48 protein-coding genes and 3 pseudogenes (2 of these 51 running past the window's edge) are annotated in these 57,671 nt (G+C 36.7%); 30 read left to right on the top strand and 21 right to left on the bottom strand.

Annotated elements, in window-relative coordinates; genetic code table 11:
• On the bottom strand, positions 1–211 hold the 5' end (the start) of the coding sequence (locus B9T27_RS10345; RefSeq protein ID WP_086206744.1) for a ferredoxin--NADP reductase. It extends 569 nt beyond the left edge of the window; 211 of the gene's 780 nt are visible here — the first part of the coding sequence; the start codon lies at positions 209–211; its stop codon lies off the left edge, out of view.
• A gap of 105 nt (positions 212–316) precedes the next feature.
• Here B9T27_RS10345 and tsaA point away from each other — a divergent pair, with 105 nt between their 5' ends.
• Complete coding sequence (tsaA, locus tag B9T27_RS10340; RefSeq protein WP_086206876.1) at positions 317–1,042, top strand: tRNA (N6-threonylcarbamoyladenosine(37)-N6)-methyltransferase TrmO; 726 nt, start codon at positions 317–319, stop codon at positions 1,040–1,042.
• 257 nt (positions 1,043–1,299) lie between these two features.
• Positions 1,300–3,057 carry a GspE/PulE family protein gene (locus tag B9T27_RS10335; protein WP_086206743.1) on the top strand — a complete coding sequence of 586 codons (1,758 nt, stop codon included), beginning with the start codon at positions 1,300–1,302 and terminating at the stop codon, positions 3,055–3,057.
• 180 nt (positions 3,058–3,237) lie between these two features.
• Here B9T27_RS10335 and hemP read toward each other — a convergent pair whose 3' ends face one another.
• Positions 3,238–3,408: a hemin uptake protein HemP gene (hemP, locus tag B9T27_RS10330; protein ID WP_086206742.1), complete on the bottom strand. Its 171-nt coding sequence runs from the start codon at positions 3,406–3,408 to the stop codon at positions 3,238–3,240.
• A 139-nt stretch (positions 3,409–3,547) separates the two neighbouring features.
• On the opposite strand from hemP, the gene B9T27_RS10325 reads away from it, so the two are divergent.
• Entirely contained in the window at positions 3,548–4,456 is a 909-nt protein-coding gene (locus B9T27_RS10325; RefSeq protein WP_086206741.1) for an NUDIX domain-containing protein, read from the top strand.
• Between the two features lie 115 nt (positions 4,457–4,571).
• On the opposite strand, the gene B9T27_RS15080 is transcribed toward B9T27_RS10325, so the two are convergent.
• A complete protein-coding gene (locus tag B9T27_RS15080; RefSeq protein WP_228146205.1) occupies positions 4,572–4,778 on the bottom strand; it encodes a hypothetical protein in 207 nt (68 codons plus the stop codon).
• A 20-nt stretch (positions 4,779–4,798) separates the two neighbouring features.
• On the bottom strand, positions 4,799–7,198 hold the full coding sequence (gene mrcB, locus B9T27_RS10315; protein WP_086206740.1) for a penicillin-binding protein 1B: 2,400 nt from the start codon (positions 7,196–7,198) through the stop codon (positions 4,799–4,801).
• Positions 7,199–7,386: 188 nt separating this feature from the next.
• On the opposite strand from mrcB, the gene B9T27_RS10310 reads away from it, so the two are divergent.
• The 3 genes from B9T27_RS10310 to B9T27_RS10300 all read left to right on the top strand — a co-directional run bounded on the left by B9T27_RS10310 (position 7,387) and on the right by B9T27_RS10300 (position 9,091).
• Entirely contained in the window at positions 7,387–8,292 is a 906-nt protein-coding gene (locus B9T27_RS10310) for an NAD(+) kinase (protein ID WP_086206739.1), read from the top strand.
• 2 nt (positions 8,293–8,294) lie between these two features.
• On the top strand, positions 8,295–8,561 hold the full coding sequence (locus B9T27_RS10305) for a YeaC family protein (RefSeq protein WP_086206738.1): 267 nt from the start codon (positions 8,295–8,297) through the stop codon (positions 8,559–8,561).
• 125 nt (positions 8,562–8,686) lie between these two features.
• Positions 8,687–9,091 (top strand): hypothetical protein, encoded by a 405-nt coding sequence (locus B9T27_RS10300; protein WP_086206737.1) that lies wholly within the window; start codon positions 8,687–8,689, stop codon positions 9,089–9,091.
• Between the two features lie 52 nt (positions 9,092–9,143).
• Here the strand turns inward: B9T27_RS10300 and B9T27_RS10295 are convergent, their stop codons facing one another.
• Positions 9,144–10,142, bottom strand: a complete 999-nt coding sequence (locus B9T27_RS10295; protein ID WP_086206736.1) for a glycosyl transferase family protein — start codon at positions 10,140–10,142, stop codon at positions 9,144–9,146.
• 425 nt (positions 10,143–10,567) lie between these two features.
• Between B9T27_RS10295 and B9T27_RS10290 the strand changes: the two genes are divergently transcribed.
• From B9T27_RS10290 to B9T27_RS15215, 9 genes and pseudogenes are all read left to right on the top strand, one after another.
• Positions 10,568–11,908 (top strand): dicarboxylate/amino acid:cation symporter, encoded by a 1,341-nt coding sequence (locus B9T27_RS10290; protein ID WP_086206875.1) that lies wholly within the window; start codon positions 10,568–10,570, stop codon positions 11,906–11,908.
• 195 nt (positions 11,909–12,103) lie between these two features.
• A complete protein-coding gene (locus B9T27_RS10285; RefSeq protein ID WP_086206735.1) occupies positions 12,104–16,783 on the top strand; it encodes a YDG domain-containing protein in 4,680 nt (1,559 codons plus the stop codon).
• Positions 16,784–16,786: 3 nt separating this feature from the next.
• Positions 16,787–18,460 (top strand): ShlB/FhaC/HecB family hemolysin secretion/activation protein, encoded by a 1,674-nt coding sequence (locus B9T27_RS10280; RefSeq protein ID WP_086206734.1) that lies wholly within the window; start codon positions 16,787–16,789, stop codon positions 18,458–18,460.
• A 233-nt stretch (positions 18,461–18,693) separates the two neighbouring features.
• Positions 18,694–19,836 (top strand): acyl-CoA dehydrogenase family protein, encoded by a 1,143-nt coding sequence (locus B9T27_RS10275; RefSeq protein WP_086206733.1) that lies wholly within the window; start codon positions 18,694–18,696, stop codon positions 19,834–19,836.
• 32 nt (positions 19,837–19,868) lie between these two features.
• Positions 19,869–20,099 carry a hypothetical protein gene (locus tag B9T27_RS10270; protein ID WP_086206732.1) on the top strand — a complete coding sequence of 77 codons (231 nt, stop codon included), beginning with the start codon at positions 19,869–19,871 and terminating at the stop codon, positions 20,097–20,099.
• A 235-nt stretch (positions 20,100–20,334) separates the two neighbouring features.
• On the top strand, positions 20,335–21,444 hold the full coding sequence (pheA, locus tag B9T27_RS10265; protein ID WP_086202843.1) for a prephenate dehydratase: 1,110 nt from the start codon (positions 20,335–20,337) through the stop codon (positions 21,442–21,444).
• A gap of 21 nt (positions 21,445–21,465) precedes the next feature.
• A complete protein-coding gene (locus B9T27_RS10260) occupies positions 21,466–23,712 on the top strand; it encodes a bifunctional prephenate dehydrogenase/3-phosphoshikimate 1-carboxyvinyltransferase (protein ID WP_086206731.1) in 2,247 nt (748 codons plus the stop codon).
• Positions 23,713–23,822: 110 nt separating this feature from the next.
• A pseudogene (locus B9T27_RS15220) lies at positions 23,823–23,949 on the top strand (hypothetical protein); the annotation flags it as partial.
• Positions 23,950–24,041: 92 nt separating this feature from the next.
• A pseudogene (locus tag B9T27_RS15215) lies at positions 24,042–24,197 on the top strand (hypothetical protein); the annotation flags it as partial.
• A gap of 130 nt (positions 24,198–24,327) precedes the next feature.
• On the opposite strand, the gene B9T27_RS10250 reads toward B9T27_RS15215, so the two are convergent.
• The gene (locus B9T27_RS10250; RefSeq protein ID WP_086206729.1) at positions 24,328–24,960 is read right to left on the bottom strand and encodes an alpha/beta hydrolase; all 633 of its coding nucleotides are present in this window, start codon (positions 24,958–24,960) and stop codon (positions 24,328–24,330) included.
• 124 nt (positions 24,961–25,084) lie between these two features.
• On the opposite strand from B9T27_RS10250, the gene yaaA reads away from it, so the two are divergent.
• From yaaA to B9T27_RS10235, 3 genes are read left to right on the top strand one after another with little or no spacing between them, the layout of a single operon-like run.
• Positions 25,085–25,864, top strand: coding sequence for a peroxide stress protein YaaA (gene yaaA / locus B9T27_RS10245; RefSeq protein ID WP_086206728.1), 780 nt, complete (start codon positions 25,085–25,087; stop codon positions 25,862–25,864).
• A 35-nt stretch (positions 25,865–25,899) separates the two neighbouring features.
• On the top strand, positions 25,900–26,166 hold the full coding sequence (locus tag B9T27_RS10240) for a hypothetical protein (RefSeq protein WP_086206727.1): 267 nt from the start codon (positions 25,900–25,902) through the stop codon (positions 26,164–26,166).
• A gap of 2 nt (positions 26,167–26,168) precedes the next feature.
• Complete coding sequence (locus tag B9T27_RS10235) at positions 26,169–26,822, top strand: metal-dependent hydrolase (protein ID WP_228146204.1); 654 nt, start codon at positions 26,169–26,171, stop codon at positions 26,820–26,822.
• Positions 26,823–26,967: 145 nt separating this feature from the next.
• Here B9T27_RS10235 and phrB read toward each other — a convergent pair whose 3' ends face one another.
• The 4 genes from phrB to B9T27_RS10215 form a co-directional block, all read right to left on the bottom strand.
• Positions 26,968–28,386 carry a deoxyribodipyrimidine photo-lyase gene (phrB, locus tag B9T27_RS10230; protein ID WP_086206725.1) on the bottom strand — a complete coding sequence of 473 codons (1,419 nt, stop codon included), beginning with the start codon at positions 28,384–28,386 and terminating at the stop codon, positions 26,968–26,970.
• A gap of 137 nt (positions 28,387–28,523) precedes the next feature.
• Positions 28,524–29,006, bottom strand: a complete 483-nt coding sequence (locus B9T27_RS10225) for an FKBP-type peptidyl-prolyl cis-trans isomerase (protein WP_086192000.1) — start codon at positions 29,004–29,006, stop codon at positions 28,524–28,526.
• A gap of 137 nt (positions 29,007–29,143) precedes the next feature.
• Positions 29,144–30,430 (bottom strand): NAD(P)/FAD-dependent oxidoreductase, encoded by a 1,287-nt coding sequence (locus B9T27_RS10220; RefSeq protein ID WP_086206724.1) that lies wholly within the window; start codon positions 30,428–30,430, stop codon positions 29,144–29,146.
• A 134-nt stretch (positions 30,431–30,564) separates the two neighbouring features.
• Complete coding sequence (locus B9T27_RS10215) at positions 30,565–31,830, bottom strand: D-alanyl-D-alanine carboxypeptidase PBP6B (RefSeq protein WP_171263384.1); 1,266 nt, start codon at positions 31,828–31,830, stop codon at positions 30,565–30,567.
• 183 nt (positions 31,831–32,013) lie between these two features.
• Between B9T27_RS10215 and B9T27_RS10210 the strand changes: the two genes are divergently transcribed.
• Both B9T27_RS10210 and B9T27_RS15160 read left to right on the top strand, forming a co-directional pair.
• Positions 32,014–33,717 (top strand): M61 family metallopeptidase, encoded by a 1,704-nt coding sequence (locus B9T27_RS10210; protein ID WP_086206722.1) that lies wholly within the window; start codon positions 32,014–32,016, stop codon positions 33,715–33,717.
• A 238-nt stretch (positions 33,718–33,955) separates the two neighbouring features.
• A pseudogene (locus B9T27_RS15160) lies at positions 33,956–34,200 on the top strand (hypothetical protein); the annotation flags it as partial.
• 16 nt (positions 34,201–34,216) lie between these two features.
• On the opposite strand, the gene B9T27_RS15145 reads toward B9T27_RS15160, so the two are convergent.
• The 3 genes from B9T27_RS15145 to B9T27_RS10190 all read right to left on the bottom strand — a co-directional run bounded on the left by B9T27_RS15145 (position 34,217) and on the right by B9T27_RS10190 (position 35,504).
• Positions 34,217–34,348 carry a hypothetical protein gene (locus B9T27_RS15145; protein ID WP_265733423.1) on the bottom strand — a complete coding sequence of 44 codons (132 nt, stop codon included), beginning with the start codon at positions 34,346–34,348 and terminating at the stop codon, positions 34,217–34,219.
• A gap of 336 nt (positions 34,349–34,684) precedes the next feature.
• The gene (gene uraH, locus B9T27_RS10195) at positions 34,685–35,083 is read right to left on the bottom strand and encodes a hydroxyisourate hydrolase (RefSeq protein WP_086206874.1); all 399 of its coding nucleotides are present in this window, start codon (positions 35,081–35,083) and stop codon (positions 34,685–34,687) included.
• A gap of 25 nt (positions 35,084–35,108) precedes the next feature.
• Complete coding sequence (locus B9T27_RS10190) at positions 35,109–35,504, bottom strand: heme-binding protein (RefSeq protein WP_086206721.1); 396 nt, start codon at positions 35,502–35,504, stop codon at positions 35,109–35,111.
• Positions 35,505–35,716: 212 nt separating this feature from the next.
• On the opposite strand from B9T27_RS10190, the gene B9T27_RS10185 reads away from it, so the two are divergent.
• The 3 genes from B9T27_RS10185 to B9T27_RS10175 all read left to right on the top strand — a co-directional run bounded on the left by B9T27_RS10185 (position 35,717) and on the right by B9T27_RS10175 (position 40,532).
• Complete coding sequence (locus B9T27_RS10185; RefSeq protein WP_086206720.1) at positions 35,717–36,388, top strand: heavy metal response regulator transcription factor; 672 nt, start codon at positions 35,717–35,719, stop codon at positions 36,386–36,388.
• Complete coding sequence (locus B9T27_RS10180) at positions 36,385–37,758, top strand: heavy metal sensor histidine kinase (protein ID WP_086206719.1); 1,374 nt, start codon at positions 36,385–36,387, stop codon at positions 37,756–37,758. Before B9T27_RS10185 ends, B9T27_RS10180 begins: the two co-directional genes overlap by 4 nt.
• A 542-nt stretch (positions 37,759–38,300) precedes the next feature.
• On the top strand, positions 38,301–40,532 hold the full coding sequence (locus tag B9T27_RS10175) for an NADP-dependent isocitrate dehydrogenase (RefSeq protein WP_086206718.1): 2,232 nt from the start codon (positions 38,301–38,303) through the stop codon (positions 40,530–40,532).
• A gap of 328 nt (positions 40,533–40,860) precedes the next feature.
• On the opposite strand, the gene B9T27_RS10170 is transcribed toward B9T27_RS10175, so the two are convergent.
• Positions 40,861–41,685 (bottom strand): rRNA large subunit pseudouridine synthase E, encoded by an 825-nt coding sequence (locus tag B9T27_RS10170; protein ID WP_086206717.1) that lies wholly within the window; start codon positions 41,683–41,685, stop codon positions 40,861–40,863.
• Between the two features lie 2,283 nt (positions 41,686–43,968).
• On the opposite strand from B9T27_RS10170, the gene B9T27_RS10155 reads away from it, so the two are divergent.
• Both B9T27_RS10155 and B9T27_RS10150 read left to right on the top strand, forming a co-directional pair.
• On the top strand, positions 43,969–44,343 hold the full coding sequence (locus B9T27_RS10155) for an MliC family protein (RefSeq protein WP_086206716.1): 375 nt from the start codon (positions 43,969–43,971) through the stop codon (positions 44,341–44,343).
• 275 nt (positions 44,344–44,618) lie between these two features.
• Entirely contained in the window at positions 44,619–45,146 is a 528-nt protein-coding gene (locus B9T27_RS10150; RefSeq protein WP_086206715.1) for a GNAT family N-acetyltransferase, read from the top strand.
• Positions 45,147–45,264: 118 nt separating this feature from the next.
• Here the strand turns inward: B9T27_RS10150 and B9T27_RS10145 are convergent, their stop codons facing one another.
• Both B9T27_RS10145 and B9T27_RS10140 read right to left on the bottom strand, forming a co-directional pair.
• Entirely contained in the window at positions 45,265–45,948 is a 684-nt protein-coding gene (locus tag B9T27_RS10145; protein WP_086206714.1) for an alpha/beta hydrolase, read from the bottom strand.
• 223 nt (positions 45,949–46,171) lie between these two features.
• Positions 46,172–46,405 (bottom strand): DUF2171 domain-containing protein, encoded by a 234-nt coding sequence (locus tag B9T27_RS10140; RefSeq protein ID WP_086206713.1) that lies wholly within the window; start codon positions 46,403–46,405, stop codon positions 46,172–46,174.
• A gap of 989 nt (positions 46,406–47,394) precedes the next feature.
• Here B9T27_RS10140 and B9T27_RS10135 point away from each other — a divergent pair.
• Positions 47,395–47,658, top strand: a complete 264-nt coding sequence (locus B9T27_RS10135; RefSeq protein WP_086206712.1) for a TIGR03643 family protein — start codon at positions 47,395–47,397, stop codon at positions 47,656–47,658.
• A gap of 52 nt (positions 47,659–47,710) precedes the next feature.
• The gene (locus B9T27_RS10130) at positions 47,711–48,265 is read left to right on the top strand and encodes a lipocalin family protein (protein ID WP_086206711.1); all 555 of its coding nucleotides are present in this window, start codon (positions 47,711–47,713) and stop codon (positions 48,263–48,265) included.
• Positions 48,266–48,478: 213 nt separating this feature from the next.
• Here B9T27_RS10130 and B9T27_RS10125 read toward each other — a convergent pair whose 3' ends face one another.
• The 5 genes from B9T27_RS10125 to B9T27_RS10105 all read right to left on the bottom strand — a co-directional run bounded on the left by B9T27_RS10125 (position 48,479) and on the right by B9T27_RS10105 (position 53,591).
• A complete protein-coding gene (locus B9T27_RS10125; protein WP_086206710.1) occupies positions 48,479–49,525 on the bottom strand; it encodes a linear amide C-N hydrolase in 1,047 nt (348 codons plus the stop codon).
• A 12-nt stretch (positions 49,526–49,537) separates the two neighbouring features.
• Positions 49,538–50,293, bottom strand: a complete 756-nt coding sequence (locus B9T27_RS10120; RefSeq protein WP_086206709.1) for a hypothetical protein — start codon at positions 50,291–50,293, stop codon at positions 49,538–49,540.
• Positions 50,294–50,911: 618 nt separating this feature from the next.
• Positions 50,912–51,637, bottom strand: coding sequence for a sulfite exporter TauE/SafE family protein (locus B9T27_RS10115; protein WP_086206708.1), 726 nt, complete (start codon positions 51,635–51,637; stop codon positions 50,912–50,914).
• A gap of 97 nt (positions 51,638–51,734) precedes the next feature.
• Entirely contained in the window at positions 51,735–52,262 is a 528-nt protein-coding gene (locus B9T27_RS10110) for a hypothetical protein (RefSeq protein ID WP_086206707.1), read from the bottom strand.
• Positions 52,263–52,409: 147 nt separating this feature from the next.
• On the bottom strand, positions 52,410–53,591 hold the full coding sequence (locus B9T27_RS10105; RefSeq protein WP_086206706.1) for a YbfB/YjiJ family MFS transporter: 1,182 nt from the start codon (positions 53,589–53,591) through the stop codon (positions 52,410–52,412).
• 484 nt (positions 53,592–54,075) lie between these two features.
• Between B9T27_RS10105 and B9T27_RS10100 the strand changes: the two genes are divergently transcribed.
• The 3 genes from B9T27_RS10100 to B9T27_RS10090 form a co-directional block, all read left to right on the top strand.
• Positions 54,076–55,467 (top strand): L-cystine transporter, encoded by a 1,392-nt coding sequence (locus B9T27_RS10100; RefSeq protein ID WP_086206705.1) that lies wholly within the window; start codon positions 54,076–54,078, stop codon positions 55,465–55,467.
• A 140-nt stretch (positions 55,468–55,607) separates the two neighbouring features.
• Positions 55,608–56,438, top strand: coding sequence for a PhzF family phenazine biosynthesis protein (locus tag B9T27_RS10095; RefSeq protein WP_086206704.1), 831 nt, complete (start codon positions 55,608–55,610; stop codon positions 56,436–56,438).
• Positions 56,439–56,604: 166 nt separating this feature from the next.
• Positions 56,605–57,671 carry the 5' end (the start) of a M16 family metallopeptidase gene (locus tag B9T27_RS10090; RefSeq protein WP_086206703.1) on the top strand. Its footprint extends 1,699 nt past the window's final position, so only the first 1,067 of its 2,766 coding nucleotides appear in the window; the start codon lies at positions 56,605–56,607; its stop codon lies beyond the right edge, outside the window.

Here is a 57,671-nt window from a genome sequence, read left to right as displayed (position 1 = left end):
CTTTAATTGAGAAAAATTCTAATTCTTCTTCATAATTCGCACTGGCAATTGAATAAGCACGCATTAAAGGCTTACCATTGACTTCAAGTCCAATCATCACAAATTGACCATTTTTAAAACGTAGTGCTGTGTCACGCGTAGTTTTAAAACTGAATAATGTGTCATTCCAGTGGTGCACGTGAGTAATCTTTTCGACGTTGAAAGCAGCCATTAAAGGTCTCAATAAATTTTCAAATTAGAACAAGTTCCTATTCTAATCTAATTTCATTCTCTATAAACTGAATATATTGAATTGAGCTTATCAGAAAAAGTGATGATGACTGAAGTTAGTATGCCGATTATTGGTTATATGCGATCTCCTTATAAAGAAAAGTTTGGTATTCCACGTCAGCCAAATTTGGTACAAGTCGAGTCTTATATTGAAATGCTTGCCCCGTATAATGATTTAATGGCATTTGAAGGAATTGAAGAGTTTAGCCATTTATGGTTAATCTGGCAGTTTCATGATAATAAAAATCAACAAGATCATCATAAGTTTCGGCCGCAAGTCCGTCCGCCACGTTTAGGTGGAAATAAAAAAATTGGGGTATTTGCAACACGAAGTATGTATCGACCTGCTCCAATGGGATTGTCTGTGGTGCAATTGAGGATAGTTAAAAAAGTCGGAAAATCTATCCGAGTCTATGTCACAGGGAGTGATTTATTGGATGGCACCCCTATTTTCGATATTAAGCCTTATATTCATTATTCAGATGCCATTATGGATGCACAAAGTGCTTATGCGCAGGAGCGACCCTCAATAAAGTCAGTGCTTTGGTCAGATTTAGCAGAACAAGAAAAAGCGGAGTTAATCCAATCGAATCAAGTTGATTCGAAAACATTTTCCGAATTAGAACAGATTCTATCTTTAGATCCGCGACCAGCGTATCAGGAGGATGAGCATCGAATTTATAAAATGCAATTTGCAAATGTTGATGTGAGTTTTATCATTACTTTTGATTCGGTCAAGATTATTCAAATAAACAGTTTGATATCGAATTGATTCATTTATATAAGCAATGTTAGTGGTTCTTTTAAATGTAAACTTGTCTTTTGCTTATTTCATAGATAGTAAGTTAACGGACTTTAAATGATAAGTAAAAGGCGATTTTTATATTCAAATTTTATTATTTTAATCCAGTGAAATCATGGATGTCTTTATACAAAAATGTAGCTGAGTAGATAGGCTTCAGCACTGGTAAAAAATGCAATATTAAAAACTTAATTTGCTATAGTGGACATAGTTTTGGGGATAGAACAATGCAGTTTAATTTTGAAATAGATACAACGTGGTGCTTAGAACAATTATTAAAAGATGAGCGTATTTCAGAACGTGATAAATTATTGATTCAAACGACACATCGGCAACGTGAACAATTAAAATGGCATCCATTACGTTGGATTGCGCATTTTAATCTGCTTGACCCCAAAGAACCGCAGAAAAGACTGACTTTAACAATATTATGTCAGTGGTTAGCTGAAAAATCTCAAATCCCATTTTATTTGATTGATCCTTTGAAGGCAGATGTCGCATCATTGACGAATGTAATGTCACAAGAATTTGCTTTAAGAAATCAAATTTTGGCAGTAGAAGTACAGGCTGATAAAGTTCTAATCGGTTCAAGCCAACCTTTTTCTAAAGATTGGCTGCAAAATTTAGAACGCAGTTTAAGACCTAAAAATATTCAGCAAGTTTTACTCAATCCTGAACAATTGCAACGTTATCTGAACGAGTATTATCAAGTTAGTCGTGCAGTCAGCCATTCTCAAAAGTCTGGTAACTACGATCAAGAAAATAAAGGTGTAGAAGCACTTTTACAATTGGGAGATTCACAAAATCCAGATGCCAATGATCAACATATTGTGAAATTGGTAGATTGGGTTCTACAGTTTGCTTTTGAGCAAGGTGCGAGTGATATTCACCTAGAGCCACGCAAGGACAATGGCAAAGTACGTTTTCGTATAGATGGTGTATTACATACCATCTACAATATGCCAGCGAATACGCTGACAGCTGTGATTTCACGGATTAAAATTTTGGGTCGAATGAACGTAGCTGAGAAACGTAAACCTCAGGATGGTCGTTTAAAGACTCGAACTCCTAAAGGGCAAGAAACAGAATTACGTCTGTCCACTTTGCCGACAGCTTTTGGCGAAAAATTAGTCATGCGTATTTTTGATCCTGAAGTTTTGGTACGCAGTTTTCAGCAATTGGGCTTTGATGAAAAATTGCTGGGGAAATGGCAAGCCTTAACTCAGCATAGTCATGGCATTATTTTGGTCACAGGCCCGACTGGTTCAGGAAAAACCACGACGTTATATTCATCCTTAAAACAGCTGGCCACTGATCAGGTGAATGTCTGTACTATTGAAGATCCGATTGAAATGCTTGAGCCGAGTTTTAACCAAATGCAGGTTAACCTAGGGATTGATTTAAGTTTTGCAGATGGGGTTCGTGCATTGATGCGACAAGACCCCGATATCATTATGGTGGGGGAGATTCGTGACCGAGATACTGCTGATATGGCGATTCAAGCGGCATTAACGGGACATTTAGTATTATCTACTTTACATACCAATGATGCACCTTCTAGTTTAACCCGCTTGCATGATTTAGGGGTGCAGCCATTCTTGACTTCAGCCACCATTTTAGGTGTGCTTGCCCAACGCTTAGTCCGTCAGTTATGCTCACATTGTAAGCAAGAAACTTTTATTGATGATCAAGAATGGCGACATTTAACCTTTGATTACGCAATTAAAATGCCTGAATTTGTCTTTAAAGCAGTTGGTTGTGATGAATGTCGTCAAACTGGTTATAAAGGCCGTGTTGGACTGTATGAGTTTATGCCCATTAGTTTAGAGGCGAAACAAAAAATTAGTGCCAATGCCACATTAGATGAATTACGTACTCAAGCAAAAAAAGAGGGGATCGAGCCCTTGAGGATTGCAGGTGCGCGTAAAGTGATAGATGGTGTGACAACACTTGAAGAAGTATTAAGAGTTGTTCCACTCAGTTAATTTAAGCGGAAACTATATAATTATAGTACGTGCTTACAATGGGATGCCATGAATATCATATAGATATGCGATTTGAAAAGTCATAGTATTATTATTTGAGATTGCTGGTTAAATTAAAAAGCAGTATGCGCTGATTCATACTGCTTGTTCCCACGTTTTTTATTGTTAAATTTTTTATTATTATTTGGTTAGAATTAAGCGATTATTACGTGTCAGGCGTAACCGATATTCTTCTCCAGCATGCATGATGCGAATTTCTCGACCTAGTGCAAATAGATTGTTTGAATGTAACATCGGTAATGAATTATTCGACTCAAGATGGCGTGTAAATAAGCTAAATGGTGCGTTCATTGTTCTTAGACTCCGTGGTGTGTAGTGAACTCCACAAATGATAATCATTATCAAATGCAGCTGTCAACGATAATTTATCGCATTTATAAAAAAACTAGAATTGTTTACACTGAGATAACATTTTTAGGTGATTAAAAATATGTTTAAGCCTACAGTACATGTCGCAATTGGCTTATTATTTCATCAGGGCAAAGTCTTGGTGGGTTGGCGAAATGCAGACCAGCATCAAGGAAATAAATATGAGTTTCCAGGTGGAAAAGTAGAGCAGGGGGAAACACCCGAGCAAGCCTGTCGTCGTGAAATATTTGAAGAAGTAGGCATTGGTATTCAAAAATGGCATATTTTTGATGTGATTCATCATGTTTATGATGATGTAGAGGTTTATTTACATCTATTTCATGCACATGTTCCCATAAAATACCTATCTGATATTCAGAAGCCATGGACTTGGTATTATCGTGAAAAGTTATTAGAGTTGAACTTTCCAAAAGCTAATCAAATCATCATTGAGCGGTTGCATTGGAAGCATACGATTCAAATTTCGGCTGATTTAACTCAACTTAATCAACTTGCTGACGATCGTTTATTGTATTGGCGTACTGAGTCAACACTCATTTCCATGCAAGATTTTCAACACTTTACTGATCCACAATTAAAGTCACTAATCCTTAATGTTGAATTATGGATGCAATTAGATGAGGCTTTACAAAAAAAAATTGGAGCAGTCCAATTTAAACAGCACCAAATTTTAGCCTTACACAATAAACAATTACCTATAGGTATTCGCTGTATTGCATCATGCCATGATGCTGTTTCACTACAGTGGGCTCATAAAATAGGCTGTGATGCGGTGTTCTTAAGTCCTGTACAGGTGACAGAAAGTCATCCAGAAACTCCTGCTTTAGGTTGGGAGCAGTTTCATGAGTTGGCTAAAAGTTGTGATATTCCAGTATTTGCACTGGGTGGACTAAAACCGCAAGATTTGCTATTGGCACAACGATATTTAGCTTATGGCGTGGCTGGGATTCGTGGTTTTGAATCTCATTAAAAATGAACTGGGATAGTCACTTAATTTTTACAAAGTCATTTTAAGTGGTTAATGTCATCTCAAGGTTTTAAGCATACTCTATGAATCACCCCGTTACTCAAGTATTGAGTTTGAACTAAGGGGTAATAACAGGAATTTTTTCACGTTTTATTTCTGCTTGTGTATAAGGCGTAATTTTCACGCCATCGGGTGTTGCCACGGCTTGCTGTTTTGTTTCTGATGTTTGATAGGCTTTTAGTGAGGTATGAGTTTGAGTCGGGCGTGCTTGACACCCAACTAAACTTAATAAACTGGTACATAAGATAATGGTTTTATAAGACATTAAACCTCCTATACGCCTCATTAGTTTTGATAACTACCGCTAGAGATGACACGATTTGTATTTGAATTGCTGTCATCTTGCATGTTGTTTTCGCTTTCACGAATATAGTTTTCAATACTATCACCAGACGGTGTTTGTGATGCTGGATTTTCTGTATCAGGGAAAAGATCTGTTTCAACCTGATCATGTGTTGCGCAGGCCGTAGTTTGATGAGGTATGGTACGTCGTAGCATTGGAATATACATCGCACCAGCACAGCCTTGTGCCGAAACATAGCCTGTTGCAACATCAATCCATTGCCACTGTACATCATCAGGCTGTCTTAAATTCACTGGTTTTTGGCGTAGTTGCTTCATCACGTTAATCCATACAGGCAGAGCGCCAGTAGAACCTGTTAAGCCTGTGACTTTATTATCATCTAAACCAAGCCAGACGACAGCCAAGTGATTTCCAGAGTATCCCGCAAACCAAGAGTCACGGGTATCATTGGTGGTGCCAGATTTACCCGCAAGTTTAAGCTCCGGTGAAAGGGTATTATATGCTGATCTACCTGTACCTGAAGACATGACTTGTTGCAGGCCATAATTCAAAATATAGGCTGATGCTGGGTCAATGGTTTGCTGTGCATTTAAAGCATAGCGTTCCACTAGATGCCCATTTGGATCAACTACGGAACGAATCGCTTTGGTTGGATATTTAAAGCCGCCTGTGGCGAAGTTTCCATAAATACTCAACATTTCCATTGGTGACATATCTACGGCACCTAAGAAAATTGAAGGATATTGGGGGATTTTTGATGTCACACCAAATTTAATTAAATTATTGATAAATGTAGTTTGTCCAAATTCCTGCCCCAGTCTGACAGCAGCAAGATTATAAGAATTGGCTAAAGCTTGAGACATTGGAACAATACCATTGCCGCTACCACTATAGTTTTTAGGTGTCCAAGTTTGCTTGCCATCTACAGGAACACTAATAGGGCTATCTTCAATTTTAGTGGCCCAGTTATAACGACCAGATTCAATAGCACTTAAATAAATAACAGGTTTTAGCAATGAACCAACTTGGCGTTTTGCATCAATGGTACGGTTAAAGCCAGTAAAATCTTGGGTAGAACCAACTGCGGCAACCAATTCCCCATTTTCAGGGCGGGTAATGAGTACCGCACCTTGTAAGTCTTTTAATCGGTTTGGATTGGAGTTGGCTAGACGAGCTACTGTTTCACGAAAACTGGTTTGAACTTTGGTTTGTGAAATTGGATCTAAGGTCGTAAATATGCGTAACCCTTGATTGGTTAAATCTGTTTCTTGGTATTCAGTTTTAAGTTGGCGACGTACAATATCTAAAAAGTCTGGGAAACGTGCAGTACCAATCGTTGGCTTCTCGACGACATTTAAAGGACGTGCAATTTCACGTTCGTATTGATCTTGAGTTAAATAACCCATCACTAACATATTGTTTAAGACTACATTCCGACGTTTTTTTGCAAGTTCTGGATTTTTCCAAGGATTGTAAAGTGTCGGACCTTGTACCAGTCCAACTAAGAACGCTTGTTGAGAAATATTCAGTTCGCGTAATGGTAGACCGAAATAAAACTGTGATGCTAAACCATAGCCATTGACTGAATAGTTACCGCTTTGTCCCAAATTTACTTCGTTTAAATAAGCTTCTAAAATTTCATCTTTATTGTAATGTAGCTCAAGCAGTAACGACATGAGAGCTTCATTCACCTTACGCTTTAAGGTTTTTTCAGGCGTTAAGTAGAAATTTTTAATCAGCTGTTGGGTTAAGGTCGAACCACCTTGGCGTTTACCACCAGTCACATTACTGACCAAAGCACGCGCTGTGCCACGGAAAGAAATGCCATGATGATGATAAAAATTACGATCTTCAGTTGCGATGAGTGCTTCAATCAGTGATTTTGGAACCTTATCTAATTTAATAAGAACACGGTCCTCATTGTGTTGAGGATAAATACCACCAATCAGCATCGGCTCCAAACGTGCAATACCAGTATTGCTTGGTTTGGTGGCTTTAACATCAATAACTTGATCATTATTAAATGAAACTTGTAAAATTTGTTCAGGGTCTACGCTATCACCAAAATCAAAACCACGGGTATGCACATAAAAGCTATTCCCTTGAGTCACATAACTTCCAGACTGGGTATAACTATTGCTATTTTTATAGCCAAGTAGCTTTAATTCTTGTTCAAAATCATTTTGTGCAATTGGAGCATTGGCATATATTTCTAATGGGCGTGCGAATACCTTAGCCGGAATATCCCAGCGATTTCCTTCAAATTTGTCACGAATAATATTATCTAAACGAACCAAATAAATACTAAAAGCGAAGAAAATTGCGATGATTAATATACAAAAAATTAGAGCAATGATGCCAATACCACGTTCGGACTTCATATATTTAGACAAGATCCTGATTGTTTGTGCCAATCATGCGAATCTTTTCTTTAATTTGCAATAATAAATCTGTGAATTAATCGAAATATTAGATATAAACTTGTGGATGCTGAGTTAGTAATGTTTTTTAAAAATAAATACGATAGTGCTATTATAGAGCGCATTAAACAGTGGAGCCGTAGCGTACTGTGCAAATCTCACCAAAGACATTTCGAAATATTGGGATCATTGGGCGACCAGATAAGTCATCTGTAGTCGACACCTTATGTCTTATTCATGACCATCTATTAGGTTTGGGCTTACATCCTGTATTTGATTCTGCAACGGCTGAATTAGTTCCCTATACCAATACCCAAACTGTGAGTCGTCAACTTTTAGGTGAAGTTGTTGATTTAGTCATTGTCGTTGGTGGTGATGGTTCGCTACTGCATGCTGCCCGGGCATTGGTCAAGCATAATACTCCTGTATTGGGCGTGAACCGTGGTCGTTTAGGTTTTTTAACTGATATTAAGCCCACTGAAGTTATTTTTAAGCTTGATCAGGTTTTGAAAGGTGAGTTTCAGCTCGATCGCCGATTTTTATTAGAAATGGAAGTCCGCAGTAATAATGAAGTGATTTATGATGCGATTGCCTTAAATGATGTGGTATTACACTCGGGTAAATCGGTACATATGATCGATTTCGAACTGAATATTGATGGCCAGTATGTCTATCGTCAGCATAGTGATGGCTTAATTGTTTCGACTCCTACGGGTTCAACAGCTTATGCTTTATCGGGTGGTGGTCCAATTTTACATCCGAGTATGGATGCAATCGCTTTAGTACCTATGCATCCACATACCTTGTCTTCGCGTCCAATTGTGGTTGGTGGGCAAAGTGAAATTAAAATTCAGATTCGGGAAAACCGCGTTTTACCCATGGTTAGTGCCGATGGGCAACACAGTATTTCTTTAAATGTTGGTGATAGTTTACATATACGCAAGCATCCATTTAAATTAATTTTATTACATCCACCGGGTTATGACTTTTATATGGCTTGTCGTACTAAACTCGGGTGGAATCATGATTTTGACTCATTTCAACAGCAGGATTGACCATGAATATTGAAAATATGCTTTCTGTTTTAGATGCAGATATTGTAGAGCGTTTAAAAACGGCAGTAGAAATTGGTAAATGGCCAAATGGTGTTGCATTAACTAACGAGCAGCGCCAAATTTGTATGCAAGCTGTGATTGCATGGGAAGCACAGAATTTACCTGAAACTGAACGTAGTGGTTATATTGATAAGGGGCATAAAGATGAAGGGAATGAGTGTGATTCGCATGTGCCTGAACCTGAATTTCAACCGATCCGTTTTGTTTAAAAGCTGTAGATAGGGAATGGAAAATATAAGTTAATCATTTCTATATATGCTGCAAGGTTTAGTCTTCCAATAAGCCTTGTAGAATATTTAATCATTTTTCAATTATAATAAATTTGATCACAAGTATGAAAATAGTAGCGGCCTGTTTATGTACAATTCTTGGATTTAATGCTCAATCTATTTTTGCTGAAACAAAAGTAATTGAATGCCAACTAAATGTATCTGTCATTGCTAGTCAAAAATATGCAGCACCAGTACATCAGTACACTACTTTAAAAAATGATGGTTCACCGATGTTGTTAATTGGTATTCATATTCAAAAATCTAAAGCTATTCATCAATCTGAAAACATAAAGACACATCAAGCATACTGTCGAAATTTAGTTGGACAGCAAAAAGATGCTTATTTATCGGGTTATGTCCCATTAGGGATAATTCATCTGAATGATCAATTAACCTTAAGTTATCGTCATACCTCTGCCAAGCATTATCCTTTTTGGCCAGAGGCTTATTCAGTTATAAAGAGGTAATATGCAAATAGTGATTTAAATTAGACTATTTATATAATAGTCTAAAGGAAGCTTACTGAAAGCGATTTAACCACATTTCTTTGGCTTTAAGCATTGCTACTTCATACGTAGCACATGCACCCATTGTGTATAATGCAATTCCCATCGTTTCAGTAATCGCAATTTCTCCATATTCATGTTGTTGTTTACCTTCCCATACGGCTTTGAATGTAGCTAAATCGAGTTGTTCTTCTACAGCACTACGATTTTCGGTCAATTTAGGTAATGCATGCTCATATAATTCACCGTCTTTGATACCACATATCAGTGTTTTAGCATCAGGATTACGTTCAAATTCACCACCTTCACCTTTAATCACAGCACTGTTTTGATAGCCGAGTTGAAACGCAGCTTGTTGATGTGAGCGCCGATAGGCAGGATGAAAAATGGCTTGCATCGTCGCTTTTGCATTAAATGGATTAATGAGACGTGCCAAAGTGTGAATAGGAGAGCGTAGACCCATGATATTCCGAAGTGCAATTAAATCGCTTAAAATGGGTGAAATAACCTCTAAAGGTAAATAGGCGAAATTTCGTTTTTTAAGTTGTTCTACAACATCATCTTCATTTTGACAAATTTTATAGTCTAAATATTCTAAAACTTGTTCGGTATATAATCGATTAATGGTATGACCTGATGCACCATGCATGACAATATTATAATCATGCTTTGCGAGTGTTAAAGCTGCTAATAAAAACCATGGATAGTGTTTTCGTTTACCTGCATAAGACGACCAGTCCAAATCAATATTTAAGCTTTTAAAGCTCAATTGATCTTTGGTTGCTTGCACAAATCCAGTTAATTCATCTACAGACTCTTCTTTGACTCGGAGTAACATCAGAAAAGCACCGAGCTGTACATCCAGTACTTCACCTTTTAAAATCATACTGAAGGCTTGATATGCCTCATTATAAGTTAATGATCTAGCGCCATTTTTACCTTTGCCGACAATGCGAACATATTGAGCAAATGGATGTTCGAAGTCTTGATAAAGGTTTCTTTTATTATCCATGAGTGGCAGAGTATTTCGTATGAAAATGAATTTCAACACTATGCCATAAAAATAAAATGAAGAAAAAGAGAATATCCATATTAGACTAATGTCTGAATGGATTTTGTGTGAAAAACAATCAAAAGGGACTCTTATTAACTAATCTTGATCTGAATTCAAGTAAACTTTCCGCTTATAGAATTTATTTAAATTTTGATGATCTCCTTAGTCTAATTTTTTGCATTTAATACTTTTTCTAAATGATTATTTGCATAGTTGGCTATTTCATTTATGAATTTTTCTTTGTTTTCATCTTAAGTCGGGTTTTTCACAAAAACTCATTATCTTTTTGCATTCTGCAAAAAGATTCAGGGCTGTGTATTCGTAAGAATAGGCAAAAAAAATGGATATTTCTGCATGCAGGAATATAAGACGAAGTTATGATTATGGCTAAAAAACCTTTATATAAATCACTCTATTTTCAAGTGATTGTTGCTATTATTGCTGGTGTGTTGGTGGGTCATTTTTACCCAAGTGGCACTCAGCTAATTAATGGTGCCGAAAAGCATGTACCAGGTTTAGGTGAGCAATTAAAGCCGTTAGGTGATGCCTTTATTCGCCTAATCAAAATGATTATTGCCCCTGTAATTTTCTGTACTGTGGTCAGTGGTATCGCAGGTATGGAAAGCATGAAATCAGTGGGTAAAACGGGTGGTATTGCCTTACTGTATTTTGAAATTGTTTCTACTGTCGCTCTTTTAATTGGTTTGTTGGTGATTAATATTGCCAAACCAGGCGTTGGTATGAATATTGATCCAGCATCTTTAGATGTTTCAGGAATTTCTAAATATGTGACTTCAGGCGAATCGCAGTCGACACTCGATTTCTTGATGAATATTATTCCAAATACCGTAGTGGGGGCTTTTGCAGAAGGTGAAATTCTTCAAGTTTTACTCTTCGCGATTTTATTTGGTTTTGCACTACACAAATTAGGTGATGCAGGTAAACCTGTATTGAAGTTTATCGATCAAATTTCACATGTTTTCTTTAACATTGTGAATATGATTATGAAACTTGCACCGATTGGTGCATTTGGTGCAATGGCATTTACGATTGGTAAGTACGGTATTGGTAGTCTTGCACAATTAGCACAATTGATTATCTGTTTCTATATTACTTGCTTGCTGTTTATCTTTTTTGTTTTGGGTAGTATTAGCCGTTTTTGTGGATTTAGCATCCTTAAAATGATTCGTATGATTCGTGAAGAGTTATTAATTGTTTTGGGAACATCTTCGTCAGAGTCTGTCTTGCCACGTATGTTGAAGAAGCTAGAAATCGCAGGTTGTGAAAAGTCTGTTGTCGGCTTGGTCATTCCAACAGGTTATTCATTTAACTTGGATGGTACATCGATTTATTTAACCATGGCGGCTATTTTTATTGCACAGGCAACCAATACGCAGTTAGATCTTTCGCATCAAATTACACTTCTAGTGGTGTTGTTAATTTCTTCTAAGGGTGCTGCGGGTGTCACTGGTTCTGGTTTTATTGTCATGGCTGCAACATTGTCGGCAGTTGGTCATATTCCGGTTGCAGGTTTAGCGCTTATTTTAGGGATTGACCGCTTTATGTCCGAGGCACGTGCTTTAACAAATTTAGTTGGAAACTCCTTAGCAACGATTGTCGTAGCCAAATGGGTTGGTCAATTGGATATAGAAAAATTAAATGAAGCATTAAATAATCCAGAAGAAGTAGATCGTAAAATGTCAGAAGAAAATGTCACTGTATAAATAATATTTTCTTGCTGAAATAAAAAGGAAGCTTCAGCTTCCTTTTTATTTTTTCGATGAAAGGAGGTTGTAATTGTGATGCATATCACAAAAAATCATTTTAAAAGAATAGAATACCTGATTTCAGGTATATACGCTGCTGAGAGCTTTTGGTTGAATACTTAATATTTAATCATTAAAGTGTGGGGTAGTAGAATGAATAGAATATATAGAGTGATATGGAATACACAACTTTCTTGCTGGCAAGCTGTTTCTGAGTTGGCAAAAAATCATAGTGGTGGAAGTAGTCAGAGTAAAATATTGGTTGATCATCAAGCGAGTATAATTTCAAAGATCGTAAGTGTCATCTTATTCAGTGCGGCAGTGTTACCTTTATCTATACATGCTGCGATACAAGAACATGCATTACCTACAGGGGCTCAAATTAATTCAGGTAGTGCTCAATTCTCTCAAAATGGTAATACGCTCAATATAAATCAAAATAGCCAAAACCTCAGTACAAACTGGAATACATTCAATATTGGCAAAGATGCTACTGTCAATTTTAATCAGCTAAACCAGTCATCTACAGCCATTAATCACGTAATGGACAGTAATGCCTCGCAAATTATGGGACGCCTCAATGCCAATGGGCAGGTATTTTTACTGAACCCGAATGGCGTAGTCTTTAGTAAAACCGCACAAGTTAATGTTGGTGGCCTAGTAGCTTCAACCTTAAAGTTAAATGATGTAGATATTCAGAATGGTAAATACACCTTAAAAGGTGATGCCAATAGCAATGCTCGTGTAGAAAATCATGGCAGTATTACTACATTATCTGGTGGTACCATCGCACTGATTGCACCAAATGTGGTGAATACAGGAACAATTCATACCCCAAATGGGACGACCCATTTAACATCTGCAAGCCAAGTTACCTTAGTACTGCAGGATGGTTCACTGACCCAGTACCAAGTAGATCAAGGTGTATTAAAAGGTCTAGTGGATAATGGCGGTGCTATTATTGCAAGTAATGGTGCAGTCTATTTAACCGCAAAAGCCAAAGGTAGTTTAAGTAAAGCTGTAGTGAATCATAGCGGCATTATTGAAGCTAATCGCTTAAGCCAAAATGCCAAAGGTGAAATCATTTTGTTGGGTGATATGCAAAATGGTGAAACAAATGTCAGTGGAATACTAAAAGCTGAAGGGAAAAATGGTCAAGATGGTGGGTTTATTGAAACCTCCGCAGCCAAAGTAAAAATTGATAATAGTACAATGGTGTCCTCTCATTCAGAGGGTGGGAAAATTGGAAACTGGTTGATCGACCCTACCGATTTCAGTATTAATTCGGGTAATGCATCAGCAAGCAGTAGCGGCATAGGCGCAACTACTTTAGCAAGCAGTCTTGCAACCAGTAATGTCATATTGCTAACTAGCTCTACGGGTAATCAAAAGGGTGATATCAATGTCAATGCTGATGTGACTTGGGGGAGTGCGACCAGTCTGACTTTAAATGCACAAAATGACATCAACATTAATGCCAACATCACAGCGACTAATAACAGTGGCAAACTTAATTTGATATATGGACAAAACACTGCCAATACCAGCGCAAATTATTATATTAACAATGGCGCAAAAATAAACTTAAAGGCTGGGCAGAATTTTAGTACCCAAAAAGGAACGGCTGCTACCATTAACTATCAAGTCATTACGGCTTTGGGTGCACAGGGTTCGACAACAAGTCAAGATTTACAAGGGATCAACGGGAACCTGAGTGGTAATTATGTGTTGGGTGCAGACATAGATGCCAGTAGTACGGGGCTGTGGAATGGTTATACCGGATTCGACCCAATTGGCTTTTATAATGCAAATTTAAGTCCAATGGATTTATCACAACAGGCATTTCGTGGGCGATTTGATGGATTAGGGCATGCGATTAGTGGATTAAGTATTGAGTCTATGTATCAAGGGATTGGACTGTTTGCGATTACGCATCAGGATGCACTTATACAAAATGTTGGACTGAAGAATATAAGTTATTCAGGTTATGGGAAAACAGGTGGAATCGTGGGGATTAATCTAGGCACGATTAATAATGTTTATGTCAATACGGGTTTAGTCACAGGTAATACTGATCAGTATGGCGGATTGGTAGGCTGGAATTATAATTCAGGAAATATTTTAAATTCTTATGCCAATGTGACTGTAAAAGGAAAATATTCGAATAATAACAATATTGGTGGTCTGGTTGGTTATAACGATGGTGTTGTAAGTTCCTCTTTTGCAACAGGTGCAGTGACAGGAAATAATTATGTTGGCGGTTTAATTGGTGGCATATCAGGACAAATTAATAATTCTTATGCAACAGGTACGGTCATCGGAAATCAGTATGTTGGAGGATTGGTTGGGTTCAATGGTGGAAGTGTCGATAAAAATTATTCATCAGGAAGTGTAACTGGGAATCAGTATGTTGGTGGTCTTGTTGGTGGTGGTAATGGTACAACGGCAAATAGTTTCTGGAACACCAGTACTTCTGGAAGAACAAGCAGTGCTGGTGGTGTAGGAAAGACCACAACAGCACTTCAACAAATTTCTACTTTTGCAGGTTGGGATATTGATGATGCAGGTGGTACAGGAAAAGTCTGGCGTATTTATGAAGGAAGATCCGCTCCGTTATTACGTCATTTCCTTAAACCATTGATAACAGAAATTGTCGCTAATTTTTCTGGTAAAACTTATGATGGATTGATTGTTTCTGGAATTCTGGCTTCAGGTCTGAATTATAAGACAACCAGTAAAAATGCGGGAGTTTATAGTTTAAATGATGGTTCAATTCTGATTACTGGTGTTCCAATCGCAGCAAATACAACTCAGTTTGGTGATGATGTAATTTATAAAGCCAATGGGGGTTCAGGATCATTAACAATAGAAAAAAAAGGTCTGAACGTTACAGGAATTACAGCTAATAATAAAATTTATGATGGAACTACTGCAGCAAGCTTGAGTACAACTGGTGCATTATTTAATGGACTGATTAGCGGAGATAATCTAACGGTATCTTCTGCAAATGCTAGTTTCAGTGATAAGAATGCGGGTACGGCTAAGACCGTGATGATCAATGCTATTGGCTTGGGTGGTACCGATGCAGGTAACTATAATTTAGTTAATACCACAGCAAGTAGCACTGCTAATATCAGTAGAGCCACTATCAACAGTGTGACTGGTATTATTGCTGGTAATAAAATTTATGATGGAACTACTGCAGCAAGCTTGAGTACAACTGGTGCATCATTTAATGGACTGATTAGTGGAGATAATCTAACGGTATCTTCTGCAAATGCTAGTTTCAGTGATAAGAATGCGGGCACGGCTAAGACCGTGATGATCAATGCTATTGGCTTGGGTGGTACCGATGCAGGTAACTATAATTTAGTTAATACCACAGCAAGTAGCACTGCTAATATCAGTAGAGCCACTATCAACAGTGTGACTGGTATTATTGCTGGTAATAAAATTTATGATGGAACTACTGCAGCAAGCTTGAGTACAACTGGTGCATCATTTAATGGACTGATTAGTGGAGATAATCTAACGGTATCTTCTGCAAATGCTAGTTTCAGTGATAAGAATGCGGGTACGGCTAAGACCGTGATGATCAATGCTATTGGCTTGGGTGGTACCGATGCAGGTAACTATAATTTAGTTAATACCACAGCAAGTAGCACTGCTAATATCAGTAAAGCCCAAGCGACAGTGACTGCGAATAGTTTAAATACAATCTATAACGGCCAAAACCAAACCGTATCAGGCTTTAGTGCAACAGGCCTAGTGAATGGTGAAGATACAACCGTTCTGACTGGTGTCAGTGCATCAGCGACTGGCAAGAATGCGGGTAGTTATAGCAACATCGCCTCAGGTAGTGATACGAACTATGCTTTAACGTTTGTAGATGGTTCATTAGACATTGCGAAAGCCCAAGCGACAGTGACTGCGAATAGTTTAAATACAATCTATAACGGCCAAAACCAAACCGTATCAGGCTTTAGTGCAACAGGCCTAGTGAATGGTGAAGATACAACCGTTCTAACTGGTGTCAGTGCATCAGCGACTGGCAAGAATGCGGGCAGTTATAGCAACATCGCTTCAGGTACTGATACAAACTATGCTTTAACGTTTGTAGATGGTTCATTAGACATTGCTAAAGCTAAAATTAACCAAGTCACTGGCATTACCGCCAATGATCGAGTTTATGACACAAGTACGAATGTTGCATTGAATACTGGATCAGCACAATTTGATGGCATTATTCATGGTGATCAACTCAATGTTGCAACGGCAACAGGACAATTTACGGATAAAAATGCTGGTATAGATAAACGAGTTGATATTTCCAAAATTAGCTTAAGTGGCACAGATTCAAATAACTATGAATTAGTAGTCAATACAGCCCAAACGACAGCAGATATCACAAAAGCCAATATTAATTCAATTGCAGGAATTACAGCGGATAATCGTATTTATAATGGACAAATAGATGTGGCTTTAAATACTTCAAATGCTCAATTTAATGGCATCTTAGTGGGGGATAATCTACACGTAAATAGCGGTATAGGGCAATTTGAAAGTTCAGCTACAGGACAAAATAAAAATGTGCAGATTACTGGACTTAGTTTAAGCGGTACAGATGCTGGAAACTATTATTTGGTCGATACAACAGCCCAAACAACAGCAGATATACACATGCTTACCCCGGAAGCTTATATGCAAGCAATACAATTAAGACGTCCACAATACTTACCGACAACAAATGTGGCTATGGATAACATCAATGTAGAAGTTAGAAATGGTGGCGTCAATACCACAGGCCTACGTACATTAACAGGGGAGCACTAATTCATGAAACGACAATATACTTTACTTGCCTTATCTATCAGTGCATGTTCAATGGTTACGATTGCAGCACCTGTACCTAATTCAGGGCAGTTGTTGCAACAACAACAACCCCCTATATTACCTGTACCACAAGCTGCGGTAGAAGTGGAAAGCAGCCCAACAATGATGAATCCACAAGATTCAAATGTCCAAATTCCAGTACAAAAAATTGTTATTGAGGGCAATCACCGCTTTAGCGCTGCACAGTTGCATGCACTGGTGGCAGATGCAGAAGGTCAAAGTTTAACGCTGACACAGTTGAATGATGTGGTACAACGGATTACCCAGTATTACCAAAGTAAAGGCTATCCTTATAGCCGTGCTTACTTACCCCAACAGACTTTAAGTCAGGGTGTGGTGAGAATTGCAATTCTTGAAGCACGCTATGATAAAACCCAAATAGACAATCAAAGTCGCACTCAAAATTGGTTAATCGATGCCACAGTTGCACCTTTAGAAGTTGGTAAACAAATTAATAGCCAACAGCTAGAGCATCAACTGAAACTGCTGAATCGACTTAGTGGCGTGGCGACCCGAAATGTACTATCTCCAGGTGCGAGTACAGGGAGTAGTCTATTGAATGTCGAAGTAAAAAATACAGCTTTAGTTACAGGCTATGTTGGTGCAGATAATTTTGGTAACGAATATACAGGCAAAGCTCGATTCAGTGCTGGAATTACATTGAATAACTTAGCTGGATTAGGGGACGAGCTGAGTCTAGATGGAATGACAGCTGGTTCGGATATGAATTATGGCAAAGTAGGATATGCCTTTACCTTTACTGGCATGGGCACACGTGCAGGTGCAAGTTATTCCTATCTTGACTATAAATTGGGTAAAGAACTGAAAGTAATTGGTGCAGAGGGGCATGCCGCACAAACTAGTGTTTGGATTACGCAACCAGCTTTACTTACCAATACCTCAGAAACCTTAGTCACACTACAGTACGACCATAAGCAACTTGAAGATGATATTCAGCTGAACCAATATTATAAACATCGGGATATTGATTTAATTACAGCACGTTTGGATAGCTCTAATTTTGATCAGTTGGCAGGTGGTGGCTTAACTCAATTCGGTGCTTCGAGTAGTTATGGCCGAGTGAAATTTAAAAATGCCAATGCAGCTGCGTTAGATGAGCAAACGGCAAATACCAAAGGCGATTTCTACAGTGTTGGGCTTAATCTATCTCGCCTACAAAACCTAGGTAAGAAAGGTACTCAAGCTTATATGGGGATTTACGGACAATATAGTCCATACAATCTAGATAGTGCAGAACAATACCTGAGTGGCGGTCCATTTAATGTCCGTGGATACGAAGCCAGCCAATTCGCAGGTTCAAGCGGTTATTATGCAACCACAGAACTTCGTCAATCATTATTTGCTAATGCGAAAAACCAAGTGGGTGCAAAATTTTTTGTAGATACGGCAGAAGTGATTTTAAATGCGGAAAAATGGCAGGCGAATAGTGGTTCTAATCGAGCAAGAATTAGTAGTGCTGGATTAGGCTTTAACTGGAGCAGTGTGTGGAATCTTCAAGCCAATGCTGAAGTTGCATTTCCAATTGGCAATACTCCAAGTCAGCTGAAAGACCGCAATGACAATCAATATTGGTTAAGCATCCGCAAAAACTTTTAAGTTGCAATCGCGTTGGTAAGGATTTAAGAAATCCTAAGATAATAACAATAAAGTATCATTACCTCAGGAAGCTTCGGCTTCCTTTTTTTATTTAAGAAATAGAAATATTCAAGTATTGAATTGGTTCAATTGCCAAAAATAAATGATCACATGCGGTCATGACAGCATGTCAAAAAATGATTAGGATGCTTAGAGTTAAAATGAAATAACAATGGCAACAAGGAATAGAAATAATGCTAGCGTATGATGCAGATTTAGAACTTTTTCGCGATAATTTTAAGCGCTTTATGAATGATCATATCGCTCCACATTATGAGCAATGGGAGCGTGAAGGCTTAATGCCACGTTCAGTTTGGTCACTATTAGGGGAAAATGGTTATTTATGTGTCGATGTACCTGAGCAATATGGTGGATATGGTGTTCCAACCGAATATTCGTTAATGCTGGTCGAAGAATCTGCACGAGCAGGTTATGGCGCATTATCTACTGCAATCTCATGTCATTCTGAAATTGCTGCGCCCTATATTTTGCATATTGCCAATGAAGAGCAAAAGCAATATTGGTTACCTAAAATGGTCTCTGGTGAGGTTGTTGGTGCAATAGGGATGACTGAGCCAGGTGCAGGATCTGACTTACAGGCTATGCGAACATCAGCAATTTTAAATGGGGACCATTACTTACTGAATGGTTCAAAGACATTTATCTCAAATGGACAACATGCGGACTTAGTTGTTTTAGCAGCTAAAACTGATCCTCAAGCTCGTGCTAAAGGAGTTTCACTATTATTGGTGGATACACATTTAGAAGGTTTTAAGAAAGGTACAAACTTAGAAAAAATTGGTTTGCACTCACAAGATACCTCTGAATTGTTTTTTGATAACGTCAAAGTTCCAGCCAATCAAATTTTAGGTCAAGCAGGACAGGGTTTTGCCTATTTAATGCAAGAGTTACCACGTGAACGTACTGCGATTGCGGCAACAGCGTTGGGTGCTATTCGTGGTGCAATTGATATTACAACGTTATATGTTAAAGAGCGTCAAGCTTTTGGTCAGGCGATTGGTCAATTTCAAAATACGCGTTTTGTTTTAGCTCAAGCAAAGATTGATGAGCTGGCAACAGCAGCATTCTATAATCAAAATTTAGCATTGTATAAAGAGCAGAAGCTGGATGTCGAAACTGCTGCAGCACTTAAATGTTTCAGTACGGATATGCAAATGAAAGTTGCTGATAACTTATTACAGTTGTTTGGTGGCTATGGTTATATGAGCGAATATCCAATTTCACGTTTCTTTGTGGATGCTCGTATTCAGCGTATTTATGGTGGCACCAATGAAATTATGAAAGAAATCGTCGCACGTGGTTTGATTGGTCGTTAGAACTAAACCAGAGCGTTATTGAGGAGAATGTTATGAGTCTCATTGCGTGGATCGTACAATTTTGTTGCCAGTCTTTTGTTTATAAATGGATTCTTTCGTGGGGTGGTGCTCAACAAATTGAAGGCTGGAAAGCTGGACTTACTTTGGGTTGGTTTACATGGGACTGGAATGCTGAGCAGATACGATTTTACGTTTTGATCCTTTGGATTTTTTCATCGATTTGGTTTGTTTTAGGAATTTTTATCCCCTCACTCCGATTTTAATATCACTGATTATGTTATTGAAATACCCTAATTTAGATTAGGGTATTTTTTTGGAATATGTGGCTTTTCATTTCTAGAGGTAGAAAAATAAAGTCTATAGATGTCATTCGTTGAGCTGAAAATTTATTCAACTGTATGTTTTTAACGCGGTATGCTGAAAAGTCGTATTGCGTAACAATTGAAAGCTAACTATTGTTATACTGTTTACATAACCGTTTTGCAGGGCGACATAACAATGATCAACGATGATCAAAACACCACGACTTCTCTAGACCTTTCTAAAATCCGTGAGGATATTGATTCTGTTGATCAACAGATTCAACAGCTGATTAACCGTCGCGCTAAATTGGCGGAAGCAGTTGCAAAAGCGAAATTTGCTTCCGAAGAGAATCCAATGTTTTATCGTCCTGAACGTGAGGCGCAAGTTTTACGTCATGTTATGGAACGTAATGAAGGGCCATTATCAGACACCACCATGGCACGTTTATTCCGTGAAATTATGTCTGCATGTTTGGCACTGGAAGCGCCACAAAGTATTGCATTTTTAGGGCCTGTTGGAACCTATACTCATTCAGCAGTACTTAAACATTTTGGACAAGATGCAGTGGTACGTCCATTACCTACAATTGACGAAGTTTTTCGTGAAGTTGAAGCAGGTGGTGCACATTATGGTTTAGTCCCCGTTGAAAATTCATCTGAAGGGATTGTGAACCATACGCTAGATTGTTTTAAAGCATCACATTTAAATGTGATTGGTGAAGTTGAACTACGGATTCATCATCAGTTTTTAGTTTCAGCAAATACTCAAAAAAATAGCATTAAACAAATTTATGCACATCAACAAACTTTAGCACAATGCCGTGGATGGCTTGATGCCCATTATCCGGGTGTGGAGCGAGTGGCACTGAGTTCAAATGCAGAAGCGGCACGTCGTATTCGTAACGAGTGGCATTCAGCAGCCATTGCATCAGATGTGGCTGCCAGTATTTACGACCTCGAAATTTTGCATAGTAATATTGAAGATAATCCTGAAAATACCACGCGTTTTTTGGTGATTGGGCGCGAAAAAGTAGCACCAAGTGGTAATGATAAGACTTCTTTATTGATTTCTGCTCATGACCGTGCAGGGGCTTTATTGGAAATCCTTGCACCTTTTGCAAAACATAATATTAGTTTAACCAGTATTGAAACTCGTCCTGCATTGCCAGAAAAATGGGCTTATGTATTCTTTATTGATCTAGAGGGTCATGTTGAACAGGACAATGTCAAAGCTGCTATTGAAGATATTCGACCATTGGTTAAAGAAGTGCGAGTGTTAGGTTCATACCCTATCGCTGTGTTGTAAGTAAGGTAATCTGTTTTCGTCATGTCACAAATATTATTTAAAAAAGTTGCATTTATTGGGCTTGGGCTGATTGGTTCGAGTTTGGCACGTGTGATCATCGCTGAAAAATTGGCAGATCAAATCGTGGCATCTACGCGTTCACAAAAGACCTTGGATGATGCCAAGGCATTAGGTTTGATCCAAGCTGGTTTTACCGATCCGATTGAAGCGGTCAAAGGTGCTGATTTAGTAGTATTGGCCTTACCAGTACGAGCTACGCAAAAGGTTTTAGAAACCATTCGGCCTTACTTATCTGAATATGCCATCATCACTGATGTGGGGAGTACCAAAGGTAATGTAGTGGATGCTGCTAAGGCTGTCTTTGGTGAAAATTTACCAGCAGGCTTTATACCGGGGCATCCAATTGCAGGGGCTGAACATACTGGGGTACATGCAGGTAAAGTTGATTTATTTGCCAATCATAAAGTAATTTTAACGCCTTTACCCACCAGTGCAGATTGGGCAGTTGAGAAGTTAATTCAATTGTGGCAAGCGGCTAAAGCTGAAGTCATTTGCATGGATGTCGATAAGCATGATGAAGTACTGGCACATACCAGTCATCTTCCACATCTTATGGCGTTTAACTTGGTCGAACAGCTTGCGAATCGCGAAGATAATTTTGATATATTTCGTTATGCAGCGGGCGGTTTTCGTGATTTTTCGCGTATTGCTGCCAGTGATCCACATATGTGGCATGACATCTTTTTTGCCAATAAAAAAGCCATTTTAAAAGCCGTAGATGGCTTTGAAGCACAACTTGCGACTTTGCGTAACCTGATAGAAGCTGAAAATTCTCAAGCTTTGATGGGATTGTTGGGACATGCTCAAGCAGCACGCCAGCATTTCAATCATATGCTCGCCAATAAACCTTTGATGGAGAAAAATAAGGTGACACAACAATTTACTATTTTGCCAGGATCTCAGACTTTCAAAGGTAAGTTCACCGTGCCAGGGGATAAGTCAGTGTCGCATCGCTCCATCATGTTTGGTGCGATTGCAGAAGGGACGACTCATGTCACAGGATTCTTGGAAGGTGAAGATGCACTTGCAACTTTACAAGCTTTCCGAGATATGGGGGTGAGTATTGAAGGACCTAAGAATGGTGAAGTGACGATTCATGGCGTGGGTATCCATGGTTTAAAAGCACCTGCAAGTGCTTTGTATATGGGGAATTCAGGGACATCGATGCGTTTGCTTTCGGGCATGTTGTGTGCGCAAAAGTTTGATTCAGTGATGACTGGTGATGCATCTTTGTCGAAACGTCCAATGGAACGTATTGCTAAGCCGTTACGTGCAATGGGTGCACAGATACAAACTACGGGTGAGCGTGGTACACCACCAATATCAATTACCGGTAATCAAAATCTACAAGGGATTCATTACGACTTACCCATGGCTTCTGCACAAGTAAAATCAGGAATTTTATTGGCAGGTCTTTGGGCTGCTGGTGAAACTTCGGTGACAGAACCAGAACCGACTCGTGATCATACTGAACGCATGTTACGTGCTTTTGGTTATGCGGTAAAAACTGAAGGTAATCGTATCTCACTGCAAGGTGGTGGGAAGTTAGTTGCGACAGAAATTCAAGTTCCTTCGGATATTTCATCTGCGGCATTCTTTATGGTTGGAGCCGCGATTACTCAAGATTCAGATGTGATGCTTGAAGCAGTTGGTATTAATCCAACGCGTACAGGTGTGATTGAAATTTTGAAACAAATGGGTGCTGATTTGACCGTGGAAAATGAACGTATTGCAGGTGGTGAACCGATTGCAGACATTCGAATTCGTGGTTCACGGACGCTTAAAGGCATTCATATACCTGAAGATCAAGTGCCATTGGCGATTGATGAATTCCCTGCATTGTTCATTGCAGCTGCATGTGCGGAAGGTCAAACGATTCTTACAGGTGCGGCTGAGCTCCGTGTTAAAGAGTCCGATCGTATTCAAGTTATGGCTGATGGTTTGAAAACAATGGGGATTGATTGTACGCCAACTGATGATGGCATCATCATTCAAGGTAAAGGTAAATCTGGGGATTGGTCAACTATTTTCACGGGTGGTGGAATAGAATCACATCATGATCATCGTATCGCCATGAGTTTTTCAATGGCAGGCTTACGTACTTCAGGTGAAATTAACATTGTGGGTACTGAAACTGTTGCAACCAGTTTTCCAACCTTTACTGAACTTGCAAATCAAGCGGGACTTGCAATTCAGGTGACTGAATAATTGGTCTAAGATTTGTATATTTGTTCGACAACAGCCAAGCTTTTGCTTGGCTGTTTTGTGTTTATTGCTTATGCTAAATCCATACAACAATAATGTCTTTGGATGAAGTCATGAGAAAACTAAAATTTATTGCAAACTGTGAAAGTCATAGTCATGGCTTAAATACTTGCCACATCACACAAGAATACGTGACTAATTTATTATCAAAACAACTTTCTCAATATGGCTTTAAAGCAGAAACGAATACAGATTCAACAGAAAGTCTTGCCATAAGTGTAGAAAATCAAGCAGTAGCGCTGGGAGTGAACTGTCGGTTAAATCATGAAAATGGATTTTTACTCTGTGAAATTTCAGCGCATGCAGATGAAACACAGCCGTGGTTTAAAAAAATCGAAACACAAAGTGTCATTAAACAATTGGCCAATGCTGTAGAAAACACATTAAAAGCAGACCACGCTTTTAGCCAGTTTGAATGGAAGGTTTGATTTAGTATTTTTATCAATTTAATTTTAAATGATCGTTATAAGTGAGGCAGACTCACTTGGTGTAAGGTATGGCAAAGATCAATCAATAAGACTGAGTATTGAACTCAGTCTTAAGAGTATCATTCAATGATTATGGCACTAATAAAAAGCGCGAAATTGCAATACGTAACTGCTTTAAGTAGCCTGTAAAGAAATGATTAGCACCAGGTAACACCGTAATAATATGGCGTTGTGGTTTAGCCCAAGTAATTAAATCAGATAATAACGTGGTCGGATCAGCCTCACCATGTACAAATAAAATATCACCTTTAATTGCAGGTGTCTCATAGTGGCGTAATCCTTCAACTGTTGCTGTAGGTAGACCACAAAGAATAACTTGTCTAGGTTTAATTTCATCAGGTAAAGCATGATAGGCTTTAGCCATGACATGTGCGCCAAAGCTGAAACCACCGACATAAAATGGAAGCCCTTTATATAAAGCGCGAACGTACTTAATCACTTCCAGAATATCATCTGTTTCGCCATGACCTTCATGATGAATACCTTCACTCTGACCAGAACCACGGAAACTTGGACGATATACGACACAACCCTGTTCAACAAGAATTTGTGCGAGTAAAGCAGGGACTTTATGTTGAGGTGTTCCACCTTGCAGTGGATGGGGGTGACAAACGACAGCAAATCCTTTTACTTCACCCTGAGGGTAATCGACAAAAACTTCAATTTTGCCCACAGGACCTTGAATGAACAGTTGTTCGGACATAATTTAAACGATAAATAGCAGGGAAACGGTATAGTTTACCGATTATGGTCAGCGAAAACACCAGTTGGCATTAAAATAACTCTACTGTTATAGTTTGATTAATTATTTTTTGATCAGGAAGACCATGCTCGCCTTAATTTCCCCTGCTAAGACTTTAGATTATGAATCTGCACTTCCGACTGATACGCATACTTTACCAAGACTCCTCGACCAGTCGCAACAACTTATAGACCTAAGTCGTAAATTATCTGCTTCAGAAATCGCCAGTTTAATGAGTGTGAGTGAAAAAATTGCGCATTTGAATGTCGAACGCTTTCGTGATTGGAATGCTGATTTTAATTTTGCCAATGCTCGTCAAGCAATCTATGCATTTAAAGGGGATGTGTATACTGGGCTAGATGCTTATGACTTACCTATAAGTGATATGGAATTTGCACAGAAACACTTGCGAATGCTATCTGGATTATATGGGTTGCTTCGTCCTTTGGATTTGATGATGCCTTATCGCTTAGAGATGGGAACTAAGTTAACAAACTCACAAGGTCCTAATTTGTATCAGTTTTGGGGTGAGAAAATTACCAATCTGATTAATGATGATTTGGAGCATGCAGATTCTACATTGTTGGTGAATATTGCATCCGATGAATATTATAAATCGGTGAAAGAAAGTCAAATTAAAGCTGAAATTATTAAGCCTGTGTTCCTTGATCAGAAAAATGGTCAATATAAAGTCATCAGTTTTTATGCTAAAAAAGCCCGTGGTTTAATGGCTCGGTATATTATTGAAAATAAAATAGAAAAGATTAAAGATTTAAAATCATTTAATAGTTCTGGCTATTATTTTGATGCTGAAAGCTCCTTGAAAGGTGAGCTGGTTTTTAAACGAGATGAGCAAGCAGCTTAATCTTGTGATATTGATTGAGGAATAGAGGGACAAGGATGTCTGTAATTAAAATATTAATAAATAAATCAATTGGGTTTGATCAAGTCAAAGCCGATGGAATGTATACATTGCCCAAAACGTATGGTGTTTATCAGCTGCCTTTGTCTATTACTAATACAAAAAGATATCGTTTTGGAAATCATCCTATACGTTTGAAGGAGCTTATCGCTGAATTTGGAAGCTGTGAGCACTATCAAGTCAGTTTATTTTTGGATCGAGAAGATGCGAAAAACTTGGCAAGGTTAATGACTCAAGGAGAATAGATTTGAATGAATCTCATCAAATTCAATTTGCTAGGTATTGGACACAATTTACGGATCAATTCCAATGGCCAGATTTGCAAGCTGAATCACTGTATCGCAGTTTATTCACGGCATATACTGAGTCACAGCGGCATTATCACACTGTTCAGCATATTGTTGAATGCTTGGATTTATTTCATCTAATTAAAGCACAATTGGATGATCCTATTGCTGTGGAATTGGCTATTTGGTTCCATGATGCTGTATATGATCCCAAGGCTTCGGATAATGAGGCGCAAAGTGCCGACTTGATGCAAAATCTCTGCTCGACGCTATTTAATCAAGTTCAGATTCAAACAGTTTATGCTTGGATTATTGCGACTAAAAAGCATCAACCAGCATTAGATCGAGACTTAAATTATCTTTTAGATATGGATTTAGTCATTTTGGGTAGTGATCCCCAAAGATTTGAAGAGTATGAGCAGCAGATTCAACAAGAATATGTATGGGTCGAACCTCAATTATATAAAATAAAAAGAATTGAGGTTTTAGAACATTTTTTTAAGATGAAGCCTTTGTATCAGACTGAGTTTTTTAAACAAAAATTTGAAAAAAAGGCGAAAGAAAATCTAAAAGTTAGAATTCAAATAAAGAGTGATGAAAAATCGAGCATTTAAGATTTCATATTCAGTCATACTAGCTTATCAGTCGCTACAACGATCAGTCTAGTGGTGTACTATGATTTTTAGCTACCTAGTGTGAATGTATATTTTAAAATATGTTGACCCTGCATTAAGCTAAATTTAAAATCTACTTTTATCATTATCCTGCCTTGAATGCTGCAATTGCTCGTAATCGACTCTGTTTTAAGTCTACAATCGGTTGAGGATAATCCAGTTCTAAGTCCGGATTTTTTGCGTAAGGCTCATGTATACTTTTGGCATCTAAATGTGCCAATTCAGGTAGCCATTTACGAATATAATCGCCTTGAGTATCAAATTTTTGAGATTGACTGATCGGGTTAAATACACGGAAATAAGGTACAGAATCTGTACCTGTAGAGGCACACCATTGCCAACCGCCATTATTTGCAGCCAAATCACCATCGATGAGGTGTTGCATAAACCATCGTTCACCTAATCGCCAATCAATGAGTAAATTTTTACATAAAAACATAGCGACAATCATGCGAACTCTATTGTGCATCCAGCCTGTAGTAATTAATTGGCGCATGCCTGCATCGACAATCGGAATACCAGTTTTACCATGTTGCCAAGCGATTAAATCATCAGGTGCATGGCGCCAGATAATCGTTTGAGTATTATCTTTAAAGGGAAGGTGCTTAGAGACTTTGGGGAATTCAAATAAAATATGTTGATAAAATTCTCGCCATAATAATTCATCTAACCATGTCTGTTGTCCTTCATTGTCGATATGAAATTGACCCTGTTGATGACGAAATAAGGCTTGAATACATTGCCGAATGGATAAAGTACCAATGTTTAGATATGCTGAAAGTTGACTGGTTCCATCAATATTTGGAAAGTCCCTTTCTTTTTGATAGTCACTAACTTTATGATTAATAAAATTATCAAGTTGATGAAATGCGTGTATTTCACTGGCTGGCCATAAATCACGCTGACTCTGAGTGATACTGGCATTATACAATTCCTCAAGACTCGGAATATTAGCACTGGTCAATTTTATGAGGAGTGGTTTTTGTGTTTCAGGTTTAGGGAAACATTGTGGAATACTGATACTGAGTCGCTCATAACACTGTTTTTTAAATGCACTAAAAACTTGATAAGGTTGATTGCTTTTATTATGAAGAGAGCCGACAGGAAAGAGGGTTCGGTCATGATAAAGCTGTAAATCTTGCTCATTTTGATGCAGTAATTGTTGAACCTTTAAATCACGCTTTAATTCATTTTGCCCCAGTTCAATGTTGGCATGTACTTCGAAAACATTTAAATCAATACAGAGCTTTTGAATAAACTGTGGGGCATCGTTCCAAAGCTGAATTGTTTCAATAATTAAGGGAATATTGAGTAAATCTAACTCTTGTTTGAGTTGTTTGAGTTGGCGTAAATAAAAATCAATTTTGATGGGGGCATCATCATGTTGTTGCCATTGTTCAGGTGACAGAATTACAAGAGCAATACTTTGTCCCGCTGTTGTAGCATGCCAAAGCGCAGCATGATCATGAATGCGTAAATCTTGTCGGAACCAAATAAGTTGCATAGTGAAGAGGCTATAAAGTAGCAGGTATTTTAATTATATAAAATATAACCAGTTATTCAGTCTAATATTGTAATAAAAATAATAAGTAATAAAAAAGGCAAAGTAAAAACTTTGCCTTTTTCTCTGATCAGACGATCTTAGTGGTGGTGACCACCTGCGCCATGAACATGACCGTGTTCTAATTCTTCAGGAGAAGCTTCACGGATTTCAACAATTTCAACGTCAAACGTTAAATCTTGACCAGCAAGTGGGAAGTTAGCATCAACAAGAATGTTGTCACCTTCAATCGCTTTAACAGTTACGATTTGAACGCCATCATCAGTTTGAGCTTGGAATTGCATACCCGCTTCGATGTTGTCTACGCCTTGGAACATTTGCGCAGGAACTTCTTGTACTAAGTCAGGGTTATATTCGCCATAACCTTCAGCAGCAGGAACGTTTACAGTGAATTTTTCACCAACAGTTTTGCCTAATAATGCTTTTTCTAAACCAGGGATGATGTTACCTGCACCATGCAAATATGCAAGCGGCTCACCTTGAGATTGGTCGAGAGTTTCACCCTCTGCATTCGTTAATTTGTAGTTGAAAGAAACTACAGAGTTATGTGCAATAGCAGTCATGTTACTGATCCATTCAAATTTTTTAAGGAGACATCATAAATTGAAATGCGGCATTTGTAGAATGATTTCATTCAAAAAACCGTATTTTCTTACGATTCTACGACGTTTTATAGTTTATAGGGGCATATTTTTAAATTTCAATGCAATTTTATCTTTGGTGTGATTTTTCGTGTAACAAAATCTTTAATAGTGAGTAAGCCTGCATGTGCATAGCTATAAATAGTGGCTTGGTGCATACGATATAAAGAGACATACATTGATTTAGCGACAAAGCCTTGAACATTAACTTGTCCGAGTAACTCACCAACAGCTTTATTTTTGCTGAGTGAAACTAAGGAGCCTTTGTCAGAAAATTGAAACATCGGTTGTTGCTTGCCATTAATTCGAGCCTGCATCGCATCGACAAGGAAAGTGGCTTGTTGGCTTGCAACTTGCGCACGTGGGCCTAATGCAGGTTCGCGCGCATCTAAAATACAATGTGCACAATCTCCGAATGCAAAAATATTCGGATCTGATTTAGTTTGTAAGGTTGCATAGACATCCAGTCGACCTATTCGGTCCTTTGTAAAACCTACCAAATTTGCAATTACTGCTGGCGTTTTAATACCTGCAGCCCATACTTTGAGTTCAGCATTGATGCTGCTCCCATCATTGAAGTAAATTTTTTCAGCATCTACTTTTTCAACACGCTTTTCGGTAAGTACATCAATTTTCATACGTTGTAATTGTTGTGTTGCATGTTCTGCAATTTTCTCTGAAAGTGCAGGTAAAATACGTTCTGCAGCTTCAACCAATGAAATTTTAACGAGGTTGGGATTAATCTTGTTTAAACCGTATTTATAAAAATTTTGCTTTGCTTCGGTGAGTTCAGCTGCGAGCTCGACACCCGTTGCACCTGCGCCAATAATGGCGATGTGTAAATCTCGATCGACATTGTAGTGTTGTGCATTTAAATAAAGATGTAATAGATCCTGTTGGAAAATTTCAGCTTGTTGGCAGCTGTCGAGATAGTGACAGAATTTTGTTACCCCTTGGGTGTTAAAGTCATTTGAGACTGAACCCACAGCTAAAATGAGGGTGTCATAGTTTAAGCTGTGCTGCTCAGAAAATGCTTCGCACTTAGATGCTTGGGTTTTAATGATTAAAATTTGTTTTGAATCTTTGTCGAGGTTTTCAAAACGACCAAGTACAAATTCATAATGATGTTTGGCGGCGTGAGCATAGTAATTGGTTTCTTCATCATTTGGATTCATTGTTCCTGCTGCAATCTCATGTAATAGCGGTTTCCAAATGTGTGTGAGATTTTGATCGATTAATGTAATTTTAGCTTTTTTGGCTTTTCCTAAAGTATCACCGAGTTGCGTCACAAGTTCTAAACCGCCTGCGCCACCACCCACAATCACAATATGATGAAGTTCTGACATGGTTATGCTCTTATTGTTATAAATAAAAATGGGATGACATATTAATATCATCCCATTTTTTAATTCGAAGTTTTTTGTTTTACAAGTTACATATTTACAATAAAAAATGAGTTTAATTTTTTAGCGGTCGTAGCTTAGCCCAAAAGTGCTTTTAACCACATGATGAAACGCTCTAACCAGCTTGCTTGCTCAATATGGACTTCATCCTCAATGTCAAATGTTTGTATAAGCTTATTATTTTGATACACATTTACTTTGGCTAAATGCATCATTTGGGCTAAAGGTGCTGTAAGTAAAGATTCATTTAATTCAACATTTAAATGAGTTTGGGTTTCTTGTAGTGGCTCTATCGTCGAAACTAAGCCATTCGCATTTATAGTTGTCACTTTTTGATTGATATTATCAAAAGTCATTAGATCGATAGGCGCAGAATTGTTATATAAAGAAGTGGTCACAATTTGTGGTTTTTTAGCTTCAACCTTAAACATTTTTAGGGTTGATTGGATTACAGGAAGTTCAGCAATTAATTGTTTATTTTTAATAATTACTTCATCACGAGTATAGGCATAACCAAGGTTTAATAATTTATGGGCTACTTCAGCACGTTTAATGCCACTTTTTGAACCCATGACGACAACAATTAAACGGCGATCTGGCATTTCGGCAAGGTCTGTAGGGCGATGTGCTGTTAAAGCTAAGTTATGGCCCGCTGCTTTAGTAAAACCAGTTTTTAAACCATCTACAGTTGGATCCGCTTTTAAAACAAGATTGGTAGCACGGTGAAAGCGATGATTATAGCTAAAACTTGGCATGACAGAATAATGCAAATATTCAGGCGTGTGCATAGTTACAGCTTGGCCTAAAAGCGCCATATCATGCGCAGATGAGACATGATCTGGCATTGTTATACCAGCAGGATTAGTAAAGTGAGTGTCCTTCATTCCCAAGGCTTGTGCTTGCTGATTCATACGTGCTACGAAAGCTGGCACACTACCAGAAATACGTTCTGCCAATGTGACCGCAGCATCATTGGCAGACATGACAATTAATCCTGCGAGTAATTGATCAATTGAAATCTGCTCGCCTTGTTTAAGGTACATTTGAGATTCATCCCACTGCACCATTTGTACAACAGGGGTCGCTGTTAATATTTCATCTTTACGCAAATGCCCAGCTTCGATTTCCTGTAAGGCAATGTAGGCCACCATCATTTTGGTCATAGAGGCAGGCGCACGTTGTACATGGCTATTAAATTCGGCAATGGTTTGACCCGATTGCGCATCTAAGATAGTCCAAGCTTCAGCTTCAACTGTGGCAGGATTAATATTTAATAAAGCAGCATTAGCAAATGTAGAGCAGAAAAAGCTGAGTAGGGCGAAGACATAAGTAAAAATTTTCAACGAGGGAATACCTTTAAAGCCGATCCGGTGGCGATGTACGCACAAAACAGTGCGCATGCTATGCCTTTTTTTTTATCATGGCTAGTCAGATTTGTAGACAATTGCGACTAAGATCGCATGACTTTGTAAAAAAATGCTAATCTAATTGATAATTTATCTCTCTAGCATTTTTGAATACGAATTATGTTGCATTATCAGATCGAATTTGACGACTATCGTCAACATCTTGTGCATGTCACTGTGCGTTTTTTGGCAAACCCGACACAGATTTTATGGTTACCCAATTGGATACCAGGTAGTTATCTTTTACGCGAATTTTCAAAGCATCTTGAATCAGTCAAAGCCTACGATGAAGATGGACGTTTGCTGCAAATGAGCAAATTTGAAAAAAATAAATGGCGTTTATACAACACCGATCATGAGCTGATTACGGTGGAATATGATGTCTATGCTTATGATCTTTCTGTGCGAGGTGCATATGTTGATCAAACCCGTTTATATGTCAATCCTGCATGCCTATGTTTAGGCCTACAAGATCAGGATGATGCACCAGTCGAAGTTGAAGTCTTTCTACCGAATGAATTGAAACATTTCCAATTGGCGACAGGTCTAGAAAATAAGAGTTTGGTCAAAGGTCGTCATACTTTAAAAGCCAAAAACTATATGCAGTTGATTGATAGCCCTTTTGAGTTGGCAGATCAAACTCGCTTTAGTTTTGAAGCGAATGGTATTCCGCATGAATTTGTGGTGTCAGGAAAACACAGCATGAATGCTGAACGGATGCAGCAAGACATTGAAAGAATCTGTCGTACTGAGATTGCAATGTTTGGTTCAGCACCTTTTGAAAATTATACTTTTATGACTATGGCGACAGGCAATAGTTATGGTGGATTGGAACATCCGAATAGTACCAGTTTAATTACTCCGCGTGATGATCTCCCTAAAGCCAATGAACCAATTGAACCGTCGGAAGATTATCAACGTTTTCTTGGACTTTGTAGTCATGAGTACTTTCACTCGTGGTTGGTGAAATTTATTCGTCCTGAAAATTTTACGAATTATGATTTACATAAAGAAAGTTACACTTCTTTATTATGGATTTTTGAAGGTTTCACTTCTTATTATGATGATTTGATTTTGCATCGTAGTGGTGTGATTTCACAGGATTCATATTTGAAGTTGATCAAGGCGCAGATTGATCGTTATTTACAGAATCCAGGTCGTGAAATTCAAACGGTGGCGGAATCTAGTTTTGATGCGTGGGTTAAGTTCTATCGTCAGGATGAAAACTCAAATAATGCGGGAACGAGCTATTACAACAAAGGTTGTTTGGTTGCTTTAAGTTTAGACCTTGGATTGCGCTTACGTGGCTCAAGCTTAGATGCGTTAATGCGTCGTTTGTATGAAAATACCCTCAAAGGTATTCAAGTTAATGAACGGACGATCTTCGACTTGTGTAAAGAACTCACAGGTCAAGACTGGGCTGAGCAGATTAATCATTTGATTAATACTACAGATGAATTGCCATTAGACCAGTTGTTACCTGAGTTTGGTCTAAGCTATACATTGAAAAATGAAAAAGCATTACCATTTGGTTTAAAAGTTTCAGATAAACCTGAGGGTGTGTTAATTCAACAAGCTCGTCGTCATGGGGCAGGCGTGAATGCGGGTCTTTCTGCCAATGATGTGATTATTGCAATCGATGGTATTAAAGCCACTGAAAAATTATTGAATCAATATGCGAAACAGCAGGGTTCTTTTACACTTTATGCTTTCCGCCGTGATGAATTGATGCAATTTGAAGTGACTGGTGATGAAACAGGTTTAACCGCAGTTGAATTAAAAGTTGAAGATCAAAGTAAAGTTGAAAAGTGGTTGTTGTCTTAATGTAATAAGTTAATAAAAAAATATTGTAAAACCGATGTTTAGGCATCGGTTTTTTATTGGAAAAACAGTGAATAAGAAAAATTTGATTTTTGGAATAGCCGTAATATTTATTTGGCTCACTATATTTGTTATTTTTGTTATTTTTGTTATTTTTGTTATTTTTGTTATTTTTGTTATTTTTGTTATTTTTGTTATTTTTGTTATTTTTGTTATTTTTGTTATTTTTGTTATTTTTGTTATTTTTGTTATTTTTGTTATTTTTGTTATTTTTGTTATTTTTGTATTTAGTGATTTAACATATCCCTTATCTTTAAATGAGTTGGGTGGTTTTTTAGCAGGAATCTTTGCTCCTGTAGCTTTCTTTTGGTTGATTTTAGGATATATCCAACAAGGTAAGCAGTTAGACCAAAACACCAAAGCTTTAGGGCACAACACGAATAGGCTTTAAAGTTACAGATTGAGGAAATGAGAGAGAGTGTTAAGTAACAGAGACGGCTTACTAAGTTGCAGTCAGAATAGCTTCAAATGACTGATAATGTACATAAGCCTTATCTTGAACTGTATTAATTAAAGTTGGATATTCAGCCTGTAACACATTTGATAACAGAAAGGTCTGAAATTTTTTTTGCATTAATTTTTTACATTCGTTCAGCTATTAATGAATCTAGATCTATTTTTACTGATGACAATGGATAAAGTAATTTATCAAAGAGAAAAAATTATTCAGCGGTAGGAAAGTAGAATTTGTTCTTCGATTAGATTTTTTGGGTGATAAGCAGATTAATGAGTTTTTACACAAAAAGAAGAATGAATGTGAAGTCTAATTTAAAATTAGATTTCAAAATATTTATTTATATCGAATTGTAAGATATGACACTGATGATGTTAAAGATTTAAACTCTCTTTTGATAGATTGTTTAATAAAATAAAAAGCTCACAGATCTGAGCTTTTTATTAATCAGAAAATTTAGTTACCACGATAAGTCGAATAACCATACGGACTTAAAAGCAGTGGAATATGATAATGCTCTACAGAACCATCCACTTCAAAAATCACTGGGACTTCTGGGAAGAATGATTTTTGCTGGTGTGCTTTAAACCAGTCACCTGTTTTAAATGTCACTTTATACATACCTTTTTCTAACGTTTTACCTTCAGGATATAAAGCAGGAATACGTCCTTGTGCATTGGTCGTGGCTTGAGAAAGCTGAACCCATGTGCCATTTTTCTGTTCTTCAAGGCTAACTTTTACTTCTGATGATGGTAAGCCATCCTGTAAATTTAAAACATGTACACTTAAAGGATTCTGAGCATAGCTTAATGTTGCTATGAGTGTCGTTGCTACAGTTAACAATAATTTTTTCATCATAAGATTCTCAATTAAAATAAAGTTAAAGTGAATTTAACGTAGTTTGAATGCCTTGGTTGGCACAGTTGTGATCTTGTTCTGAACCGCCTGAACCAGCGACACCCACAGCACCTAAAATTTGCTTTTTATACACCACAGGCATGCCGCCACCGAGTAATAACAGCTCAGGTAGGGTATTTAGATTTTGTGCATCGGAGTTCTTTTGCGCATTTCGCATAAAATCCAGTGTGCTATTTTTAGTGGAATATGCGGTATAAGCTTTACGTTGTGCAGCAATTAAATTATGAGGGCCGACCGATTCATGACGTTGACTGGTAATAATGTTGCCACCCTGATCAAGCACGACTACAGCCGCAGCTTTAGACTGGCAGGACTGCATCACATTACGTGCCAGTGTATTGGCAATTTCTAAGCTCATCACGTATTCAGTCTTTAATTCCGCATGAGAGATTTGACAGAAAAGTAGCGGTAATATTGTACTGGTCAATATTGAGGTAATTGCTTTCATCTGGTTCACACATTAATTTTTATCTATAGGCATTAATCTAATTTATATTTGCCAATCAAGAGATGACAATCAGATTACGCTTTTGTAATCTTGTGCAATATAAACGAGCGTTAAAATACAGCATGAATATTTTAATTGTTGAAGATGAGTTGAAGATTGCGCAGTTTTTGGCACAAGGGCTGCATGAGTCTGGTTATCACAGTACAATTGCCAGTGATGGTTTAAAAGCCTTATCACTGTTAAAGCAGCAGTCTTTTGATTTGGTATTGCTCGATGTCATGCTGCCCAAATTAAATGGTTGGAGTGTATTAGAGACACTACGCACTTTTTCTAAAGTTCCGGTATTAATGCTCACGGCAAAAGACTACGTTTTAGATCGTGTCAAAGGTTTGGAGCTGGGTGCAGATGATTATTTAATTAAACCTTTTTCTTATATTGAGCTATTGGCTCGCGTAAAAAGTCTGTTAAGGCGAATTCCACAGCCAGAATTAGATTGTTATCAAGTTGAAAATTTGATCCTTAATCGCCTGAGCCATGCGGTATATCGAGATCAACAAAAAGTTGAGCTGACCAGCAAAGAATTTGTTTTATTGGAATTGTTAATGCTACATCAGGGCGAAGTTTTAACCCGAACACAAATTGCATCAATGGTCTGGAATATTAATTTTCAAACCGATACGAACGTAGTCGATGTGGCAATTCGGCGCTTGCGTGCCAAAATCGATGATCCTTTTAACCCCAAATTAATTCAAACAGTACGTGGAATGGGCTATAAATTGGCTGTGTTGGAATGAGTTTTTTACGGCAGTTGAGTTTGGAAATACGGTTGAGCATGGCATTGGCTCTAATTTCCTGCATCGTTTTTATGAGCATTGCTGGGATTTCATATCAAAATATGAAACAGATGTTGAGCGAGCAGCAAAATCAAATTTTAGCCGCACGTATCCAACGTATTGAGCTTTTTTTAGGTGATGCTGCGACTTTTCAGATATTGGTACAACACCCCAAGCTTTATGAAAATATGCTTGGGCAGGAAGATAGTTTACTGATTTTAAAAAATTTACAGCGCCATTTAATTGTGATTAATCCACTCGATATTCAATTACCAGCATTGCCTTACTCTACTCAAGTGCAATTTGTAGACAATAAAACGCATCAGGCAACAACCCGTTTAGCATACAAAAGTGTGTATTTTGAAGGTCAGTCATACCAACTAATTGCAGGCAAACAATTAGCGCCGATGCAAGTAATATTGCAGCATTATCTGTGGAAGCTGATTTTTAATAGTCTGATGGGCGTGTTGATCTTAAGTGTACTGGGTTGGTGGATTGGACATTATTTATTGCGTTCAATACGACTACTGATTTTGGATACTCGAGAAATTAATGCCTACAAGCTATCGCACCGTATACAGGTTGAGTCTAATAGTTTGGAAGTACAGCAACTTAGCCAAGCTATGAATGAAATGTTGGACAAGATACAGGGCAGTTATGAGCAACTGGCACGATTTTCTGAAGATATTGCACATGAATTGAGAACGCCTTTAAATAATTTAATTGGGCAAACCCAAATTACGTTATCGCAATCGCGGAGTAGCAGTGAGCTAGAGCAATTATTGTATTCACATTTAGAAGAATACGACCGACTCACGAAAATGATTGAAAATATGTTATTTATTGCCCGTTCAGAACATAGTCAATACATAGTAGAAAAACAACAATTGCAGTTAGAGGAAGTCATTGCACCATTACTTGATTACTTTAGCTTTATTGCAGAAGAAAAAAATATGACCTTTCAGCTGACTGGTGCAGAATGTTCGTATTTGTGGGCGAATTTAGAATTATTACAACGCGCATTATCTAATTTAATTATCAATGCTATTGATTATGGACAGCAAGATGGAAAAGTAAGCATATTTATACAGCAGCATGTTTCAACTATTGAAATCGCAGTTTTGACACATGAAATTTTTATTGAGGCACAACATTTAAACTATTTGTTTGATCGTTTTTACCAAGTGGATGAAAGCCGTCACGCACAAGCACGAACTGGGGGGTTGGGTTTAGCCATTGTGCAATCGATTATGCATTTGCATCAGGGTGATGTAAGCGTGAGTAATTCTAAGCAGGGTGTCATATTTCGTTTATTTTTTCCATCAGAATAGTATGTGTGAGTGATTGTATAAAATTTGATTAAATGAGTCGGATAAAATGTATAAGCTAAACATGTTGATTTAATTCATAATTTCGCATAAAAATTTAATGTAATATACTATTTTTTATATGTTTGTAGATTGTTATATGGGTTTTTTAGTATTTAGATTCGCTGTGTATTAGTTTTATGATGATATTGATTTGTCTCTTTTATTTTTAAAATAGACAGCGTACTACGACCAAGTTTATGTTTTGCTGTTCAATGGATCGCATTTTACGAGCTTTGAATTATCAGTCATACGATTTACTGAATATTTTTGCCATAAAAAGTAGAGATATGAGGAAAAACTAAATTCCACTTAAAATATTAGCATTAGTGGACAACACGAGTGAGGCATCATTTCGTAGCGAAATGTCGGTATCACTGATCTTACGTTGACTGAAATGCAATGAGGACGGATACTCTCAAGGTTTTATTAAAGCAAATCGGTTCGCAGGGGCTGAGTCATAAGCTCACTCCCTAAAAAACTCAATTCAACGCAAGGGGCTATATATGGCTGGTGGAAAGTCAACAATCATTTACACACTGACCGATGAGGCGCCATTGTTGGCGACTTACTCGCTACTGCCGATCATTGAGACCTTTACTAAGCCTGCTGGCGTCGAGATCGTCAAAACTGATATTTCTGTAGCATCACGTGTGCTCGCAGAATTCACGGATTACTTAAGCGACGAACAAAAGGTTCCCGATACACTCGCAGAGCTAGGTCGTCTTACGCAAGATCCAGATACTAACATTATCAAACTCCCAAATATCAGTGCTTCTGTTGGTCAGTTAATGGCATGTATCAAGGAACTTCAGTCGAAAGGCTATGCTATTCCTGATTATCCAGAAAATCCGACAACTGAAGAAGAAAAGGCGATAAAAGCGCGTTATAGCAAATGTCTTGGTTCGGCTGTGAATCCTGTGCTACGCGAAGGTAACTCTGACCGCCGTGCACCTGCTGCTGTAAAGAACTACGTTAAAAAGCACCCGCATTCAATGAGCGAGTGGAAGCAGTGGTCACAGACGCATGTATCACACATGGAAGAAGGCGACTTCTATCATGGCGAAAAATCAATGACACTTGACTGTGCTCGTAACGTCAAAATGGAATTGATCACGAAAAATGGTGAAACAATCGTTCTTAAGCCAAAAGTGGCATTAAAGGATGGTGAAATCATTGATTCAATGTTCATGAGTAAAAAAGCTCTGTGTGACTTCTACGAAAAAGAACTTGAAGATTGCCGTGAAGCAGGCATTTTGTTTTCTTTACACGTAAAAGCAACAATGATGAAAGTTTCACACCCGATCGTATTCGGTCACTGTGTGAAAATTTACTACAAAGATGCATTCGAAAAGCATGGTAAATTATTTGATGAATTAGGCATTAACGTAAACAACGGTATGTCTGGTCTTTACGAAAAAATCACAACATTGCCTACTTCTCTTCGTGAAGAAATCATTGAAGATCTTCATGCTTGTCAGGAACACCGTCCTGCACTTGCAATGGTAGATTCTGCAAAAGGTATTACCAACTTCCATTCACCAAATGACGTGATTGTAGATGCTTCTATGCCTGCAATGATTCGTGGTGGCGGTAAGATGTGGGGTGCTGACGGCAAACCTTACGATTGTAAAGCTGTAATGCCTGAATCTACATTCGCGCGTATTTACCAAGAAATGATTAATTTCTGTAAGTGGAATGGCAATTTTGATCCAAAAACCATGGGTACTGTACCTAACGTTGGTTTGATGGCGCAAAAAGCTGAAGAGTATGGTTCACACGATAAAACATTTGAAGTATCTGCTGCGGGTGTTGCGAATATCACCGACCTAGACACTGGTGAAGTGTTGATGTCACAAAACGTTGAAGAAGGCGATATCTGGCGCATGTGTCAGGTAAAAGATGCACCGATCCGTGACTGGGTGAAACTTGCGGTAACTCGCGCGCGTAACTCAGGTATGCCAGCAATCTTCTGGCTTGACCCGTATCGTCCGCACGAAAATGAATTGATTAAGAAAGTAGAAAAATACTTAAAAGATCATGATACGACTGGTCTTGATATTCAAATCATGTCACAAGTTCGTGCGATGCGTTATACACTTGAACGTGTAGCACGTGGTCTTGATACGATTTCTGTAACAGGGAATATCTTACGTGACTATTTAACTGACTTGTTCCCAATTATGGAATTGGGTACTTCAGCTAAAATGTTGTCTATCGTTCCGTTGATGGCGGGTGGTGGTATGTACGAAACTGGTGCGGGTGGTTCGGCTCCGAAACACGTTCAACAGTTAGTCGAAGAAAACCACTTGCGCTGGGATTCACTTGGTGAGTTCATGGCGCTTGCAGTTTCTCTAGAAGAAATGGGTATTAAAGAAGATAATGCTCGTGCGAAATTGCTTGCGAAAACGCTTGACCAAGCGACTGGTAAGCTTCTAGACAATGATAAATCTCCATCACGTCGTACTGGCGAGCTTGATAACCGTGGCAGTCATTTCTATTTAGCGAAGTACTGGGCTGAAGAGCTTGCTGCACAAGATGAGAATGCTGAACTGAAAGCGAAGTTTGCTCCACTTGCGAAAGCTTTAGCTGAGAATGAAGATAAAATCATTGCAGAACTGGCTGAAGTACAGGGTAAACCAGTTGATATCGGTGGTTATTACGCTATTGATCAAGCGAAAGTAAATGCTGTAATGCGTCCGAGTGTAACCTTAAATACAGTTCTTGAAACTGTTTAAGCTTAATGTAAAGCTGGCTCTCTAGAGCTAGTGATATAACTGAGAGCCGGTGTATATGCGCCGGCTCTTTTTTGTCTGTGAATGTTTCTACACAAGTACAGCCTTAAGGCTTTTTTCGCCAGAATGATAAATCTTTGATTGAAAATGGATTGTCTGTCTAGCATAGTGAAAGTTCTGGTGATAACTTCAAAGCTAAAAGTGTTTCAGCTATACACGGAATTGAGAAAGATATTTCTATATGAAGAGAGACAAGGCTTAAAGTGGGTCATAACTAAATTAATTTTGTAAAAAAAGCCCACCGAAGTGAGCTTTAATTAATCATTATATTTTAACGAGCATTACGCCCACGGCCACGTGGTGCTTTATTATTGTCACGAGTAGTACCATTGGTCTTACGACGTGGTTTATCCGCTTCATCCATTTGCCAAATACGGGTTGTACCACCATTTGGCGTTTTCTTGCCTTTAAATGGTGCTTCACCTTTTTCTTCACGCGCTTTATCTTTTGCAACAGAGAAATGCTGTTTCTTTTTCTGTGCAATTTTTTTCGGGAAGTCACGGCCAGTATATGGTTTATCCGCAGGCACATCTTTAAAATCAGGATAAAGCAACGGCTCAATCTCGATTTGCTCACCTGGTTTTAAACCCAGTTTTTCTAGACTGATTGTACCAATTTGTGTACGAATTAAACGTAAAGTTGGGAAGCCAACTGCAGAAGTCATACGACGTACTTGACGGTTACGACCTTCACAAATTGAAATTTCGACCCAAGTTGTTGGGACGGATGCACGGAAACGTACAGGTGGGATACGTTCCCATAACCATTCAGGTTCATCAATTTTTTTTGCTGTGGCTGGTAAGGTGATGCCATCTTTAAGCTCAACACCTTTACGAAGTTGCGCTAAAGCTGCTTCTGTAATATCGCCATCTACTTGTACAACATAAGTTTTAAACTTCTTGTTGGCAGGGTTGGTAATGTATTGGTTCAAACCGCCGTGATCGGTTAAAAACATCAAGCCTTCTGAATCTAAATCTAGACGACCGGCAATACGAAGCTCAGGATCTTGAATAAAATCAGAGATAGTTTGATGTTTCTCATCTGCACGAAACTGGGAGAGAACGTCATAAGGCTTATTTAAAATGACGATTTTCATTGTAACCTATTAATTAAACTAAATAAATTCTTTTGCAACTTGGATGTTATCCGTTTGGATACCCGTTTTGCGAGGGGTGGGGAGCAAAAATAAAGCCCACTATATATGGGCTACTATATCAGATTACAGTTTTGTGTTCTTCAACTTTTATTCTTTACACATAAGATGAATACCAGAATACATCCTTCAAAATAACGTAAGGCCAAAACAGTTTGTGAAATTGATCATAATAAATCATGAGCAATTCAGTGTTTGATTCTAGATATTAAATATATGAAGTCCTGGATGAATTCAGTTAAAGACCGCTATTTATATAGTAACGCATGATTGGGAGTGATTATATCAGCGCATACATAAAATGATGAATGTTATAATTTGAATTGGCTATGTTATATAGTTGGTATTATTTTGTAAATTATTGATAATGTTTACAAACATATAGTTTAGGAAGTAAAAAGTTGAAATTTTTAACACGAGGATTTCGATATTCTTTTAATTTTTTTAAGAGAGATTATTATTTATAGAATCTATGAGCCTTTTAAAGGTTTTAATATATATAGTATAATTTTTGCTTTAACACTAATGTATTCTTGGGCATATCTCCGCTATAAGTGGATGAAGTCATAGTAATTGAGTAGATATTTAAGCTCATCTAAAGATCGGATTTCAGTCTAAGAGTTTAAATTAGTTAAAGAAAATTATTCGATTTTTATATTGGTTTTTATTGTGATCGGTGGGTTTGGATACTCTTCTTACTCAGGAAGTTGGATATTGCCTTCAAGAATAGCTGAGACTGATGCTAAATGTTATGGTATTGATGTACCTAAAGATATTAAATATAAGTAATCGGAATTGTTCTGTTCCTATATTCGCATGACAAAAATTGAAAATAATAAAGAAAAATATAAATATTGTGTTAATCGAATAAATAATTGATATTTGTTGGCGCTAAATATTAAGCTTGAGCATTGCTAAGGGATACTTTTTTATTGAAGGTTAAAGTCACTTTAGGTGAGTGAAATGTTTACGTTGATGTTATCGGCTTTGTATCATAATTGAGTTTATATAGATTGTAATGTGATCACTCAATCAGCATTTAACAGTTAATATTTTGGCTGACTTTTTTCAGAGTTTACTTGATTATTTAATCTAAGTAAAAACAAAGTCCGCTTAGCAATAAGACGGGTATTTTAAAATAACGTGCTAAACCTAGCACCACAAAAAAAATTATGAATTCTTCCATTTTATTTTAAACGTGCTAATTTAATTGAATATAGTTATTAATATCAAAAATTAAATATAGATCGTAAGTTAAAATTTCTGAGCTTTACATATAAAGTGATAAGTAAAGAGTCATAGGCTTATATGGTATACCAAATATCATATGGCAATAAAAGCTCAGTCATTAGATTAGACTTTAGTTTTATTGACGCTGTTTATATGTCTTGATATTTATACAAGGTTGTTTTTTTAAAGAACAATAAAACCTTAATCAGCGCAAAAAGTTAAGGGGTAGCCTCACAGAAATGTGGGGTTTTTTAAATGCCTAATTTTGATTACAATAAATAGCAGCCTGCATATTTTTTTGATACCTTAAAAGAATTGATTTTTTAAATAAAATGAACAATGGGAAGTCTAATTAAAAAGAATAAGTTTATGATTGTATTTATATCATTTGTGCTTACTTGTTTGATATTTTTATTAATAAAGGGGGAGTTACCCCTTTCCCAAACAGGAAATATAGAAAAAGAATGTTTAGGTGTAAATATTCCTGAAAAGATCAAATACACTCAGACGAAAACTTATTGTAACTGCTTGAAAAATGAATTGAATTATAAAAATGAGCGTCATGCAATTAGTACATGTATAGATAAAATTGTAATGTAATAGTCTACTGACTTGGTAATATTATGACAAAACGAGCATAACTGCTAAAAGACGGTTTTTATGCTAGTGGAGCAGTTCTGATATTTTGAAGCCTTTAAGTCGTTTAGATTTGTGATGTCACTATATGTTTTATATAGGTTAGCTCAATACATAAATAGGGGAGTAAGGCAAGCAGTCGTATAAATTGGGTTGAATCTTTATGATTTAATCAAGCATTGAGTTGCCTATAAAAGCTATCATTAGGGGGTGCTTCTCATCATAAGTGATAAACCTAATTTGTATATTTTGAACTTATTGATATTGTAGTGAAAATGAAAAGTTATTTATCTATCGGTATAAGAATACTGGTGAATATGGTAAGTAATAATATCTATTTAGGTTTATAGGTATATTGGAATGAAAAAAATATTTTTGCTTTCTGCTTTAATTGGAGTGGGATTAATAGCTGGTTGTAATTCAAAAGATAAAGAATCAACACAAGATAAAGACGTAAGTGTTCCTGCTTCAACCGTTATCTCGAATGAGTCTATAGAACAAACTGTGATCTACGAGACAGCAGACAAGAAACAATATATCCTTACGACCACTGATAATTTTACGACCGCAAATTTAGTAGACAGCGATGGTAACAGCTATGAATTAAAAGAAGTGCCTGCAGGAAGTGGCATGAGACTTGAAGGTCCTAATGGAGTTGCCATCCACACTAAAGGTGATGAAGGAATTATCGAATTATCAAAAGATCAGATTATAGATATCAAAGAAGTTAAGTAATTATCTATAAGTAGCTGAATGTATTTTATATAAAACCCGATCGCATTCTAAATGTTGATGGGGTTTTATTTGCTGTTGAAGCCTATTATGGCAGATACAATAAGCTCAGAATATTTGCAATTCTATTGTGATGAACTCATGAAGTATCAAACTTTAAGTCGGACTAGATTGCTAAATCGATGAGCGGGTTAATATTCTTTATTTAAAAAAACTTTTAGAGAGCTTTTTCTCAGAAACTGCATTTGATTAATTGTAGGGGATATTTAAGAATTATCATGCTAGAAACAGAACGCTTAGTACTTCGGCAATGGAAAGAAAGTGATTATTTACCTTTTATTCATATGGGGTTTGATTCTGAAGTCATGAAATACTTTCCTAATTGTTTAACACAACAGGACAGCCTTAATTTTATTAAGGCTGTCACTGGTATGATTGATGAAAATAAATGGGGGTTTTGGGCTGTAGAGTTAAAAGATAGCCAAGAGTTTATTGGATTTATAGGTTTGCATAGTCAGCCGACTCAGTTTGATTTCTCCCCTTGTGTTGAAATAGGTTGGCGATTAGCAAAAGACTTTTGGGGGCAAGGTTATGCAACGGAAGGTGCAAAAGCAGCTTTAGAATATGCTTTCAATACCTTGAATTTGGACAAGGTTGTATCATTTACAGCTTCTGTAAATAAACCATCAGAATCAGTAATGAAAAAGTTAGGTATGATAAAAGTAAAAGAATTTAACCATCCAAAACTTCCACCAAACCATTATTTAGAAAAGCATATTTTATATGAGATATACAGACCTATTTAACTGAATGGTCACGATACAAAAATAAAACTAGGAGCTTGGCTTCCATTTTTATTTGAGCATTTTTCTGAAATTATATTTCGGATTAATGAAACGTTTAATATTAGCGGCTAAACTCATCTTAAAATGATAAAGCAGCCTTAATAATAAAATCAGCTATTTCATTAGGTCTTGATGCAAGAGAAGCATGACTAGCGTCAAGCTCAATAACTTCTTTTGCATTTAGTCTATCTGCCATTTTTCTTTGGTTCTCAGGAGCAATCATACGATCTTGATTTGAAATTTGATACCAAGAGGGTTTAGTCTTCCATGCAGGTTTCACTATCGCATCACCAAATGTACTCGCAAGAGGCGCTTTTTGAGCAATAGCCATAGCTATAGATTCTGTAGGATCTAAATCCTGACAGAAACTTTGATGATATTTTTCTGCATTTACCCATAAGTAGCCATCACTATCTGGATAAAGATTAGCAGCAGCTTCAGGTGGATGCTGTTGAGTAATCATACCAGGGCTTTCTGTCGTGTCTGGTGCAAATGCTGCAATATAGACCAATCCAACGACTTTTTCATTATTACCAGCTTCAGTAATGACTGCGCCACCATATGAGTGACCAACAAGCAATACTGGCCCCTCGATCTGATTAATCATCTTGTTGGTTCTTTCAACATCATCGGCTAAGGATGTTAAAGGAATTTCTACAGCTTTTACTGAAAAATTTTGCTTAATTAATAAAGAAATGACATGTTGCCAATGGAGAGCATTTCCCCAAAATCCATGAACCAATACAATTGTAGGTAGTTTCATATTTTCCTATTCTTTTGATGAAGCTTCGCTTTAAAGAATAGCTAATTTTTTTTACTGATATATTATTTTTTGTACGCCTTAATCAATGATCTTCTCATTTAACATACTGGTGTTTATACGAGATATTTGAATTATTTATCTAGGTTAGCAAGATTATTGAAGTCATTAGTAGATTAAAGAGAAAGTACAAAAAAGCTCTCAGATGAGAGCTTTTTAAATCCGATTAAATTTTGGTCCAACTATCTTTCACTTCGTGTGAATCTTTACTGAGCATGATTTTCTCACCTTTGATTTCGCTAACCCAAGAAGTAGGGATTAGGTGATGATGGCCATCGCCATGCTTTGTGAGTTTGATTTGATTTGAGCCTTCAAGATGATCTACATTCCCCACTTTTGTTCCGCATGATGCAATTACTTCTGAATGGTGTTTAATATCAAGCGTATTAATAGTAGTCATTTAATACCTCAGATGTCGTGTTAAATCGAACAACTAATCTAAATTATTAATAGAGTTAAATCCTGAAATGCAATAAAACTGGTACAAACCCTTAACGAACTTTACTTTATGGATTTTATGTAAAATCTCACTGAGAATTGTTTTAATTGAAATAAGTAGGTTAATGTAGTATAAAAAAAATACAACAATAAAAATGTGGAGAAACTAATGAGATTTATTGATCTTAGTGTTCTTGTTGTGATGTATTTATTTTTAACGGTTTTAGTATATGTTATTGGGCAATCTGCCTTTCACTCATTCCTATAAATAAAAATAAAGCACCTTGGGGTGCTTTATTTTTATAATATGGATGGGGGTGTTTCATTATTTTTTGAGTATATTTACCTGCAGCATAAAGTTTGATCCGATTTCATCGATGTGCATATTAAATAAGTTTAGAAAATAATTAATACAAGTGATTGAATATAAGTCAGATTTAACCTCATAAAGTGTAATAAATTCATTTTGATGTAATGTTAAATTCCTATGCTTTTTTACATTCAATGTTTTTCTCCTTTTCTCTTTACAAGTTTTAAATTTTTATCAATTTAATTTTAGCTGTATATTTTTATTATATGCCTCAAATGACTGATGTATGCTGATAAAAATGGAGACTTTAACTTGGTAAACTATTATACATACTCATAAGTTCTTACAGCTATAGGGCTTTGTTACGCCAACCTATTTTTAATAAATTCCTCAACACTATATTCCTCAGTGAATAAGCTTGCACTTAAAACCTAGAATACGGTTAATAGGTTTTCTTATAACCAAACTTTAATTAATCTAGGAAAGCTTTCGATTTGATTTTATCTAAATATTAAGAGTGTTGTGTATGTCGAGCATTATGTTAAATTAATATTATTAGAGATATTCTATCCGATTTATAGATTGTGATGAGTTACAGTTTTATTTCGAAGTCTTACTTTAGAAAGTATAGGAGTAACAGTATGCTAAGTACTAAAAAAGTAATTGATGCTGATGTATCTCGGATTATTGAAATGGCATGGGAGGATCGAACGCCATTTGAAGCTATTCAACGTGAATATAGCTTAAATGAATCTGCTGTTATCCAATTTATGCGCCAAAATCTAAAGTCAGGTAGCTTTAAACTATGGCGTAAACGAGTAACCGGTCGTAAAACGAAGCACTTACATTTACGTATACCTGATATCAGTCGAGCTTATTCTAGTCATCAATATAAGCATCAATGAATATTTTGTTCACGTGTACTATTCTAGGTGCATAAACTATTAAGGTAAAAAGATGAATACGCTAATCAAATCAATTTGTAAGGGCATGGTTTTTGGAATCAGTAGTTTAATGCTAACAGTCACATCTCATGCTGAAACTAAGGCTCCACAAGCTGTCGAAAAAATAGATCTTCAACAATATATAGGTAAGTGGTATGAAATCGCCCATTTACCAAACTATTTTCAGCGTAAATGTGCATCAAATACCACGGCACAATATGGTGTAAATACGGATCAAACCATATCAGTATTAAATAGCTGTCGTACAGCAACTGGTGAAATGATTAGCTCAATAGGTGTTGCTTATCCAAAAAATAGTGGTAACAGTAAACTTAAAGTAAGTTTTCTGCCAAAAGGCCTAAGATGGTTACCCTTTACTAAAGGAGATTATTGGATACTGCGTATTGATCCAGACTATAAAGTTGCTTTAGTTGGTGGTCCAAATGATAAATATTTATGGATTTTGTCACGTGATGCAAAAATTGATGAAGCAACTTATCAATCATATTTAAATACTGCAAAAAACTATGGGTATGACGTCAGTAAATTGATTAAAACACCTCAATAATGATAAGCCAAACATTTTGGCCGCTAAAAAAACCTAATCGTACATTAGGAAATACCCAAATTATTTTTTATATCAGTTTGATGTCTGAATAAAAGAGGGTAGTCGAACGATGCTGAATTTGGTGCATGGCTGAGAAAGTAAAAAAATTATTATTAAAAAAAGCCCTTTCGGGGGCTTTCTCCGTATAAGCAATACGATATTAAATGTTGATTCTTATTTAATACCTAAGAATTCAAAAGGCTTGGTCACTTTAAATGATGAGTTAGCTTTTCCTGCATATATTATTGCTTGATCTTTACCTAATTCTAATTTTTTTGATTTGCCATCGTTAAAATTAATATCTTTTAAGTCGACCCAAAACGTATTTGGTGATACAGCTGACTCAAAGAAATATAAACCTCTTTTATGGTCTACAACTGTGCGCCAGCGTGTAGAGGAAATATTAGGTTCTTCTGCTGTGTTAAGACCAAAAGGAACTGAAACATTCCGAATCACACCAAACACACTTGCTAAAGAATGTTCATGACTGGCATTTTTAGGAATGGCATCAATATAAAATGAAGCACGGGCAAAGCGATCAGAAGCACGGTTCGTTCCTGGTAGCATTACTGTTCCACCAATTTGCTGCCAATAAGTATTTAGCGCTAATTGCTGATCAAATATGGGTGAGTTGGTCATTACCTGATATTTACGATTGTGGTGAATGACCTGTTTCCCATTAATATATTCAATAATTGCACTATCACCTGATGCATCAGAGATTGATAAATGTAGAGTGGTTAATCGTTTGTCACCTGGTACCATGTCTGTTACGACAATGAATGGTTCTTTTTCTAAAGCTTTGATCGCTTCATCAACAGTTGCATAGTTATCTAAAACGTATTGTGCCCATAGTGAAATGCTTAATGGTGGTTTTTTATTATTTTTAGCATCTGGATATTCAGATTCTACCAACCATAATAAATTAGCAACCAAGCCTTTTTCATTGACACCATCTGTAGTAGAAACATCATAACCTGTTGCGACAACACTACCATATTTAGATGTCCATTGAATTGAATTGGGGCCAGCTAATCCAGTCCGTTTAACATTATTGGGTAAAATCCATAAGTCTGTTCCCACATCTTGTTTCCAGTCCATAGAGCGAGCAGTAATGATTTCATTCTCACCTAAATAAACGACGCGAGTACATGCCATAGCAGCTCCTGCAGCTACTAAAAGCCCAGCAGTAAAAATTACTTTTTTCATTATATTATTCATTGTTTAACCCTTTTAGAAAATTGGTAAGTTCATGCCTATAACTGGCCCATGTTGCTGAATATCCCACTGGAAATGATTAGATTTATAATCTTGTTCAAAATACCGATAACCAACTCTTAAGTTTAAATTCCGGTTCATAATAGGAATTCGATACCCTAAATAAGCTTGAGCAGAAATTGTATTTTCTACACCAAAAGTGACTTCTGAAGCTAAATTCCAAGGCGAATCAAAATTATATTTAAATCGAGATCCCCAAAAAAACTCATCCCATGAAGTATCTATTTTTGCTGTTTTATTCAAAACACCAAGGGTTGCTTCAGCTTTAGTATTGTGCACACCGATAGTTGGTTCAATGATTAACTTTGGCTGACTTTTAGATGTAACATAAGGGGAAATATAAGCTTGGTAATAAATGCCATAACTACTCTGATCTAACTTTGTATTTAAGGCAATCGGTAGATTCATTGCATTCTTATTTTGTGCGGTTTTTACAATTTGCTTATCTGCAAAAAGCCCCCATTTCCCTTTAGAAAGATCGGCATGTGCCATAAATGAGCTATCTAATTCTTTTATCGTTTCCTTAAAAGGCTGATCTACATCATAATTAATATTGCCCTGACTTATTGAACCATTAACATCTGCAGCGAATACATATAAGTTAACATTTAGCTTTGGGGCACCTTGAAAGGTTTCTATAAAGCTTTCTGCCATAGCAGTTTGATTAAGTAGGATACCCATTGAAAGATATAAATATGTTTTAGTTTTCATGTAGTCTCCCTTTTTTATAATATTTACCATATGTTCAATATTTAGGCTATGATTTATTTGGACATTTTTAAGGCATATTTAGAGTGGTAAAAAGATATTTTTAATTTCCAGAAAGAATACAGATTATCGCTTGATCTGATCTGAATTCCTATTTTTCTTCTCTTATTAAAAAGACTTTATTTTCATTTTTCGATTACAGCACTTCAAACTAGTTGTACCAGAAAAGCCTCGTAGCTTTAATACGATTCGACTTTATGATGCATTTTATGAAGATATTTTGACAAGAAAACGTACTGTTAGTGATTTTGCTCATGCAGCTCGTCTTAGCCAATTACTTGACGATATAATGCGTTCATCTGTTAAAGATCATCGGATTGTAAAGGCTAATTGGCCTACAGCCTAGATATGTTCTTTGATCGTATTATGATTGTCTAACTTTAAAAACAATCATAATATTAAGCTATTAATTATACTACGGTTAGATTGGTTTTTTAAAAACCGATACAAGTATAATAGCGACTTTTTACTTCAAATAATTATTATTTAATAATAAAATTTTACTGTTTGGCTTGTGTCTTTTAATTTATGATCATCGTCAAGAAATGAATTAATTTTATCTTATTTATAAAATGCAGTGCCTATCATTGATAATCCAGCAATTACTAACATACTATCCAGTAAAAAATTAAACATTTTTTCTGACATCTTTAACACAAACACTTTACCGATATAATTTCCGATAATTAAGGAAGATCCTACCATAATACCCGCAAATAAAATATTCTGCTGTAAAACACCCAAAGCTCCAAAAGTTAAGCTTTTAGTAAAATAGATAGCAAAAGATGCAGCTGCTTCAGTTGCTAAAAGAGCACCTTTGGTTAATCCAAATCCATTAAATACAGGTAATAAAAGTGGTCCAGTTGAAAAAACAACTCCTGTAATGAATCCAAGCAATCCACCAGCAATAACCATTTGCCAATTTTTAATATGTAAGTTTTTTTGTTTTACATAATGTCTTAATGGAATGAGTAAAAAGAAAAATAATCCAATAAAAAGATTAGATAGTTGAGCGGGTAGAATCCAAAGAGTATTTGCACCCAAAATAGTTGCAGGAATACCTAAACTTGTAAATAGTAAAAATGCTTTAATATTTAGATCTTTACGCCAAATAATTACACGAGAAATATTTCCCATGATTGATGCAATTGCCATGATAGGAACGGCTAATTTCGCACTAAAAATATAAGCTAAGATAGGTAATAAAATAATGGATGAACCAGTTCCGACTACACCACTTATTATTCCAGAGAAAATACCGATAATGGCAAGTGCGATATAAATCATCTTCAAAGCATGCTTAAATAATGATGCACAATTGTAACTTAAACACTATTCAAAACCATAGCGAATAGCATGTAATAAATCTAAGTAAAATGATTAATCAGGTTTTTTTTGAAATATTCTGTTCAATTAACTTTGTTTGCGCATCTATTTTAAACATAATTTCTTCCATTTTTTGTTCAAGAGCACTGGATTGATTTTTATCCATATTTTCTTGAATACTGTGTTCGGTTACCTTGATAGCAAGTTGGTTAAATTCTTTTAATAAGTCTCTTAGATTATTTACTTCTGAACTTTTAATATCAAGATGATCTAATTGTTGATTGTATTTTTGAGTAAAGTTTTTCATTTGATTTAGAATTAGATGAGCTTTTTTATAATCTTTATTATGCATAGCATCAATAATTTGATAGCGGAAATCAGTGTTTTCTGATTCAGCCAAAACAGGTATTGATTGTAGAGCAGCAAAATCTTTAGTCACATCGTCTGAATTTTTGATTGTAAATATTGTATTCGATATAGCCGATTCTGAACTACTTTTATTATCATTTACCTTGTTTTGATTTTGTGAGCATCCTGAAATATGAATGATAGATAAGAATACTAAGATTATGTTTAGTTTTTTCATGACGACTTTTAAGTAAAAATTAAGTATTAATTTTATCAGATTTTATTGGCGCAGTAGAATGACTAATGACACTTCAATATGAACTTAATATATGAGTGAGTTAACAATGGGATGAAACTTTAAAAAAGAATCAAAAAACGCTTCAATTTACTCTTTATGAGGAGTAGTTTTTTTCTGAACCTTCGATGTATACCAAACCAACTGCAATGTTCCCAATAATAATACCAATGAAGCCAGTAAAAACTGTTGATGATAGGATATGCCAAAATTTTGTAGCATACTAAAAGTTAGCCCCCCAACTAATTGTGTCATTGCAAAACTTAGTGTGGCGATACTCCAGAGTTTTTTATAGGCTGTTCCATATAGCTGTAAAATCGTATAAGAGGTTAGGAAGACCACAGCTGGATTTAACATTCCAGTAAAAAATGAGGAGGTCAGCGTTAAAATAAATGTATTGCTAACAATGGCAATAAAGATTGCAAGCACATAAATACTGTATAGAATTTTGAGTGCAATGAAATTTCCAAATTTTTTAGCAAGTAAATATGCTGTAAATGCACCTAAAGCACTGCCTAATCCATAGAGCATCCAATTCGCATTCATCCAAAATAAGTTGAGATGTAGTGTATTGGTTAAATAATCAATCCAGAAAAGTGAGTGCGGTACATAAGCAAATGCACTACAGGCATAGACAATTAATAAACTAAAATATAAACCTGTCAGTGGTGTTTCTTGAATATTTTGACGAGTCGAGTGAGTGAGCTGTTGTTTAAATTGTTGCAGTAACAGACTTACAATAACACTAATGCTGAGCGCGAATCCGAATAGAATCATCCAAGCAGTTTGTGTGGAGATTTGATCTAAATACGGCAGAAAAAGGGTAGCCAGTAATACCCCAATGCCAATGCCACTAAAGCCAATAAAATTAATGGTGAAACGATCTTTTAACTCGCAACATTGCGCGACAATGCTCGGTGCTAAAATCATGAGTAAACCGCCACTAATGCCAGAAATAATCCGCCAAAAGATATACCAAATTTCAGGAAAAGTTGCGAAAGCACAACTCAGTAAACTAATAGTTCCCGCAACTGCAGCCGCTTGAATATAAATGGGCATGCTTTTATTTTGTGGTAGACGCATTGCCCAAAAAGCACCAATTAAATAACCCAATAAATTTGCGCTACCTAAAATACTGGCAAAACTAGCTGACCATCCAAATGCTTCACGTGTTGATGGAAGTAAAGCTGTATAGGAAAAGCGTAATAAGCCGATGCCTAAGCACATACTTAAGCACAAAAAAAGACTCAGTTTTACTTTATTCGAGAACATCCTGTCCCTTTATATCATTGACTATTTGGTCAAATATTAAATAAACGATAATTCTAGTCATTCAATAAAACAAGGTAAATCAGCTTAGACTTTAGATATTGTTAACTTGAAATATAGCGTATTTCATCATTTATATTAGATTATTTATGGAAGTCTATAATTATAGTATTTGTGCTGTATCCATCTGATTGCATTTTTCTACAGAACAATAAAGCTCAGTATCGCTGAATAAAAGTTAGTTTTATCTATCGAATAGATTAATTATTCTGTATTGATTTGAATCTCTGCAACAATCAGCCAGTCAGATGCTTTAGCATTTTTAAGAAAAAGTTTAGCTGATTTATATATTAAGCAGATATAACTTTGTTTTTTAAGTAGATACAAGGTGTTGAAAAATGAGCAACAATATCTACAAAAATGATAAAGACTGTTTAGCTTATCGAGATTGCCTTATAATTTGTATAACTGAACTTATGGAATACCAATGAACTACCCATTAATCCTGAATATCGTGATATTCATAGCCTTAATCGTATTGCTCATGCAAACGCGTAAGACAGATTGGAGTCTTGCGAAAAAAGTATTTGCTGGTTTGAGTTTAGGCGTGATTTTTGGTTTGGGCTTACATCTGATTTATGGATCAAATACCGCAGTTTTAGATGAGTCGATTCAATGGTTTAATGTGGTTGGGAATGGTTATGTGAAACTTTTACAAATGGTGGTGATGCCATTGGTTTTTGTTTCAATTTTAAGTGCCGTGATTAAACTCCATAATGCTTCATCTTTAGGCAAAATTAGTTTTTTTAGTATTGGGACGTTACTCATTACCACTTTTATTGCCGCTTTGGTCGGGGTGTTTGTTACCAATTTATTTGGATTAACTGCCGCAGGTTTAGTTCAAGGAACACAAGAAACTGCACGTTTAGATGCAATTCAAACGGATTATATGGGGAAAGTCACTGATTTAAGTGTACCTGATTTGGTTTTATCATTTATTCCAAGTAATCCATTTGCTGAACTGACTGGGGCGCATCCAACCTCTATTATTAGTGTGGTGATATTTGCAACTTTCTTGGGTATTGCGGGCATTAACTTAATTAAAGACAATGCTGAGAAAGGACATCGAATCGTTGCAGCAGTAGATACCTTACAAGCATGGGTGATGAAACTGGTTCGTTTGGTAATGACACTTACACCTTATGGTGTATTTGCCTTAATTACGAAAGTCGTTGCGAGTTCAAAAGCTGCAGATATTGCGAATTTAGGCGGCTTCCTAATTGCGTCCTACCTGGGTATAGCGATTATGTTTGTTGTACATGCCTTGGTATTGATGTTAACAGGTGTGAATCCAATTCGCTTCTTTAAAAAGGTACTACCGGTACTGGCTTTTGCATTTACCAGCCGCTCTAGTGCCGCAAGCATTCCATTGAGTATCGAAGCACAGACTCGTCGCTTAGGGATTCCGGAATCGATTGCTAGTTTTTCAGCTTCATTTGGGACGACCATTGGGCAAAATGGTTGTGCTGGTTTATATCCCGCTATGTTGGCGGTAATGGTTGCGCCTACAGTGGGTATTAATCCACTAGATCCAATCTGGATATTAACATTGGTGTGTGTGGTCACGTTGAGTTCAATTGGTGTCGCAGGTGTAGGTGGTGGTGCAACTTTTGCTGCATTGATTGTACTTCCGATAATGGGCTTACCAGTGACTTTAGTCGCTTTGCTAATTTCAATTGAACCATTAATTGATATGGGGCGTACGGCTTTAAATGTGGATGGCTCAATGGCTGCGGGTATGGTCACGAGTCAGTTGATGGGGCAAACAGACCAAGCGATTATGCAATCGGATGATTTTGAAGACTTAAAGCATAGCTAAGTATTAATACAATACTATCCTCAAAGGCATTTTCTTCGGAGATGCCTTTTTTATGAGCTGTACCTATTTTTTTAAATTGATTGTATCTGTATTCATTTTGATGATGCGATAAAATGCTTAAAAATTAAGGAATATTCATCATGAAAATGTATCAAGTTGATGCTTTCACTCAAGTATTATTTAAAGGTAATCCAGCTGCAGTATTGGTTTTGGATGAGTGGCTCAATGATGAGTTGATGCAAAATATTGCCTTAGAAAATAATCTTGCAGAAACAGCTTTTGTAAAACGTATTGATGCTACAAATTATGAAATCCGTTGGTTTACTCCATTGCTTGAAGTAGATTTTTGTGGACATGCAACTTTAGCATCAGCATTTGTTCTATTTAAAGATTATACCTCAGCAAAGAAAATTCAGTTTCATGTTAAAAATTTAGGTATCTTTATAATTCAACAGGCTGAAGATGGAAAAATTCAAATGAATTTTCCAATTCGTCGGGCATCTCAAGTGTTGGAATATCCAGAACTATTAAATGAGGTCATTGATAAACCGATTAAAGCTGTTTATGTAAATCAACAAGCCTTTATTTTAATATGTGAATCCGAACAAGATGTGATCACGGCACAACCGAATCTTGTCAATATAAAAGCGATTGCTGATGCACATGGCGTGAGTACAGCGATTACGGCTGAATATAAAAATTTAGATCTTGTAATTACAGCTCATTCTGAAAATTATGACTATGTCGCGCGGTACTTTGCACCACAGAAGGGAATTAATGAAGATCCTGTGACGGGCTCTATGCATACGGGCTTAGCACCGCTCTGGGCTGAAAAATTAGGGAAACATAAGTTACTTGCATATCAGGCTTCTGCACGAGGTGGCGAGTTGTTTTGTGAAATTCAATCTACAGATCGTATTGAAATTTCAGGTTATGCACAGTTATATATGCAAGCAGAAATTAAGCTTTGATGCTTTAATTTAGATTGTCACTTAAATCCTCTTTATTGTGAAATGATAAAAAAGCCGTTGCAATAAACGGCTTTTTTTCAAAACTCTACTATTTAATTATATACAGTTTTCATAAGATGAACCGTTTGTAAAATTTAAAATTTCTTAGAAGATTCTGGAAAACTCTATGTTGATGCGGTTGAAAAAGCTTACGCTTTCGGTGTGCTTAATAGGTATTAGTGCTTCATCAATGGCGCACACTATTTTGGTGAAATCTGAACAGAATATTGAAGAATATAGATTGGAGAATGGTTTTAGAATATTACTTGCTCCGAATGATAAAGAGAGCAAAGTTTTTGTGAATACAGTCTATTTAACTGGTTCATTGAACGATCCACAAGGAAAGGGTGGATTGGCACATTTACTCGAGCATTTGGCTTTTAAAGGCACACAGAATGTAAAAGGTGATGAGTTTCAGCGTCGTTTAGATCAATATACACTAATGACTAATGCTAGTACCGATTATTATTCGACTAAATATACTAATATTGTTCGACCTGAAAAGAATGCTTTGAATGAAGTGATTTATCTTGAAGCAGAGCGTATGGATAAATTAGTACTACAAGAAAAATTTGTTCCTTCTGAAATTAATATTGTGATGCGTGAACGTGAAGTTCGTATGGATCAACCGTTTGCGGTATTGATGGATCAGATGTGGAAATCGGCTTATGGTAATCAATATTTAGGGCGGTTACCGATTGGAGATTTATCTGAATTACAATCGATTAAAATGGATGAGTTAAATCGATTTTACCGTGCATGGTATGCACCCAATAATGCAGTGATGGTAGTTTCAGGTAAATTTGATAAAGCTGATGTTCTCAAACAAATTGATAAAAATTTCAGCCCGATTGCTGCACGTCAGATTCCAACACAGACACAAGTTCCATTGCTCGATTCTGCCAAAATTAAAGACCGTAATTTTATGGTAAAAAAAGGCAGTGATTTAGCTAAATTTAATATCTATATGAATGGAAAAAATCCACAAATTCGACCTGCTTTAGCACTTGCTCCTTATCTTTATACCATGCAACCAAGTGGGCATTTGTATCAAGACATGGTTGAAACAGGTATTGCGAATTATGTCCAATCAACGACATGGTTTGATCAAGATTTTAATATCGTATTCCTTGGGGCTATTTATGCTCCGAATCATGATGCAAAAAAAATTGAAACTGCACTGATTGCTAATAC

This window comes from Acinetobacter sp. ANC 4648 (genome assembly GCF_002135345.1).
GTDB lineage: Bacteria > Pseudomonadota > Gammaproteobacteria > Pseudomonadales > Moraxellaceae > Acinetobacter.
The sequence above is the reverse complement of the archived record's forward strand: the minus strand, read 5'-3'. Positions and strand labels throughout refer to the sequence as shown.

Coding starts and splice junctions, on each gene's coding strand:
- tsaA (WP_086206876.1), top strand. CDS start 317: ATGACTGAAGTTAGTATGCCGATTATTGGTTATATGCGATCTCCTTAT.
- B9T27_RS10335 (WP_086206743.1), top strand. CDS start 1,300: ATGCAGTTTAATTTTGAAATAGATACAACGTGGTGCTTAGAACAATTA.
- hemP (WP_086206742.1), bottom strand. CDS start 3,408: ATGAACGCACCATTTAGCTTATTTACACGCCATCTTGAGTCGAATAAT.
- B9T27_RS10325 (WP_086206741.1), top strand. CDS start 3,548: ATGTTTAAGCCTACAGTACATGTCGCAATTGGCTTATTATTTCATCAG.
- B9T27_RS15080 (WP_228146205.1), bottom strand. CDS start 4,778: ATGTCTTATAAAACCATTATCTTATGTACCAGTTTATTAAGTTTAGTT.
- mrcB (WP_086206740.1), bottom strand. CDS start 7,198: ATGAAGTCCGAACGTGGTATTGGCATCATTGCTCTAATTTTTTGTATA.
- B9T27_RS10305 (WP_086206738.1), top strand. CDS start 8,295: ATGAATATTGAAAATATGCTTTCTGTTTTAGATGCAGATATTGTAGAG.
- B9T27_RS10300 (WP_086206737.1), top strand. CDS start 8,687: ATGAAAATAGTAGCGGCCTGTTTATGTACAATTCTTGGATTTAATGCT.
- B9T27_RS10295 (WP_086206736.1), bottom strand. CDS start 10,142: ATGGATAATAAAAGAAACCTTTATCAAGACTTCGAACATCCATTTGCT.
- B9T27_RS10290 (WP_086206875.1), top strand. CDS start 10,568: ATGGCTAAAAAACCTTTATATAAATCACTCTATTTTCAAGTGATTGTT.
- B9T27_RS10285 (WP_086206735.1), top strand. CDS start 12,104: ATGAATAGAATATATAGAGTGATATGGAATACACAACTTTCTTGCTGG.
- B9T27_RS10280 (WP_086206734.1), top strand. CDS start 16,787: ATGAAACGACAATATACTTTACTTGCCTTATCTATCAGTGCATGTTCA.
- B9T27_RS10275 (WP_086206733.1), top strand. CDS start 18,694: ATGCTAGCGTATGATGCAGATTTAGAACTTTTTCGCGATAATTTTAAG.
- B9T27_RS10270 (WP_086206732.1), top strand. CDS start 19,869: ATGAGTCTCATTGCGTGGATCGTACAATTTTGTTGCCAGTCTTTTGTT.
- pheA (WP_086202843.1), top strand. CDS start 20,335: ATGATCAACGATGATCAAAACACCACGACTTCTCTAGACCTTTCTAAA.
- B9T27_RS10260 (WP_086206731.1), top strand. CDS start 21,466: ATGTCACAAATATTATTTAAAAAAGTTGCATTTATTGGGCTTGGGCTG.
- B9T27_RS10250 (WP_086206729.1), bottom strand. CDS start 24,960: ATGTCCGAACAACTGTTCATTCAAGGTCCTGTGGGCAAAATTGAAGTT.
- yaaA (WP_086206728.1), top strand. CDS start 25,085: ATGCTCGCCTTAATTTCCCCTGCTAAGACTTTAGATTATGAATCTGCA.
- B9T27_RS10240 (WP_086206727.1), top strand. CDS start 25,900: ATGTCTGTAATTAAAATATTAATAAATAAATCAATTGGGTTTGATCAA.
- phrB (WP_086206725.1), bottom strand. CDS start 28,386: ATGCAACTTATTTGGTTCCGACAAGATTTACGCATTCATGATCATGCT.
- B9T27_RS10225 (WP_086192000.1), bottom strand. CDS start 29,006: ATGACTGCTATTGCACATAACTCTGTAGTTTCTTTCAACTACAAATTA.
- B9T27_RS10220 (WP_086206724.1), bottom strand. CDS start 30,430: ATGTCAGAACTTCATCATATTGTGATTGTGGGTGGTGGCGCAGGCGGT.
- B9T27_RS10210 (WP_086206722.1), top strand. CDS start 32,014: ATGTTGCATTATCAGATCGAATTTGACGACTATCGTCAACATCTTGTG.
- B9T27_RS15145 (WP_265733423.1), bottom strand. CDS start 34,348: ATGCAAAAAAAATTTCAGACCTTTCTGTTATCAAATGTGTTACAGGCT.
- uraH (WP_086206874.1), bottom strand. CDS start 35,083: ATGAAAAAATTATTGTTAACTGTAGCAACGACACTCATAGCAACATTA.
- B9T27_RS10190 (WP_086206721.1), bottom strand. CDS start 35,504: ATGAGCTTAGAAATTGCCAATACACTGGCACGTAATGTGATGCAGTCC.
- B9T27_RS10185 (WP_086206720.1), top strand. CDS start 35,717: ATGAATATTTTAATTGTTGAAGATGAGTTGAAGATTGCGCAGTTTTTG.
- B9T27_RS10180 (WP_086206719.1), top strand. CDS start 36,385: ATGAGTTTTTTACGGCAGTTGAGTTTGGAAATACGGTTGAGCATGGCA.
- B9T27_RS10175 (WP_086206718.1), top strand. CDS start 38,301: ATGGCTGGTGGAAAGTCAACAATCATTTACACACTGACCGATGAGGCG.
- B9T27_RS10170 (WP_086206717.1), bottom strand. CDS start 41,685: ATGAAAATCGTCATTTTAAATAAGCCTTATGACGTTCTCTCCCAGTTT.
- B9T27_RS10155 (WP_086206716.1), top strand. CDS start 43,969: ATGAAAAAAATATTTTTGCTTTCTGCTTTAATTGGAGTGGGATTAATA.
- B9T27_RS10150 (WP_086206715.1), top strand. CDS start 44,619: ATGCTAGAAACAGAACGCTTAGTACTTCGGCAATGGAAAGAAAGTGAT.
- B9T27_RS10145 (WP_086206714.1), bottom strand. CDS start 45,948: ATGAAACTACCTACAATTGTATTGGTTCATGGATTTTGGGGAAATGCT.
- B9T27_RS10140 (WP_086206713.1), bottom strand. CDS start 46,405: ATGACTACTATTAATACGCTTGATATTAAACACCATTCAGAAGTAATT.
- B9T27_RS10135 (WP_086206712.1), top strand. CDS start 47,395: ATGCTAAGTACTAAAAAAGTAATTGATGCTGATGTATCTCGGATTATT.
- B9T27_RS10130 (WP_086206711.1), top strand. CDS start 47,711: ATGAATACGCTAATCAAATCAATTTGTAAGGGCATGGTTTTTGGAATC.
- B9T27_RS10125 (WP_086206710.1), bottom strand. CDS start 49,525: ATGAATAATATAATGAAAAAAGTAATTTTTACTGCTGGGCTTTTAGTA.
- B9T27_RS10120 (WP_086206709.1), bottom strand. CDS start 50,293: ATGAAAACTAAAACATATTTATATCTTTCAATGGGTATCCTACTTAAT.
- B9T27_RS10115 (WP_086206708.1), bottom strand. CDS start 51,637: ATGATTTATATCGCACTTGCCATTATCGGTATTTTCTCTGGAATAATA.
- B9T27_RS10110 (WP_086206707.1), bottom strand. CDS start 52,262: ATGAAAAAACTAAACATAATCTTAGTATTCTTATCTATCATTCATATT.
- B9T27_RS10105 (WP_086206706.1), bottom strand. CDS start 53,591: ATGTTCTCGAATAAAGTAAAACTGAGTCTTTTTTTGTGCTTAAGTATG.
- B9T27_RS10100 (WP_086206705.1), top strand. CDS start 54,076: ATGAACTACCCATTAATCCTGAATATCGTGATATTCATAGCCTTAATC.
- B9T27_RS10095 (WP_086206704.1), top strand. CDS start 55,608: ATGAAAATGTATCAAGTTGATGCTTTCACTCAAGTATTATTTAAAGGT.